Origin of the sequence: Thermovenabulum sp., assembly GCF_049701175.1 — a bacterium.
GTDB lineage: Bacteria > Bacillota > Thermosediminibacteria > Thermosediminibacterales > Thermosediminibacteraceae > Thermovenabulum.
In genome coordinates, this window is record NZ_JBNATW010000021.1 from 1 (window position 1) to 45,453 (window position 45,453).

General features: G+C 36.7%; 39 protein-coding genes and 1 pseudogene. 1 reads left to right on the forward strand and 39 read right to left on the reverse strand.

The annotated features are described in order from the left end of the window. Positions 1-114 precede the first annotated feature (114 nt). The 3 genes from ACPLVF_RS08145 to ACPLVF_RS08155 are packed head-to-tail and all read right to left on the reverse strand — an operon-like array spanning position 115 to position 3,096. Positions 115-1,182 (reverse strand): alanine/ornithine racemase family PLP-dependent enzyme, encoded by a 1,068-nt coding sequence (locus ACPLVF_RS08145; RefSeq protein ID WP_424907334.1) that lies wholly within the window; start codon positions 1,180-1,182, stop codon positions 115-117. A 21-nt stretch (positions 1,183-1,203) separates the two neighbouring features. Further along, positions 1,204-2,724, reverse strand: a complete 1,521-nt coding sequence (locus ACPLVF_RS08150; RefSeq protein WP_424907335.1) for a YifB family Mg chelatase-like AAA ATPase — start codon at positions 2,722-2,724, stop codon at positions 1,204-1,206. Positions 2,725-2,739: 15 nt separating this feature from the next. Next, positions 2,740-3,096, reverse strand: a complete 357-nt coding sequence (locus ACPLVF_RS08155) for a YraN family protein (protein WP_424907336.1) — start codon at positions 3,094-3,096, stop codon at positions 2,740-2,742. A gap of 289 nt (positions 3,097-3,385) precedes the next feature. Here ACPLVF_RS08155 and ACPLVF_RS08160 point away from each other — a divergent pair, with 289 nt between their 5' ends. Further along, on the forward strand, positions 3,386-4,432 hold the full coding sequence (locus ACPLVF_RS08160; protein ID WP_424907337.1) for a proline racemase: 1,047 nt from the start codon (positions 3,386-3,388) through the stop codon (positions 4,430-4,432). 515 nt (positions 4,433-4,947) lie between these two features. Here the strand turns inward: ACPLVF_RS08160 and hutH are convergent. The 36 genes and pseudogenes from hutH to ACPLVF_RS08340 form a co-directional block, all read right to left on the reverse strand. Further along, positions 4,948-6,480, reverse strand: a complete 1,533-nt coding sequence (gene hutH / locus ACPLVF_RS08165) for a histidine ammonia-lyase (RefSeq protein WP_424907338.1) — start codon at positions 6,478-6,480, stop codon at positions 4,948-4,950. 195 nt (positions 6,481-6,675) lie between these two features. Continuing rightward, complete coding sequence (locus tag ACPLVF_RS08170; protein ID WP_424907339.1) at positions 6,676-7,515, reverse strand: hypothetical protein; 840 nt, start codon at positions 7,513-7,515, stop codon at positions 6,676-6,678. Between the two features lie 25 nt (positions 7,516-7,540). Continuing rightward, positions 7,541-8,272, reverse strand: a complete 732-nt coding sequence (locus tag ACPLVF_RS08175) for an aspartate/glutamate racemase family protein (RefSeq protein ID WP_424907340.1) — start codon at positions 8,270-8,272, stop codon at positions 7,541-7,543. After that, a complete protein-coding gene (locus tag ACPLVF_RS08180; protein WP_424907341.1) occupies positions 8,265-9,308 on the reverse strand; it encodes an aminopeptidase in 1,044 nt (347 codons plus the stop codon). Before ACPLVF_RS08180 ends, ACPLVF_RS08175 begins: the two co-directional genes overlap by 8 nt. A 42-nt stretch (positions 9,309-9,350) precedes the next feature. Beyond that, positions 9,351-10,064: an aspartate/glutamate racemase family protein gene (locus ACPLVF_RS08185; protein ID WP_424907342.1), complete on the reverse strand. Its 714-nt coding sequence runs from the start codon at positions 10,062-10,064 to the stop codon at positions 9,351-9,353. A 25-nt stretch (positions 10,065-10,089) separates the two neighbouring features. Continuing rightward, complete coding sequence (locus tag ACPLVF_RS08190) at positions 10,090-11,196, reverse strand: DUF917 domain-containing protein (protein WP_424907343.1); 1,107 nt, start codon at positions 11,194-11,196, stop codon at positions 10,090-10,092. Positions 11,197-11,217: 21 nt separating this feature from the next. Then, positions 11,218-11,934 carry an aspartate/glutamate racemase family protein gene (locus tag ACPLVF_RS08195; protein WP_424907344.1) on the reverse strand — a complete coding sequence of 239 codons (717 nt, stop codon included), beginning with the start codon at positions 11,932-11,934 and terminating at the stop codon, positions 11,218-11,220. A 21-nt stretch (positions 11,935-11,955) separates the two neighbouring features. Next, positions 11,956-12,666, reverse strand: a complete 711-nt coding sequence (locus ACPLVF_RS08200) for an aspartate/glutamate racemase family protein (RefSeq protein WP_424907345.1) — start codon at positions 12,664-12,666, stop codon at positions 11,956-11,958. Between the two features lie 3 nt (positions 12,667-12,669). Further along, positions 12,670-13,713 (reverse strand): aminopeptidase, encoded by a 1,044-nt coding sequence (locus ACPLVF_RS08205; RefSeq protein ID WP_424907346.1) that lies wholly within the window; start codon positions 13,711-13,713, stop codon positions 12,670-12,672. Beyond that, complete coding sequence (locus tag ACPLVF_RS08210; protein WP_424907347.1) at positions 13,710-14,828, reverse strand: DUF917 domain-containing protein; 1,119 nt, start codon at positions 14,826-14,828, stop codon at positions 13,710-13,712. The genes ACPLVF_RS08205 and ACPLVF_RS08210 overlap by 4 nt, the downstream gene beginning before the upstream one ends. Positions 14,829-14,848: 20 nt before the next feature. Further along, positions 14,849-15,820: an ABC transporter ATP-binding protein gene (locus tag ACPLVF_RS08215; RefSeq protein ID WP_424907348.1), complete on the reverse strand. Its 972-nt coding sequence runs from the start codon at positions 15,818-15,820 to the stop codon at positions 14,849-14,851. A 14-nt stretch (positions 15,821-15,834) separates the two neighbouring features. Continuing rightward, complete coding sequence (locus ACPLVF_RS08220; protein WP_424907349.1) at positions 15,835-16,797, reverse strand: ABC transporter ATP-binding protein; 963 nt, start codon at positions 16,795-16,797, stop codon at positions 15,835-15,837. A gap of 12 nt (positions 16,798-16,809) precedes the next feature. Continuing rightward, positions 16,810-17,703, reverse strand: a complete 894-nt coding sequence (nikC, locus tag ACPLVF_RS08225; protein WP_424907350.1) for a nickel transporter permease — start codon at positions 17,701-17,703, stop codon at positions 16,810-16,812. A 13-nt stretch (positions 17,704-17,716) separates the two neighbouring features. Further along, entirely contained in the window at positions 17,717-18,727 is a 1,011-nt protein-coding gene (locus ACPLVF_RS08230; protein ID WP_424907351.1) for an ABC transporter permease, read from the reverse strand. Between the two features lie 83 nt (positions 18,728-18,810). Beyond that, positions 18,811-20,385 carry an ABC transporter substrate-binding protein gene (locus ACPLVF_RS08235; RefSeq protein ID WP_424907352.1) on the reverse strand — a complete coding sequence of 525 codons (1,575 nt, stop codon included), beginning with the start codon at positions 20,383-20,385 and terminating at the stop codon, positions 18,811-18,813. 381 nt (positions 20,386-20,766) lie between these two features. Beyond that, the gene (locus ACPLVF_RS08240; protein WP_424907353.1) at positions 20,767-21,930 is read right to left on the reverse strand and encodes a PucR family transcriptional regulator; all 1,164 of its coding nucleotides are present in this window, start codon (positions 21,928-21,930) and stop codon (positions 20,767-20,769) included. A 274-nt stretch (positions 21,931-22,204) separates the two neighbouring features. Next, positions 22,205-22,870, reverse strand: a complete 666-nt coding sequence (locus ACPLVF_RS08245) for an AroM family protein (protein WP_424907354.1) — start codon at positions 22,868-22,870, stop codon at positions 22,205-22,207. 17 nt (positions 22,871-22,887) lie between these two features. Beyond that, the gene (locus tag ACPLVF_RS08250; RefSeq protein ID WP_424907355.1) at positions 22,888-23,721 is read right to left on the reverse strand and encodes a hypothetical protein; all 834 of its coding nucleotides are present in this window, start codon (positions 23,719-23,721) and stop codon (positions 22,888-22,890) included. 1 nt (position 23,722) lies between these two features. Continuing rightward, positions 23,723-24,670: an aminopeptidase gene (locus tag ACPLVF_RS08255; protein ID WP_424907356.1), complete on the reverse strand. Its 948-nt coding sequence runs from the start codon at positions 24,668-24,670 to the stop codon at positions 23,723-23,725. Beyond that, positions 24,663-25,607, reverse strand: a complete 945-nt coding sequence (locus ACPLVF_RS08260) for a DUF1177 domain-containing protein (protein ID WP_424907357.1) — start codon at positions 25,605-25,607, stop codon at positions 24,663-24,665. The genes ACPLVF_RS08255 and ACPLVF_RS08260 overlap by 8 nt, the downstream gene beginning before the upstream one ends. Positions 25,608-25,634: 27 nt before the next feature. Next, positions 25,635-26,711 carry a DUF917 domain-containing protein gene (locus tag ACPLVF_RS08265; protein ID WP_424907358.1) on the reverse strand — a complete coding sequence of 359 codons (1,077 nt, stop codon included), beginning with the start codon at positions 26,709-26,711 and terminating at the stop codon, positions 25,635-25,637. A gap of 19 nt (positions 26,712-26,730) precedes the next feature. After that, complete coding sequence (locus ACPLVF_RS08270; RefSeq protein WP_424907359.1) at positions 26,731-27,378, reverse strand: aspartate/glutamate racemase family protein; 648 nt, start codon at positions 27,376-27,378, stop codon at positions 26,731-26,733. A gap of 63 nt (positions 27,379-27,441) precedes the next feature. After that, positions 27,442-29,097 carry an OPT/YSL family transporter gene (locus tag ACPLVF_RS08275; RefSeq protein WP_424907360.1) on the reverse strand — a complete coding sequence of 552 codons (1,656 nt, stop codon included), beginning with the start codon at positions 29,095-29,097 and terminating at the stop codon, positions 27,442-27,444. Between the two features lie 148 nt (positions 29,098-29,245). Beyond that, entirely contained in the window at positions 29,246-30,310 is a 1,065-nt protein-coding gene (locus ACPLVF_RS08280; RefSeq protein ID WP_424907361.1) for an aminopeptidase, read from the reverse strand. Positions 30,311-30,622: 312 nt separating this feature from the next. Next, complete coding sequence (gene pepV / locus ACPLVF_RS08285) at positions 30,623-32,020, reverse strand: dipeptidase PepV (RefSeq protein ID WP_424907362.1); 1,398 nt, start codon at positions 32,018-32,020, stop codon at positions 30,623-30,625. 52 nt (positions 32,021-32,072) lie between these two features. Continuing rightward, the gene (locus tag ACPLVF_RS08290) at positions 32,073-32,762 is read right to left on the reverse strand and encodes an aspartate/glutamate racemase family protein (protein ID WP_424907363.1); all 690 of its coding nucleotides are present in this window, start codon (positions 32,760-32,762) and stop codon (positions 32,073-32,075) included. Positions 32,763-32,927: 165 nt separating this feature from the next. Further along, positions 32,928-34,589: a PucR family transcriptional regulator gene (locus ACPLVF_RS08295; protein WP_424907364.1), complete on the reverse strand. Its 1,662-nt coding sequence runs from the start codon at positions 34,587-34,589 to the stop codon at positions 32,928-32,930. Positions 34,590-34,727: 138 nt separating this feature from the next. Then, the gene (locus ACPLVF_RS08300) at positions 34,728-35,642 is read right to left on the reverse strand and encodes an Hpt domain-containing protein (protein ID WP_424907365.1); all 915 of its coding nucleotides are present in this window, start codon (positions 35,640-35,642) and stop codon (positions 34,728-34,730) included. Beyond that, a complete protein-coding gene (locus ACPLVF_RS08305) occupies positions 35,643-38,036 on the reverse strand; it encodes a chemotaxis protein CheA (protein WP_424907366.1) in 2,394 nt (797 codons plus the stop codon). It lies immediately after the preceding gene. 2 nt (positions 38,037-38,038) lie between these two features. Continuing rightward, positions 38,039-38,410, reverse strand: a complete 372-nt coding sequence (locus tag ACPLVF_RS08310; RefSeq protein WP_424907367.1) for a response regulator — start codon at positions 38,408-38,410, stop codon at positions 38,039-38,041. A gap of 15 nt (positions 38,411-38,425) precedes the next feature. Then, positions 38,426-39,245: pseudogene (locus ACPLVF_RS08315) on the reverse strand (CheR family methyltransferase). Positions 39,246-39,254: 9 nt separating this feature from the next. After that, on the reverse strand, positions 39,255-39,839 hold the full coding sequence (locus ACPLVF_RS08320) for a HEAT repeat domain-containing protein (protein WP_424907368.1): 585 nt from the start codon (positions 39,837-39,839) through the stop codon (positions 39,255-39,257). Then, positions 39,817-40,923, reverse strand: coding sequence for a protein-glutamate methylesterase/protein-glutamine glutaminase (locus ACPLVF_RS08325; protein WP_424907369.1), 1,107 nt, complete (start codon positions 40,921-40,923; stop codon positions 39,817-39,819). Before ACPLVF_RS08325 ends, ACPLVF_RS08320 begins: the two co-directional genes overlap by 23 nt. Before the next feature lie 9 nt (positions 40,924-40,932). Continuing rightward, positions 40,933-42,459, reverse strand: a complete 1,527-nt coding sequence (locus ACPLVF_RS08330; RefSeq protein WP_424907370.1) for a chemotaxis protein CheW — start codon at positions 42,457-42,459, stop codon at positions 40,933-40,935. 17 nt (positions 42,460-42,476) lie between these two features. Then, entirely contained in the window at positions 42,477-44,435 is a 1,959-nt protein-coding gene (locus ACPLVF_RS08335) for a methyl-accepting chemotaxis protein (RefSeq protein WP_424907371.1), read from the reverse strand. Positions 44,436-44,505: 70 nt separating this feature from the next. Next, positions 44,506-45,078 carry an HD-GYP domain-containing protein gene (locus ACPLVF_RS08340; RefSeq protein ID WP_424907372.1) on the reverse strand — a complete coding sequence of 191 codons (573 nt, stop codon included), beginning with the start codon at positions 45,076-45,078 and terminating at the stop codon, positions 44,506-44,508. Between the last annotated feature and the right edge of the window lie 375 nt (positions 45,079-45,453).

Genomic DNA, 45,453 nt, shown 5'->3' on the forward strand with positions numbered 1-45,453 from the left:
TTGTTAGCATGTTTTTTAGCACCTCTTAGCTTTATGCATACTTAACAACATTCATCATTACCTGACTTAGTATTATACCGTTTTGCATTATCATCTCCAACTGTTGCTAACCTCCTATACCGTAACCTTTTCCACATAAGGCGAAGTCATCAGTCCAAGCATCGCACCGTAAGTCATTTTAAAGTCAACTACTGAGCCAACTTTTATTTCTTCCATCGAATCTGTAACATCTAAAATAAGATGATCGCTGCTTGCTCCCAATATCTTAATAGAATCATCAAGGGGTATTAGCCCTTCTATCCTGCAGTCCTGCTTACCCAAAGCAGCTATTGCCCTCTTCATTGAACCTTTATCTTCAAAGAAAGGTATATTTCCGAAAGCATCCCTTCCTATTTCTCCGATAGGTTTTGAAGGTTTTATTTTCACCTCTATTATTTGAGTTTTAAGTATAACAGTATCTTGGAAAGTCCCCGGAACTTTGCGAAAATTTGTAGAGTCAGCACCTAAAAGAATGGCTTCACCAACCCTCAGCTGATTAACACGAGTAGGTAATTCTCCATTTTCAACCAATTTTAGTGTAGCGGTGTTTCCTCCTGAAATTGTTTTTACCTCTATTCCATACCTTTTTTCAATATCCTTTGCTATTTCTACTAAAATCGAAGTATTTTCTATGGTAGGTAATACTCCCCCATAACATCCTACATTTGTCCCTATACCTTCAAACTCTATCCCAGGCATTTCAAGAATCTGACCTACAACCTTTAGTACATCTTCAGGCATTACACCTTCTCTTAAATCTCCCACATCCACCATTAGTATTACCTTATGTAACTTACCATAGGAAACTGCTCTTTTCGAAAGCAAATCTATTACTTCTATCTCAGAGTTAAAGCTACCATCCGCCCAGTTAACAACTTCATCTACTTCAGAGGGCATGGGGATTCTTATTAAGTATATTGGTAAATCAATCCCATACCCCTTCATATTTTTTATATTTTTTATTCGAGAATCTCCGAGTTTTTTTACTCCTCCTTCAATTATCGTCCTTACAACCGGCTCTATTGCACATACGCCTTTTGTAATCCCCATTACTTCAATTCCAAATCTTTCGCACAAATCCACGATGTAATTTGCATTTTCACGAATTAAAGATAAATTGATTTCCACCCTCGGATAAGTCAAAATATCACCTCCGAAATCAATTTATCCATAGTATTTTTCTAAATTCCTATACTGCAGCGCCTCAGCAATATGCCATTCTTTTATCCTTTCTTCACCTTCTAAATCAGCTATAGTGCGAGAAACTTTTAAAATCCTATTTAAAGCCCTTGCGCTTAATTTTAATTTTTCAAAAGCTTCCTTTAAGAGAAGTTTTTCAGTTCTTCCTATTTGGCAGAATTTATTTATTAGAGCTCCCCCTAATTCTGAATTGTAATATATTCCTAAATTTTTATATCTTTCTATCTGTATATTTCTTGCCCTTTCCACCCTTTTTTTAATTGTCAAAGAATTGGTTGACTTTGTATCTTCAAAATCGGAAAACTTTAACGGTGCTACTTCTATTTGTAAGTCAATTCTATCCAATAACGGCCCTTTTATTTTTCCAAGGTACTTTTGTATTTTTCCCGGATTGCATGAACATTCGTGAAAAGGGTCAAGGTAGTAACCGCAGGGACACGGATTCATAGCACCGATTAGCATAAATTTTGCAGGAAATATAATCTTTGCATTATTCCTTACTATAGAAACACTTCCATCTTCCATTGGCTGTCTTAAAAGTTCCAAAACTTCCCTTTCAAATTCCGGTATTTCATCTAAAAAAAGTACACCAAAATGTGAAAGGGTAACCTCACCCGGTTTTGGTATTCTCCCCCCACCTATCATTCCCACAGGAGTTATGCTGTGATGGGGTGCCCTAAAAGGCCTTTTTTTCATAAGAGATGAATTTTTAGGCAAGAGACCGGAAATACTATAGATTTTTGTAAGTTCCAATGATTCCTCTTGGGTGAGTTCAGGAAGTACCGTAGGGACCCTTCGAGCAATCATTGTTTTCCCCGTGCCAGGTGGCCCAATCATAATTAAGTTATGATGGCCTGCGGCCGCAATTTCTACAGCCCTTTTTACACCTTCCTGCCCTTTTACTTCAGAAAAATCCACATCGTAAATAGGCAAGTTTTCATTATTTTCTTTTATAATTTTATTTTCGATTTTTATTTCCCCATTTAAAAAATTTACCGCTTCCTTTAAGGTTATAACAGGGACTACTTCAATTCCTTCTATTACTTCTGCTTCTCTTTTATTCTCAAAAGGTAGTATAATACCCTTTAATCCTTCTTCTTTTGCTTTTATCACCATAGGTAATATTCCGTTTACCGGTCTTACAAAACCATCTAAAGAAAGTTCTCCAACCACTATGTAACCCGATAGAGCACCTTCCTTAATCTGCTTATTTGCAGAAAGGATGCCAAGTGCTATCGGAAGATCAAATTGAGGTCCTTCCTTTTTTATATCGGCAGGTGCAAGATTTACAGTAATTCTTCTTATAGGAAAATCAAAACCTTGATTTTTTACTGCCGCCCTTACTCTTTCCTTTGATTCTCTAATAGCAGTGTCAGGCAAACCCACAAGATCAAAAGCCGGAAGGCCGTTTGATAAATCCACTTCCACTTCAACTATAAAACTATCAATCCCATAAATTGTACAGCTTTTTAATTTTGATATCATAAACTCACCCGAAAATTAAAATGCGTTCTCTATGTGCAAAAGATCTAATATTCTCCCATTCCCCACTAAAAGATCTATTACATCAAATCTTATTGAATTAAAAATGGTCTTACTTTCCCCTAAAAAAACGATTGCGGTTTTTCTTATTTTTTGCTGTTTGAAAAAATCTACTGCTTCAAAACCCCTCCCAAAGCTTTCGGAAGTCCTTGCCTTGACTTCTACAAAAACAACATTGTTTTCTTCATCCTTTACAATTATATCTATCTCTCCGTACCTGCTTTTGTAATTGGTAGCTAAAATGGTATAATTCTTACTTTTTAAATATTTTTTTGCGTATTCTTCTCCTTTTTTGCCTAAAATTTTGTTATCCATTTCACCATTTCCTTTCATCGATTAGATAAAAAAATACAATTGGATAATATATTCAATAAAAAATGTGAAAATCCTTCTTGTAATAATATGAAATAGAATTTGCACTTGATCATAAATCTTTTTCTTATTTGAAAGGAAAAATTTTATTTTTGTCAAATATATAAATAATATAACAATTTTATATAATTTTTTATATTGTTTCACTTTTTAACAATTTTTTATTATCTTCATAATAATATAAAGCCTTGAAAATTTAAAAAGAAAAAATGAAAAGGAGAGGTGGCAGAAAATGAGGTTTGAAAAGATGATTTATGCTGTAGATTCTCATACGATGGGCGAGCCAACCCGAGTGGTCATTGGCGGTGTGCCAAATATTCCCGGGAAAACCATGGCTGAGAAAAAGGAGTATTTAGAAAAGAATATGGACCATATAAGAAGGGCATTAATGCACGAGCCCCGCGGCCATAGGGACATGTTCGGTTCAATTATTACAAGCCCTGTTAATCCTGAAGCAGATTTCGGAATAATTTTCATGGATGGCGGTGGCTACCTTAATATGTGTGGCCATGGTTCAATTGGTGCGGTAACTGTAGCTATCGAAACCGGCATGGTAAAACCGGTAGAGCCGGTAACTTACGTAAAACTGGATACCCCTGCAGGCCTTGTAGAAGCAAGGGCTGAAGTAGAAAACAATGTGGTAAAATCAGTAACTGTAAGGAATGTCCCTGCATTTCTTTATAAATCCGATGCTGAAATAGATGTACCGGGAATTGGTAAGATCAAGGCTGACATTTCCTTCGGCGGGAGCTTTTTTGCGATAGTAGATGCAAAACAGCTGAACATTAAAATCGTCCCTGAAAATGTTGATGAAATAATAAAAATAGGCATGGCAATAAAGAAAGCAGCTAATGAGCAAATAAAAGTCCAGCATCCGGAAAAGGAACACATAAGGAGCATTGACCTTGTAGAAATTTATGATGAAACCGATAACCCCAATGCAGATTTGAGAAATGTCGTCATTTTTGGTGATGGACAGGCAGATAGGTCACCCTGCGGAACTGGCACCAGTGCAAAGATGGCTACCCTTTTTGCAAAAGGAAAGCTTAATTTAAATCAACCCTTCTATTACGAAAGCATTATTGGGACAATTTTTAAAGGCGAGCTTGTAGCGGAGACAACTGTTGGGCCTTATAAAGCTGTTATACCTGAAATTACGGGGAACGCATTCATAACCGGTTTTAATCAGATGGTAATAGATCCTGAAGATCCCGTAAAATATGGATTTTTACTCGGCTCTTCAAACAGCGGAGAGTGCTGCAAAGCTATAAGAAGTTGAAGTTTTCAATAAGTTCGTTATCGGAGTAGTTTTTAAGGTACTTTATGTATTTGAGGGAAAGGGGTATATTAACTGGAAAGTTTGGCCTTCCGGTATCGTTGTATAACACCGAAAAGGATTTTTCATCGATGTTGCAGAACACGTATTTATAAAATATGAGTGCCCATGATTTTCAGTTGATGCTTTCAAATAAAGACTCCTGGAGGTGATCGTCGTTTTCTCTGAACAATTGTAACACTCTATTTGTTGTGATTTTTAGCTTTGCTCTTAATTTTACCATGACTCAAGAAATATTTGTACTAGCTGAAAATATTTGAGGTGTTTGTTTATTTAATTTTAAATCATATTTTAGATAAATATGGTTTGAATTTAAAAGGTAAAAAAAGGCAGCTGAAGAATTGGACATTAGTTTAAGAAGAACGTTATATTGATTAATAACATAAAAAGACGGTTCCTAAGACATTTTTTTATTTTAGGAAACCGTCTTTTTTTTTTATTTGTTCTTTTTATTGCTTTTATTCTATCCCTCCAACTGCCTCTTCAACCCGCTTTATCAATTCACCACTTTTTATAATCTCAACAAGAGTTTTTATATCATTACTCAACACCCTATCTTCTTCTATTTTAGGCACCAATTCTCTTACAAGATTATAAGCCACATTCGTGCCTTTGCCCAATCGTAAAAAAGTATTTTTTTCCCTTCTAAAATCCAAAGCCTGGACTGCACACAAAAGTTCAATAGCAAGAACATACGCTGTATTCTCTACTACTTTAAAGGCTTTTCTTGCAGCAATAGTGCCCATGCTTACGTGATCCTCTTGATTTGCCGAAGATGGTATTGAGTCAACGCTGGCAGGGAAGGAAAGAGTTTTGTTTTCCGAGACCAAAGAAGCTGCAGTATATTGGCATATCATAAGACCCGAATTTAACCCCCCATTTTTGGTCAAAAAAGCAGGCAACCCTTCATTAAGGTAAGGATTAATAAGTCTTTCTATTCGGCGTTCGGCTATATTTGCAAGTTCAGAAACTGCTATAGTAAGATAGTCCATATTTATTGCCACAGGTTCTCCATGAAAATTTCCACCTGATATCACCTTTTCTTCATCCGAAAAAATAAGGGGATTATCCGTCGCTGAATTTATTTCAATTTCTAATATATTTTTTATATGTAATATAGCATCCTTTACCGCTCCATGTACTTGAGGTATACACCTCAACACGTAAGCATCCTGAACCCTTTTTTCTCCCTGACGTGTAATTAGTTCACTTCCTTCTACTAATTTTCTCATATTCTTTGCAGTTGCTATTTGCCCCTTATAAGGCCTTACTAATTGTATTCTTTCATCAAAAGCATCAATTATACCGTTTAACGCTTCAAAGCTTAAAGCCCCGCAAATATCAGCAGCTTTAGATAACTTAATAGCTCCAGCAAGTGAAAGACATCCAACAGCCGTCATTACCTGCGTCCCGTTTATCAAAGCTAACCCTTCTTTTGCCTCCAACACTACAGGTTCAATACCTGCTTTTTTAAGAGCTTCTCTTCCAGGTAAAACCTGTCCTTTAAAGATTGCTTCTCCTTCTCCCATCATTACAAGAACCATATGAGCTAAAGGAACAAGATCACCACTTGCTCCAAGCGAACCTTGAGATGGTATAAGGGGTATTACTCCTTTATTTAACATTTCAATAATTGTATTTAATGTACTAAGTCTTATTCCCGAATATCCCTTTGCAAGAGCATTTGTTCTTAAAAGCATAATTGCTCTTACTACTTCTTCCGGAAAATATTCTCCTACTCCTGCCGAATGGCTTTTTATTAAATTTTTTTGCAACCTCTTAGTATCCTCGGATGAAATCATTACATTGCAAAATTTTCCAAAGCCGGTGGTCACACCGTATACCACATTACCTTTTTGTATTATTTTTTCTATATAATTCCTTGATTTTATTATCTTATCTATAGATTCGGGAGATAGTTCTACTTTTTCACCTTTAATTGCTACTTTTTCTACATCTTCTATTTTTAGGTTTTCTCCATTTATGTGCATACACAAATCCTCCTTTTACTTTGTCTTTTATACCCATGTTGCATATTTTATACCTTTCTTCCTTTCTTTACATTACATTTTTTGATTATTTGATTAATGCTTTAGCATTATAAAAACCCTTATAAATCCAAATAAGGGAAACCTTTTGGTTTCCCTTATTCTTAAAAAGATGTTGTAAATTTCTAAAATTTTTACTTAATCAAATAATAACAAAGAACCTTTTTTATAAATGCACGCTAAATCATCACCGCATCCTGGTCCGGATTTGATGCATTCCAACATGCTTTTTTCCGAACCGCTGTGCATAGAACCTTTTACGTTATTTATAATGTCGAATATCTTTTTTACTTCACTTTTATCGCCTTCTACTACCATAGTAGTCGCGCCTTCGGCCCCGCAAATACCACCCTTTCCTATAACCGTACACTTCACTTCTGCAAGTATCTCTATTGCAATCTGCTCAGTAATAAGCTTACCAATTATCGGTATAAGCCCAACCGCCATGCCAAAAGAAATATCGATTTTTTTACGTCCGCAAGCTTTTACTGCTGAACTGATGTCAATAGGTATCAGTTTTTCAAGCCCCGCTAAGATAAGTATTTGAACACCTTCTGCCATTAGGCCACCAAGTATTTTACCCGGATTTCCTCCAAGGGCACTTCCTGCCATTATAGCCGCATTACCATTTACATCTATCGCATTTGCACCTATAACAAAAACATCATCCCTTCCTAGTTTCAATACCTCTTCTTCTTCAAAATCATCTACATTTCTTACCTCTCCATTTTCAATTACTATGCTATGAGGAGCATCTAACTTTATATGCCTTGGGCCTTTTGTGCCGAGCGGGGAAACCCTCCCACATATTCCGAGCTCTATGCCTACAAGCTCTTCTGCAAACTTAGAAACAGTTGTGCCTCCTTTAAGAAATATCCTCCCAGATTTAAAAGCTTTTTTTACTTCCGGAAGGGATGCAGCAGCCTTAGCAATCACTGCTTTTGCCTCAGGCACTGTCAATGAAAACTGTAATATCAATCCGTTTTCCCCTCCAATATCTTCATTAGAAGTCTTCTAAATACAATGATTCAAAAGCGTACTTTTTGGAATTATACCATCCAGCACGATCCCTAATATCTACTAAAAACTCAGCATATTTTAGAGATGCTACAACAGGGTCTATTACGGGTACATTCAAGTAATCCTGTAGTTTTTCATAAAACCCATAGCTCATAGTACAACCTAAAATAATTACTTCTGCACCATCAACTTCCACAGCCTCTTTAGCTTTTTCTTTCATTTTTTCAAAAGTCAATTTTTCATCTTCATGTAAAGAATCTGGGGTAAAACCTAAGATTTTAAAGGATGCCAACTTATCCTTTAAGCCGTACTTTATAATATTTTCCATCATTTGAGGAACCCATTTTTGCCTTCCAACTAAAATAGAAAACCTATGTCCTAACGTTGCCGCAATTTGAACAGAAGATTCTGCTGGTGCTGTTACCACCATACGGTTCAAAATCTCCTTTGCCTCATACAAACCGGGATCATAAAAACAGCCTATTATTGCTGCATCATAACCATCTTTTTCTAAGGATTTTAATAAATCCAGTAATTCTGGCAAAATTATTGCACCATAATATCTATATTCCAAGTGTTTCGGCCCTTTTTTCAAACAAGTAAACTCTATCCTCGTATTTTCCCGTTTTACTTTTTCAAGATCTTTTATTAATTCAGGGCATGCTCCTTCAGGGCCTACTGGATCAATGTACATTATTTTATTCAGTTTAAACATTATTTTTCAAAATTTCCCCCTTTTCTATAACTATTTCCTCATCTAAATAAAGTGTTGGCATAGGAATTACAAAATCCTCATGCAAATCTGATTCATTATTACCCCCTATATGAGAACTATCCCCAATAGCAATATGAATTGTTCCTTTTATTTTTTCTGCTTCCAAAACGCTATCAGGTCTTTTTGCTTTAGGGTTTGTTCCTATACCAAGTTCTGCACAATTTCGCCTGTGCAAATATCTGTCGTCACCAAAACGGCAGAGGTTTCTCAATTCTTCCCCTACCTTCCCGCCACCATGGATTGAAACAACATATCCATTTTTAAAATCTAAAATCATATCCTCATTCAAATCAAAATACCATCCTGCAGGAACAACCAATCTTCCTGTAGCTGTACCTTCAACAGGTGCGATAAATGCTTCTCCCCCTGGCAAATTGCCCCATTCGCCTCTATTTGCAATTATCCCTGTATCAGCACCGCCATACCTACCTTCAATACTGAATTCTATGTCGGTACCATTATCTGTAACTACCCGAGCCCTCTTGGCTTTCGTCAAAAGATTAGCAAGCTGTTCGGTTTCCTTTTTTATAGCATAGTAATCTGCAGCTAATGCCCCATCTTCTTTTAACATTTCATACTCTAATCCTGGCATGCTTGCAATTCTTGCTCCAGCTTTACTTGCTTTCTCTCTGGCATTGGTATGTGACAGGGAATAGGTGTTTATCATTAATATAACATCATAATTTTTTAATTTCTCCGCTACTTCTTCTGGAGGTTCTACACCATTTTGCCCTAAGGAATCATAAACAATATAATCAACCCTATTTTCTATAAAATTTTCTCTAACTATATCATAAACCTTCCTTGCCATTAAGGATCTTGTAGCAAAATCGCATATTTTATTATATGGCAACTGCCATTCTTCGGGTTTAGGAATATCGCTAACTATCAATATTGATTCTTTATCTTTTAAATTCATATTTACCTTTAACATATTAATAACACTCAATTTTATATCATCCATATTAATAATCAACTCAATCATCTCCACACTAATTTTGTCTAAAACTATATATTATCAATACCCAGTTATCTTACTTTTATCAGGTTCCATGTAAAGACCGATTTTTGAGTGTTTCAGATTTAAATCCACCAACATTTCTGCTATTTTTAAAGCCGCAGCCATAGGCTCAACCACAGGAATACCAAGTTCCTTCTTTACCATCTCGGCAACAGGTGCCATTCCTGTACATCCAAGAACTATGACCTCTGCCCCTTTTGTCTCTACAAGCTCTTTTGCTGCATCTATTAAATACGAAGCCGTCTTTTTTAAATCCTTTTTTAATTCCAGCACCGGTATATCTATTCCTACAGCTGCTGCAAGTCGATCCTCTACTCCATATGTCCTTGCCTGCTGTTCTATCCACGGTCCAGAATTTCTAAAAGTAGATATGACAGCAAATTTATGGCCGAGTAATATAGCAAGAGCCATAGAAGCTTCTGCAGGCCCCACTATAGGTATTTCAGTAATTTCCCTTGCAGCATTTAAAGCAGGATCTGCAAAGCAGTTAATAACTATTGCATCGCATTTTGTCTTATACTCATCCACTATCCTCAATATATCAGGAAGAGCATAAGCCTCATCATAAAAGGTCTCAATAGATGCCGGCCCTTTCTTTATATTCACACATTCTACCTCAAAGTCAGGGCTTTTTATCCTGTCAATATATTCTTTTGCACTGCTGTTAAATTCCTCTGTTGTAATTGGGTTAATCACAAGGATCCTTTTCATAATGTTTCCCCCGTATTCAAATATTTCAAAACATAGTTTCTATTGGCCTATATTCTATATCAAATCCGAAGTATTTAGGTCCAAATACTTTTAGCCCTTCTTCTGTCCTCCATTCTTTTGGTGCAGGTAAGCCGATTACAGAAACCCTTAAGCCCGGTTCAAAATTTGGATTCGTCACCGGTTGTTTTGTATCGTCTGCTATCATACATATAAGATCGGGAACGGTCACATCAATCTTCCCGTCTCTCCACGATATTATGTTCTCGTTTTTGAACCATATCCTATAATCAGATCCATAAAATTCCCTGTCACCTTTTATGTAAGTATCCCCGATTGTAAACCCGTCTTTATCCTCCCACTTTAAATCCTTTATAATCCCTCTGAAAATTACATAGCCATTCCCAACCTTTGCGATTTCTTTTGCTAAATCTAAATTTTTCTCCTTTGCTTCTCTATAAGCCCTACCTATTTTCAAAGCATATGTAATAGCACCGGGAATAACTGCATTTCTCAATTCCTTAGCCGTAGCTAAATGGTCAGCAACCCCAACATGATTTTTACTTGCCACAGCCATCGCCCTAACCAGTGCCTCTGCTCTAAAGTCGTCCACCACATCTTTTACAATTACTGTATCTCCAAATTCATTAGCTACAGCCATCGGAGTTATTGGCAGTTTATTTATAAAAAAGGTAGAATGCTGCAGTTCTGGTACCGAACGCCCCGCCGGATCTGCATCAATTATATAAATACCCATCATTGCTGCAACATAAAAAGCTACCGCAGTGTTAGAACCACCTAATTCTGTGGATATTGCACCGTAAAACTTCTCCCCTCTATATTCCTCAAGTATCCTGAAAGCCCTTAATGCAGGCTCTTCATCAATTCTCGGCAAAGCTGCATATTTTGCCTCTTGGTCAGGTGTTATCGGCGATATTGAGCCACAATAGTAGGGGCAAGCTATTAATGCATCATCTGGTACTTCATTAAGATCAGCTAAAACGAATTCCTTTCCGGCCTCAAGCGCTCTATCAATAAGAGAAATACCCTTTTCCAGTTTTCCACCTCCCCCTGTCCCTAGTATGGTGCAACCGTAAAGTATATCATATAGATCTTGTCTTGTAAGTTTTTGCATAAAGCTCTTTCCCCCTTTTAATTAATATCCCTTAATTTTGTCAAGTAAAGGATAAGCATATAATCCTGCTCTGCTGTGAGAAAGATTTAATTCAATAACCTTTTCCAATAATTTAATAGCGGCAGCAGCAGGTTCTATAACAGGAACATTTATTTTACCCTTCACCTCCTTATATAATGATAGCATACCTGTGCATCCCAAAATCACCACTTCTGCATGTTTATCTTGTACAGCCTTTTTTGCTGCTTCAACTATCCTATTTACAGTTTTATCTTTGTCTTTTTCCAGATCGCTCACAGAAGTATCTATAAATTCTACTGATGCCAACCTCTTTGATAGCCCTAAAACCTTAACCTTCATTTCAAACATGGGAATAACATTCTTCTTAACAGAAACAATAGAAAATTTATGCCCGAGCAATGTTGCTGTCATCAATGCACTTTCGCCAGGGCCTGCTATTGGTATATCACAGATTTCCCTTGCCGCATATATCCCAGGGTCAGCGAAACAGTTAATCATTATACCATCAAATAAATCTTTTTTTTCTTTTATAATTTGAAGGATACCAGGTACTGCAAAATTTTCATCATAAAATGATTCAATAGAAGTCGGCCCTTTCTCTATGTTTACCAATTCTAATACAGTATCTTTTGAAACCACCTTTTTAAGGTAATCTTTATCTGTTTCATTCCATTCATCTGTCGCAACTGGATTTATAACTAGAACCTTCTTTGTCATTTTCAATCACCACCTGCTTTTTTAATTAGTTCGTACAATTTTTTCATCTGGGCTTGGAAATGCCTTTTTGCTTTGACAAGTTTTTATTTCTATTAAATCTTCGCATAATTTTAATGCAGCAACTCCCGGCTCTATAACAGGAATACCCAAACTCTTGGATATACTTTCACTTATACCCAACATGCTGCCACAGCCCAAGATCAAAACATCAGCATTATCGTTTTCAATAGCAATTTTAGAAACCTTTAAGGCCATCTCTTCCAATTTTCCTATATCGCTTAATTCTAGTACATCCATCTCAACAGCCCTTATTGAAGCACATTTTTCGTAAAATCCATACATCTTTAAGAGGTCTTCAGTTGTGCCAATCCCTCTTTTAGTTGTTGTTATTATCGAAAATTTTCTGCCAAGCAACATAGCAAGACTCACTGCAGCCTCCATTAGCCCTACTACTGGAATATTTAGTTTTTCTTTGGCAGCTCTTACCGCAGGGTCATTAAAACAGTAGATTATGACCCCATCGTAATTTTCTTCTTGCGCTTTTTCTGCTTCTTTAATTGTAGGCAGTTCTGACCAAATCTCATCATATTCTTGTTCTATTGCTTCTGCACCACTATCTAAATTTTTAATACCTATTATCGTATCTCTATCTTTATAGGTTTCATATACTTGGCGAATAGATTCATTCCACAAAGAAGTCGCTACCGGCACTACTACCTTTATTTTTTTCATGATCTATACACCCAGCTTTCTTACCATCTCAATTAATTCGGGATGGACGACTTTACCATTGTCTAAAATCTTCACATCATCAAGCCATACTGTAGAATTCAAACAGATTCCGTCGCAGTGGGATTTTGCCTTTATCCCTTCTGGTGGAGCGTCTATTGGACTTAAATACCCGAGACCCCATTCTGTACAACCCCATACTCTTTCGTCTTCTAAGACATTTCCGGTAAGTTTTGCACCAGGATTAAACCCGTAGCATATATGAGCTAACCTAAACATATTTGGATCATCAAAGCTTTCCAGCCATGCCTTAAACTCAATAGCCTGTTCTCCACCTTTTATATCGACCACTCGTCCTTTTTCAACCTTCAGCACAACGGGTTGTTTCAAGTGACCACATGGTGGCGAAAGAGTCCCGTCAAATACAAGGGTCCCGTTTATGGTCTCAAACCTGGGTATCCAGCATATTTGACCTGCCAGCATATGCATACCAGGTTCAGACGCGTCGCCATCATCACAAGTGAATTTATAATTAGGCTCATTATCAAATTCCAAATCTGTCCCTGCTGGTGTTTTAATTTTTACGTGCTTTGCTTTTGCCGTCAGGTCGGTAACTTTATGCAGGAATTCTGAAAGCAATAACCTATCTACTCTCCCTATAACCCTGACCATCATATCTGCATTCATGCCTACGAGGCAAAGGTACCTCAGCTTCTTGTTTTTTTCCATTGCAATTTCAAAAGGAGTTGAATAAAGCAGCCATTGATTATTAAACTCTACCCACGCATCTGCTTCACAAAGAGCTGCCGTAAGTGCTTCTACAGGCAGCATTGGGTCAGCAGCTTTACCTACACCTCTTGGGGAAGCAAGCCATATAACCATTGGTTTCGCATCCAGTGCAAAAGCTGCTGCTGCAGCTGCATTAACTACGTGCTCATCAGATTCAGTATCTGCAGTTATAACAATAGTTTCACCGGGTTTTAATTTAAACATATCTTTCATCAAAATGTTTGCAGATTTAGCAAGTTCATACTCATAAAGTTTTGTCATATTAAACCCTCCTCAAAACTTTTTTCAATTGGTACATAATCCACATCAAATCCAAAAAACCGCGGATTTAATATGGATAAACCTTTTTCTGTTCTCCATATTTCGGGAGCTTTAAATCCTAATACAGAAACATTCATATCTTTTTTACAATAAGGATTCGTTACAGGATAGCCGGTATCCGTTTCAACAACGCAAATCAAGTCCGGTGCAGTTACAAATACTTCTTCATCAAGCCAGCATATGATATTTTCATTTTTGAACCAAATTCTCATCGAATGTCCCCTATATTTCTCAACACCTTCAATTTCTATTGTCCCATATGTAAAACCGCCTTCTATTTTCCACTCCGTATCCTTTTTTACCTTGCCGTCAAACAGGTGAAAACCATCCCCCGCAGCAATAATCTCATTTATTGGATTTTTTCCCTTTTCTAATGCTGTCCTCTGAGCTTTACCCACTTCTCTTGCATAGGAAAGGGCGTTTGGTATTACAGACTTTTTTAAATCCTTTCCCTTACATGGATGGTCAGTCATTCCTATCATTCCACCACTCACGACAGCAAGAGCCCTTACAAGGTCCTCGGCTCTGAAATCATCAGCAACCTTTTCAAATACCGCAACATCGCCAATCTTATTAGCTACTGCAAGGGGATATATGGGCATTCCTGTAACATAGAAGGTTGAAAACTGCAGATCTGGTACTGCTCTACCTGCTCCATCTGCATCAACTATAAACTTTTTTAACCTTGCTCCAGTGGACATAGCTACAGCTGTATTCATACCACCATATTCAATTGATACAACCCCTGATACTTCTTTTCCCATATACCTTTCTAGAGCTTGAACAGCTAAAACTGTTTCAAGTTCCTCAATTTTTTCATATTTAGCAAAACTATCATCTTCTTTTTTTGGTCCTATAGCTCCACAGAAATAAGGACTTGTAAACACAGCGTCATCGTCAATTTCGTCTAATGAAACAAGCCTGTATTCAAGGTTGCTTTTAAAATCCTCTTCGGCAAGCTTTAACCCTTTTTGAAGGTCCCCACCTCCTCCCGTGCTCAATATTGTGCATCCGACTAAGATATCTCTAACATCTTCAAAAGTTAACTTTTCCATTTTCCTCACCTCATAATTTTTTATTTTTCTATTAAAAAGCACGAGGCTTCATGCTCGTCATCAAGCATAACCAAAGGAGGTTCTTTTTCTTTGCATATTTTTGTTGCTACCGGGCATCTTGTATGAAAACGACATCCCGATGGCGGATTAATAGCACTCGGCACATTTCCCTCTAATGTCATAATTGAGTCTATTCCTTCTCTTTCTGGGTCAGGAATAGCCATAAACAAAGCCTTAGTATAAGGATGAGCAGGATTTGAAAAAACCTTATCAGCTGGGCCGTATTCAACAATCTTCCCTAAATACATAACTGCTATTTTATCCGCCATATAATTTACTACACTCAGGTCATGAGAAATCAAAATATATGTAAGTTTCATTTTTTCCTTAAGGTCTTTTAACAGCATCAGTATCTGAGCCTGTGAAAGCACGTCTATTGCTGATGTGGGTTCATCCAAAACTACAAGCTTCGGCCTTAAAGCTAAAGCCCTTGCAATAGCTATCCTCTGCCTTTCCCCACCGCTGAATTCATGCGGATACTTATATACCCCTTCCTTTGGAAGACCTACCAGTTCTAACAGTTCTTCAACTTTTGCAACTAACTCTCCAGCACTTAATTTCATATGAACGCTCAAAGGTTCTCCTATTATATCCCTAATAAGAAGCCTGGGATTCAAAGACCAAAAAGGGTCTTGAAATACAATCTGTATGTATTTTCGTGTTTCTCTCAATTCTCTTGGCTTCATTTTATATAAATCTTTTCCATCAAATATGACCTGCCCCGATGTCGGTTCTTCTAAATTTAAAATAACGTTTACCAGCGTTGTCTTCCCACATCCAGATTCTCCAACAAGACCCAATACTTCCCCCTGCTCCAACTTTAAAGAGACCCCGTCAACGGCTTTTACCCAAGCTACAGGTTTTGAAAAAAATCCCGCTTTTACAGGAAAGTATTTCTTCAGTTTTTTCACTTCTAAAAGCGGCTCTCCCATATATTGCACTCCTTTCAATTCACCTTATAGCACGCTACACAGTGAGTTCCTTCTATGTTTTTTAAATCTGGAATGCCGTTGCAGCAGGTCTCGTCTCTTTTTAAGCATCTTTCAAAATACGGACACCCACTACTACCCTGCAATTTTTCGCTTTTAACCAAAATCCTGCTTACATCTATTTTTTCTTCTTTATTCTTAGGTATAGCTTTTAATAAGGTTAGTGTATAAGGATGTCTCGGATTTTTAATTACCTCCCTAACTGTACCCATCTCTACAATCCTGCCTCTATAAAAAATCCCTACTCTATTACATATTGCAGATACCAGCCCGAGATTGTTTGCTATAAAAAGCACAGTAACTTTCAGTTCTTTCTTCAATTCATCTATAAGTTTAAGGATGCCAGCTTGTATGGTTACATCTAAATTCCTTGTAGGTTCATCAGCTATCAAGAATTCCGCACCACATGAAAGCGCAATTGCTATAATTATTCTCTGCCTCTGCCCACCACTAAGCTCATGGGGATATTTTTTTAATATATTTTTTGCATCCGGTAATTTTACAAGTTCAATCATGTTTAGTGCCTTTTTTTCTGCTTGTTTGCGGCTAATTTTCTCGTTATTGCAGATTACCCTTATTATCTGGTCTCCTACTGTAAACACCGGGTTTAATGTCGACATAGGATCCTGAAAAATCATTGAAATCTTTTTTCCTCGTATTTTTATCATTTCTTCCTCTTTCTTTTTAAGGAGATTTTCACCTTGAAAAATTATTTCCCCTGATTCTATAACTCCGGGAGGTATAGGTAATAAACCAAGTATAGTAAGGGCAAAAACACTTTTGCCTGAACCGCTCTCTCCAACAAGCCCGAAGGTTTCTCCTTTATAAATATTAAGTGCTTCGAGGTCAAGGACTTTTTTTATTCCTTCAAAAGTTCTAAAATTCACTCTTAAATTTTTTACAGCGAAATAATTGTCCATAAAATCCACTCCTCAATACTTCCTGGTTTTAGGATCTAATACTTCTCTTAGCCCATCCCCTAATAGGTTAAATGCTAAAACCGTAATAAATATGGCAATACCAGGGAAAAAGCTATACCACCATGCATTCAAAAAATAGTTTCGACTTGTACTTACCATTAAACCCCATTCGGGAGTTGGAGGCTGAGCGCCCAATCCTAAAAAGCTCAATGAAGCCGCTGTCAATATGACTCCCCCCAGGTCCATTGAAGCCTGAACTATTACCGGTGCAATACAATTAGGTAAAATATGCTGGAATATAATCCTAAAGTGAGGTGTTCCTATAGCTTTTGCTGCCTTTACAAATTGTCGCTCTCTTATAGATACTGCCTGCCCTCTTATAAGTCTTGTATACCAAGGCCACCAAGAAATAGCTATTGCCAGCATTGCATTGTGAAGACTCGGCCCTAAAAATGCTGCTATTGCTATTGCAAGTAAAAGCGGAGGGAAACTCAAGAAAATATCGGTTATTCTCATAATAATTTCGTCCACATAGCCTCCTGTAGCTCCCGCTATAGCTCCTAACGGAATCCCTATTAAAAGAGCTAAACCAACAGCTATCAAGGCTGTCTGAAGTGAAATTCTCGTACCATATAGTACGCGACTAAAAATATCTCTACCAAGTTCATCTGTTCCAAAGAAGTATTTTGCCGAACGCGGTAAAAGTTTATCTTTCGGATTTGCCATACCGGCTACATGGGAAGGATAAGGAACTATATACGGAGCAAAAATAGCAATGACTATCAGTAATAGAATAGTAATCATGGCTAACCTTGTTAATTTATTTTTATTTAAAAGGTATAAGGATAATTTCCATTCCCTCAATCGTGGTTTTAATACTTCTGGTGCAAAAATTCCTCTTAGCATATATACCACCTTCCTATATCCGAACACGTGGATCGAGGGCTATTATAATATCGGCAATCAAGTTTAAAATAACATAGGAACAGGCAGAAAATATCGTCACTCCTATTATCGCCGGGTAGTCTAAACTTACAACGGCAGTAGCTACATAGTTTCCTATTCCAGGCCAACTAAAAATAGACTCTACCAAAAAGGTGTTTACTAAAGTATATCCTATTGAAAGGGTTACTACAGTTACCGTAGGACCTAAAGAATTTTTGAGAGCATAAGACCATAAAACCATTCGTTCCGGCAATCCATATGCCCTAGCTGCTCTTATATAATCTTCGTTCAAAATTTCCAAAAGAGCTGAACGGGTCATTCTTGCCACAAGACCTATTGGATACATTGCTATGGTTATACCAGGAAGAATAAGGTGAATTATTGCGTCCTTAAAAACCACAAAATTACCTGTAATCAAACTGTCAAAAGTTATAAAACCGGTGATCTTAGGTATATCGTACATAAGTCTTACATTCATGCTTAATTGATCTCCCATAGGAAGTATTCCTAGCCATCTATAGAAAACAAGTTGTAAAAAAATACCTACCCAGAAAGTCGGAAGAGATACAGCTCCTACAGAGAAAAACCTGCATATATGATCTATCAACTGGTCTTTTCTCTTTGCCGAAATAACCCCAAGGGGAAGGCCAATAAAAACCGCTGCTATTGTTGAAATAAGCACAAGTTCTAAAGTAGCAGGTATATATGTTTTTAATTCATTCAATACTGGTTGGTGAGTTTTCAAAGAATAACCTAAATTTCCTTTAATCAAATTCTGTAAATACCTTCCAAACTGAACATAAAGAGGTTTATCAAGTCCTAATTCTGCCCGAGCCGCTTTTATTTGTTCGGCCGTTGCTCTTTGTCCAACCCATTGGGCAGCAGGATCGGATGGTATAATTCTGGTTATAACAAAAGTAATAAGTACAACACCAAACAAAACTACAATTCCGAGTAACAATCTCCTCAGGATAAAAGCCTTCAAATACTTCATCCCCCTGAAATTTTTTTTACAAAGCAGGGACTAAAAAACCAGCCCCTGCCATTTCTATTTAAATTTAAATTAAATCAATCTTCTCTATAAATTTCATAGAAAAATATTACATTCGGATATGCAGGATTATCCTTATATCCTTTTATTGATTTATTGTAAATCCTTACATACTGTTTATCATATATAAATACTGCTGGAGCCTCTTCAATCAGTATTTCTTGTGCCTTTATAAAAGTTTCCTCTGCTTTCTTTATATCAATTCCGCTCTGCCTTGCCCCTTCATCTATTAACCTATCAAATTCTTCATTCTCCCAGTAAGCAAGGTTAAAAAGAATCTCATCCTGTTTGTGGAACATGTTGTAAAGAAATGAATATGGGCTTGCAATGTCCGGCCACCAATAAAACATGAATATATCTTGCCGTTTGTTAGGATCCTTATCTCTTGCCATTTCCCACTGAGATTCCCACGGCATTCCTCTGATTTCCAAATCAATATTAAGTTTTGAAAGTTCTGCTTTATAAAGTTCTGCAGTTTTCTTTTCCGCTTCATCCCCTGCTGTATAAGTTAAAAGCAGTTTAAATCCGCCATTTGGATAGCCTGCTTGTTTTAACAATTCCTTTGCCTTTTCAATATCGTACTTATACTGGAACAGGTTTTCCCCATGCCCCCAAAGCCCATAGGGGACAGCGCCTTTTGCCTGTCTTGCATAACCACCTGCAGCATATTTAACTACGTCCTCATAAGGGAAAGCATAGGAAAGCGCCTGTCTTACAAGTTTATTATCAAGAGGTTTTTTGTCTGTATTAAACAGCATTAATAAATTTTCAAAGGATGGGCCTGTTTCGATGACAATGTTTGGATTATTCTTCAATGCCTCCAAATCCTCATAAGGTAGATCTTTTGTAATATCAAGTTCCCCTTTTTCTAACATTTGACGGCGAGTAGCAGTTTCGGGAATTTTCTTTATGACTACTTTGTCAAAATGCTTGCCATTCCATCCTCCCCAATAATCATCAAACTTTGTTAGAACAATCTCCTGCCCCAATATAAAGCTTTCAAGTTTATAGGGACCTGTCCCAGCCTCATTGCCCTGTGTAAACCATCCTTCCGGATGCGATTTTACAGCTGTTGGCGACATTATAAATGCAGCATACGGAGATGCAACTATCAAATCAAGAGGAGCCGGATACTTTAACTTAAACTCAACAGTATAATCATCTTTTACATTTATTTCTTTAACCGGTTCCCATATATAAGAAGCACCTTTCCCCATTTTTATTGTTCTTTCAATAGAGAATTTGACAGCTTCCGCATTTAGGTCAGTACCATCATGAAATTTAACACCTTTCCTTATATGGAATACCCACGTCAACCCATCTTCGCTTTTAGTGTAATCCGTAGCAAGTACTGGTATAAATTTCCTTTCAAACGGGTCGTACCTTAGTAAAGTTTCATAAATATTGTTTAAAGGTACAATACCGTTAGAAAATTCTACACTAGGATCTAAATCTGTAAAAGGCGTGCTGGTCCATGCAAAGAAAACTATTTGTTTTGGTGCGTTTGCCCCTTTTTGATTAGAAGAATTTGCGTTTTGGCTTCCACAACTTGTGAGTATTAAAGAAACTGTTAAAAGAACAACAAGCCACAAAAATTGTTTTTTAGATATAAAAATTTTTTTCAGAACAATCCCTCCCATTAATTTTTTTAATAAATTTAATAAAAATGTAAAAAATATTTGAATATATAAACTCTTTTTCACCTCCTTATTTTTCTAACAAAGATCTTTGTATTGTATTTATCAAATAAATATTTATCAATTTTTAATTTTCCGTTAAATTTGAATATAATTAGTTTCATATTCTATATTTGATAATTTAATTCGAGTATTTTTTATTTTATCCTTTGTGAAAAACATAAAAAACATCTTAATCTTTTGTATTTTTTACAAACAAAAAATATATTTACAAATTTAGTTTATTTTTAATTAATAGATATTATTATTAATTAGCCCAATAATTCTTATAAAATTTTAGAATTCATACAGCAATTTATAAATTTTCACAGCAATAAAAATCTGATCGTAAAATCCAAAGTTGAGATGTTCCATTTTCAATATCTGTTTAATTTTATTTATCCTATACCTTATAGTATTTACATGCGTATACATATCCTCTGCTGTTTTAAAAAGGTTGCCATCATTTTCCACAAAACATATAATGGTAGGCAATAATTGCGAATTATTTTCTTGATCATAGTTAATGATCGGATTGATAATTTCATCACAAAACTTCTTGAGTTCTTCTTCGCAATTCAAATTTATATTTAACAATAATTTATATATTCCAATGTCTTTATAATAAACCATATTTTTATGTTCCATTTTATTTGCTATTTTATTTGCAATTAACGCCTCATTCACTGCTAAAGATAATTCCGAAATGTCATGAATATTACTTATACCACATTTTATTTCAACAATTTTATTTTCCAATATATCTTTAATTTTGTTTATAATATTGTTGGTAAATTTTTCTATATTTAATAAATTTACCTTCTCATTGGAAAAACTAAAAATAAACAACAATCCTTCCTTATATTTCACTAACGCCCAATTAGGTAAAACTATCAATTTTTCTTTAAAATTTTTGATATTTTCACCAATACCCTTTAAAAAATCGTTAAAATAAATTATTAATATCTTTTCTTGAAAATAAGGATTGATCTGTCTTGCTATATTTACATTTTCTTTTCTCTTCTTGTTTAATTGCAATACCGAATCAATCAACATTTCCATTAAATCCTCATCTTTGCTTTGTATAATAGCATACATAACATTTGTAATTATTTCTCCATAAGGAACATTATGGGGTAAAATCATTATAGGAAAATTGGCATCATTTGCGAACTGTTTTATTTCATCCGATAAATCTTGCAAATATAAATCGATTACACACAAGCCACTCGATTTTGCATTAACTAATGCCTTTAACATTTCCAATTGGGCCCTTTCATCATCTTTTAAAGCATAAAAAGCAGTAATAAAAAAATCTCCTTCGATAAAAAGCTCTGGAGATTCAGGGCATTCTATTACACTTACCCTTTTAATTTCTCTGCCCAATCCATTTTCTCCAGCAATTAATTTAGCTTTATCAAGCCCTTTTAGTTTTAACGCTTCTTTTACAGTTATACCCATTATTATATCACCTTATAGAAAAAATTTTTTATCTTAATATAGATGCTCAATATAGAAGCTCGTTTTTTGTATTATCTTAGAATTTTTTATTGTTAAAATTAATTTTAAATTATTTTATAACCAAAACTAATTAATGTCAATCCATTCTAACCTGCTTTTGTAGTTATCTTATGATATGGAAATTTTAAAAAAATTGAGCCATTTCCACCTTAAAATTAAAATATTAGAAATGGCTCAAGATCAATAATAAATATTAAATTACAAGGTATAGAAATTACAATAGTTCGCTTACAACTTTTGCAACAATTGAACGGGCAAGTATTACCGGTTTATCAACAATACTCATTACAATATTTTTCATAGACAATGTATAACCCATGCAATCCATTACAACAATATCCACAAAAGAAGAAGCAAGATTCCTTGCAGCATTTTCTATCTTTTCTATTTTACCGTATGGAGAACCTGATTCCACCACTACCTTTGCCGCAGCACTTGCCCAGCGTTCTTTCGCAGAATTTATTTGCCTCTCATCAGGTACAATTACACCTAAGGTCAAGTCTTTAGCAATGGAACTTACAACATGATGTAAAACTCTTTGCGGGCGTATAACAAGCGACTCTGATTCAAATTGTGGGAATTCTCCTGTACATGCAAGAAAAATTACTTTAATGCCTTCCTGTTCAAGGTTGTGGATTTGCTTTTTTAAAAGGGGGAAAACAAGTCTTTCTGCCACTTTAACTTCTGTTCCGTCAGCCATTCGGGTAACCAAAACTTCATCGTCTTTCGCAGGATAAAGGGCTTCAACTTCCTTTAATGTGAGCCCATCAAGAGCACCTTTTTCAATAATTTCAATATTTTCTCCTAATATTGTTTTAATTTCCGGTACAAGATCTGTTCGGGGAGCTTGCCCAATGGTAACAATGCCCATTTTTTTCATCTTAATTCACTCCATTATTAGATTTTTAATTTAGTTTTATGGGAATAACAGCAAGATAAATGATAAGCACACCCCGGTGAGCCAGGGTTACATTCTTTTAGACTCTCTTTATCTCCACTAATATGTTTGCTGTTTGCATCAAACACTTCTTTTATTATTGTTTTTATTGATTCCTCGTTTCCTTCTACTAATACTGTTGTTGAGCCTTCCGCACCATCTATACCTCCCCGCCCTATTACAGTTACTTCAACATCAGCAATTATCTTTAATGCTTCAACCTCGGTTATTACACGACCGTAAACGGGCATTAATCCTATTGCCATTCCCATTGCAAAATCACATGTTTTTCTTCTGGCTTTTTTTACAATGTCTGAGATTTTCCCAGGTATAAGCTTTTCTAATCCTGCAGCAATTATTACGTGAGCACCTTCTGTCGCTATTGCAGCAATAGCTTTCCCAGGATTTCCTCCTCCGGGACTTCCTGCCATTATAGCTGCATTGCCTTCTGAATCTATTGCATTAGCTCCTATTATTATTACATCTTCTGGTCCCAGTTCCAAAACCCTTTCTAAAAAACATTCATCAATGTTTTCCCATTTACCTTTTTCAATAAGCACACTATGCGGCAAATCTATGTTATTAAGACTCCCGACCGCACCCCTTTTCGTAATTCTGCCTGAAATTCTCAACTTTATCCCCAAGAGTTCTTCTGCTACACATGAAACGGTTGTGCCACCCTTTAAAATAATTTTCCCATTTTTTAAAGCTTTTTGAACTTCCGGCATTCGCTTAATAGCTTTAGCAATCAGCCATTTTGCAGAATTTACAGTAATAGTAAGTTGTGCCCTCATCTTATATTAACAACCTACCTTTATCTAAAATTATTTTTTCATCTATATAAACAGTAGGATTTAGGACAACGGCATCAAGATGCACCCCTGCATTAACCTTACCGCCAAATGTATCATTGCTTCCAAAAGCCAAGTGAATTGTACCTAATATTTTTTCATCTTCTAAGATATTTCCTGAAAGTATAGCATTTGGGTTTGTCCCTATTCCAAACTCTGCTACATTTCTTGCAGCATCCGAGTTCCCCAGTATTTTAAGCCACTCTTTTGCACCATCACCCTCTGCATCCACTAAAAGACCTTTTTCAATTCTAAGCAAAATAGGTGAATTTAATTTCCCTAAGCCTACAATACTTCCATCAACTAATATACTTCCACAAGCCGTTCCTTCAACTGGTGCAATATATGCTTCTCCTGACGGCAAGTTCCCAGATTGTCCCTTTTCAATATACCTGCCGGTACTCTCAATACCTTTCCTTCCTTCTATATTCATCTCAAGTCTATGTCCGTCTTTCTCTACTATAACTTTCCTTCCTTGGGTTAAAATTTCAGCTACTTTTTTCGTCAATTTTTCTACCTGAGTATAATCTGCAGTAATTGCCCCGTTTATAAACATCTCCTTAGTGATTCCGGGCATTGTAGCAACCCTGGCCCCTGACTCAGTAGCCTCTTTTTTAGCCCTCGTATGTGTCAATGAATGCTCAGTAACACAAATAACCACATCAGCATTTTTCATTGCCTCTGCTGCCGTTTTTGGTGGTTCTTCACCTGATTTCCTTAAAGCCGGTATTTTAAATAACATAGACGTAAGTCCAAGCTCTTTTCCAGCCTCATAAAGGTATTCTGCGAGCTCTTCCTTGACATCATCGGTTACAACAAGAAATTTCTCCACTGCTTTAACTCCCAAACAGTCGAGAAGTATCTTTTTTGATATGTTAATGAGTTCATTCATTCTTTTTCTTCCTTCCTAAGGTCTTCAAATGTTCCATTGATCCATAGAGCTCTAAAATTGTTTCCCATTCTTTTTCATCGTAAAATTTACAATTTTTCCTTCCAAAACTTTTAGCAACTTCCAGAGCAAATCTTGCAGCTAATTCAATATCTACCTCATGGGATGCTCCTGTTGCACATCCCGGTACCATTGTTTCTGCAGTTATAGCAACCCCTACAACAGGACTTGAAGTAGCGGTACAAGGCTGGACTATACTGTTAATATGATGAAGTCCATTACCATAAGGCGTAATATCCTGAGTAACTATAGGTAGTATTACGGGCGGTTTCCCAGTCACTATTTGCATTATATCAAGAAGCGAATCGCTTACCCTTAATATGTAGCCATCTTTTATAGTAGGTGTGATAGCAATACCCCTTTGGTTTACAATTCTGTTACCTTTAGTTGTATCAATTGAAAGAATGGCGTCCATCTGTGGGTCCACTTCCATTTTGTTCATTGTCTGCATATCTACCGGTGAACCCATAAATGGGACCGGGTCATGGGGCTGAGTAGGAGCGTTGGGACATATGTGAGTCGCAATTATCACATCACCGTCAAGAAAATCCCCTTTTGAATTCATATCAGCAAGTTTGAGCGCGACAGAAAGAGCAGCAACAGCACCATCCCCATCCGATACATAACCTATCATTTCCGGTCTTGCACCTATTCCTCCCAGTCTCCCAATTATACCCAGAGTAGGAGCGTCTCCTCCAGAGGCCTTTCCTTTTTTTCCTTTTACAAATATTTTAATAAAATCGGTTTTCCCCATTTCGCCTTTTACTTCTTCCACATGGATGTTTTCAAGTCCTCTCCCTGATAAAAAATCTTTTACTTTCTCTCCATTTACTCTTGCATCATCCAAAAGTTCTAATATTTCAATTACCTGTTTTAACATTTTTCTCCCCTCCAATTTCTCCTTAATTTAAAATACATAACCTATTATTTTTTTGCCTACCGCCTCTTCACATGCTTTAAAAAGGTTTGGATCACGCATACCGGCACCTAATATAAGGTTTTCTTTTTTTGTCTTGATCACGGCAATCTTTTGACCCGCTTTTATTTCAGCTGATGTCACCGGCATTCCTGTATCTGCATTTAATGTCATTATAAGGTCCGGGAAAGTTGCAAGACGCTCTCCCTTTTTTTCCAGTGTCATGTACTCATTCCAGAAGGTAATTTCATAATCTTTTTCCAAAATAACCTTCCCTACATCAAAACCGCCAATTGATTCAAGATATACATTTTCAATAGAGCCAGTGGCTATCAGTTCGCCTTTTAGGTAATCACATACTGCATCTATTACAGCTTTTGGCCCCTTTTCTTTTGCTTTTATCATTTCTTTACCTAAATTTATAGCCTGTTTTACAGCTCCTAAAGCAGCATTTTCTTTTGCATACCGACATGAGATCGGATTTCTCGCCACTGCTACAAAACCACCAGCCTGAACAGCAGCAGCCCTTATTAAAGTTGCTACTTTTTCTAAAGAACCAGTTACTACAACTTCGGTAAAAGTTAATTTTTCTTTTTTACCTCCTACAGCAGCTTGTATTGATTTATATTCTTTAATCTTGTGCAATCCCATTGCACCCATAATCCCAGTAGGATGAGCCCGTCCATTACTCGGAGCATCAACAACAGGGACTCCCATCATAGCTGCCTGCAACCAGCCGTTAACAGTAGCAAGCCCTCCCGCTTCATTTGAAATAATCCCATCAATCTTAATGCCTTCAATTTTTTGTACCAATTCTATTGCTCTAAGATAGTATATAGGCTCTGCATAAGCGTCTTTTGCTGAAGGTGCACCTACCGCAGAAACATTAATCAATAGAGCATTTTCATCTAAATCTTCAACATCTATCAATTCAGGAGAAGATAAGTTAACTGCAAGCATAGCCATTTTTCTTCCTTCTTCCATTGAACCGCCACCGCCGCCACCTAATACACAGCCGCCGAGGACTGCAGCTTCAACAAGTTCAGCAGTTAATTTTATTCTGCTCATCTTTACTACCTTCCTTTCTTTAAAAATTCAGGTATGAAATCACAAGGCCTGCCGCAAGCACAGGATCTATTACTCTAATATTAAGACTTTTTTCTATTTCTTTGTAAATACCTACTGTGGACATGCCTGTACAACCTAATGCTATAGTGTCGCATCCTTTTTCTTTTAACAATTTGGCCGCCTTCAATGCGTTCTTTCTTCCTTCCTCTTTAAATAAATCCAAAGTAGTATTAACATCCTCCGGTTTAATGCTGCAAACAAATTTTTCCTTCAAAACTTTCTTCATAATTTCTGGAGCTTCTTCAGTAATCCCCAACACTCCAATTTTGTTCCCAAGACTATATGCCAGAGCAGCACATGCAGAACCAGCTCCTATTACAGGAATGCGTAGCAGTTTACGGCATTCTTCCACACCAGGATCAGCAGCGCAGCTTATAAAAATTACATCGACACCTTTGCTTTCAAACTCTTTGGCAAGGTTAACTATTTTGGGCACTGCAATTTTTTCTGTTTCATCATCATGAATTCCCTCAGGCTGGTCAGGAATGCACTTTGTTTCGATATCCATATTTTTAAAATTGCTTAAAAGTAAATTTGCATGGGCATTTAATATATTTTCATCAGAAGTTGTGAATACTCGAATAAGACCTACCTTTATTTTATTCATTTTTAATTGCCTCCTTGTAATAATATAAGCTTCAAAGTAAATACCAGCCAAAATGGCTGGTATTTACTTCTTTTTACCAAAAACACTCAATGTGCTGGTAAAGAAACTGTATAAAGTTGAACCTGCAATGAATCCTGCTGCTGTTACATATAAAGAAGACTCTATCTTTTTACCAAAAGCTCTAAGTAAAATTATTCTTATTAAAAGAGCAATTAATACTGCGATACCCGCATTCGGATTTTTTATAAGAAGTCCTGTTGCAAATAATATCCCGATTTGTTTTTCAGCTCCTCCTAAGAACTGAATTACTCCTCCGACAACTGCCCAAAGTATCAATGTTTTAAGAAGGCCCGGCTGAGCCCCGGCTTGTATAGTTGCTGCAAAAACCCTATCAACAGGCGGAAACAAATCTTTTGTAAAATAACTACTATAACTAATCGCTACTATTACAAATGCAATAAAAGCACCGATCAACTCAGCAAAGTATTGTTGTTTTCTTCCTTCAATTTCTATTTCCCTATACTTTCCTTTACCACGTATAAGCCACCCTGTTTTTAAGTCGTAACCCATATCCGCAAACGCCGGTCCTGTACATGCTGTATATCCTACCAACAAGGCTAAAGCAAGTGGAGGAAAGCCCATTAACATTCCTATAACCAAGAATATTAAAGCTGTTGCAAAAGCCGGGAACCACCCCGCATGCATCGCTGAAATACCTACCATAAGTTCAGAAACTAAAGCTGCAATAGCCGCATAAACAACCCAAACAAGTAACATTATAAAGCTCATTTCATATGTTAATTTGCCAATTATACCCAATAATAATGCTCCCGCAACATAAAGAATAAAACCATTCCTCAATGCAAATGAAATATCTTTAGATGTTCTTGTAGTGTTGATTTCTGTTTTTTCTGAATGTTTTACTAACCTCTTTCCTTTTATAATCAAATAAATTTGAATTAAAGCAACGACACCAGCTCCTATCATTATGCCATGAGGAACATACAATTTATTTATATCTACTCCAAACAATTGTTGAGAATAACCGCGTAAAATCAATCCTACTCCAAACATTGCTAGTGCCCAAACATTACCTATCCACGCTACACCAAATACATCCATTGGAATTTTAAAAGATTGCCCTATTGCTCCTATAATAGCTCCTACTACTAAAAGTAGTGCCCTTCTTCCACCTTCAGCAGCAGCAAATAAAGTTTCTGCAGTAGCAATACCTGGTGGCCAAGTTTCCGAAGCTGGAAAAGCTGGAGTATCAAAAGCCCAATACATCATCGTTATATCTACTATCATTCCAATTAAAGCTCCTATGAACATGGGAACTATAACATCCTGTCTACCTAAAAGCCAAACTGTGCCCATTGATAGCAACAAAGCATTACCAGCACCAAAAGTTGCAGCTGATATAGAAGTTTGAATAAGGTTTTGTCTATATATATTCTTATAAGTAGAAAACAAATTAACAGGTATTGCACCTAAACCAATAGCGACCAGCGCTCCAATTATCGATGTATTAGCTGTTATACCAAGGCGGGTTATTAATTCGAGACCAATAATTGCGCCTAAAGCTCCTGTAATCAAAATCAACAATAGTGTTAAAGGTTCCGTAACCTTAGGCTGAGGAAGCTCAATATACTTTTTTATTACTGGATGCTCTTCATCAAAACTTTCCTTTTCAACCATTGCTTCTGGAATATCAGTCATTTTACCCCTCCTTCTTATTTTTTAGATTTTTTTATTTAGCCTTACCACCTCCCTAATGCAATATGGGCCCTTAATTTAGAGGAAAAATTAAGTATTTAATAATTCGCTATTTTTTCCAAAACTTCAAAACACATTGTTATTTAACTATTTAATAGCCACTAACTCCTAACTCTTTGCAGATCTTTACTAACTCTGGATGAACGTATTTCCCATTTTCCTCAATTACTACACCGTCCAAAATAATTGTTGGATTTAAAACAATACCATCAGTATGTGAAGCACTCTTCCACGTTTTTCCTCTAATTTGCGGACCTTGACTTCCTATCCCCATTTCAATACACCCAAAAACTCTTTCATCTTCTACTATCCTGCCTGTCGGCCTTGTAACCCCAGGGTTAAAACCTAAGGAATAATGTGCAAGCCAATACATCGTTGGATCATTAAAGCTTTTAAGCCATCTTTCAAAAATTTCTGCTTCTATCCCTCCTTCAATTTTCGTAACTACTCCTTTTTCTAATGTTAACTTCACTGGATTCTTTAAAAGTCCAAGCTCTGCGGGTGGCCATAATGCTCCATCAAAAACTAAAGTACCATTTATCGTCTCTTCTACAGGGCACCATGATACTTGCCCTCCTAACATGATGGGCTCTCCTTTTGTATCAGCTAACTTGCCTGACTGCCTTACTTTTCTGCCCCTATTATAGGCTATAAGATTCGTACCCGATGGACTCTTTACTATAACCTCATCTGCTTGCTCAACTAAACTCCTTAATTTTTCACCTAATTCTAACATTTTAGGATAATTAACCCTACCGATTGTATTGACCATCATTAACGTATCCATTCCCGTTAAGCATATATACCTACATCCGTTATTCAAAGCTTCTTTCCATGCTAAAGTATGTAGTATATATGCATATGAAAATTCTATCCACACATCTGCATTTTTTACTGCTCCCGCAACTGCTCTTGGAGGTTCTACTACAGCGGTAGGTCTTGTATCATACCAGACTACCGTAGGTATAGCTCCTGCCGCATACGCTGCCTTAGCCACTTCTTCTATAACTCGCCTATCTGAGGAAGTATCTCCTGTAATTACTACTTCTTCACCCTCTTTTACCAGCATTATATCTTCTACTAATTTTCTTGCACTTTTTGCAAGTTCTAAGGATAAAAATTCATCTCTCGTTTCAATCCCTATGTTTAGTTCCATAAAAATTCCCTTCCTTTCATAATAGTTTTAATATAAATATGTAATTTTAGCATTAGAATACAAAATTAAAAATTATGTTAAATTTTCTTCGATTATCTTAATACCCCGGCACATTTAACCTTTTACATATTTCTTTTACTTCTGGCAATTGGTATATACCATTTTCTTCAAATATTTTTCCGTCTAAAATTATAGTAGGTTTTAGCAAGATGCCGTCTGATCATAATCTACCCTTGTTATCGTTTCTAACAGTTCGCCAAAATATTTATTATATCTACCAATCAAATCATTTTTTTAAACCTTTGATATTAGCTATTTTATTAATTCATAAATAGCCTGAGCATAAATTTTTGCTATCTTTTTTAAATCTTCCAGAGAAATATATTCATCTTTTTGATGTGCTAGTTCTTTTTGGCCTGGAAATACAGGGCCAAAGGAAACAGTGTTTTTTACATACCTACAGTATGTACCTCCTCCTATCGAGAGTAGCTTTGGTTCATCTCCAGTCATTTCTTTATATACATATTGCAGCTTCTTTATAAAATCAGTTTCTGGTTCAACGTATAGAGGCAATTTATGCTGGTTTACTATAAATTCTGCTCCCAAATCATCGAAAGCTTTCTTAAGTTTTTCGATTATTTCATCGCCGTCTATCGTTACCGGATACCTTATGTCAAACTTAAGGCTTCCCCTCTTTTCATCAAAATCCGCTACCCCTAAATTTATAGTCAAATTTCCCGAAATCTCGTCACTGCAGGATATTCCAAGAGTTTTTCCGTCTACTTCCATATTCAATTTAGCCACTATTGAGGTTATGAATTCTTTTGCTTCACTGCCCCCCAAATCAATCCGGCTCAGGAAGTTAAAAAGTATTTGTATTGCATTTTCGCCATCCTCCGGGTAACTGGCATGTGCAGAAATTCCTTTCGCTTTTATTAGTATTCCTTCGGGAGTCTCCTCTACTTTTACCTTCTTTTCAAGTTTTTCTTCTTTAATTTTCAACGCCAGTTCTTTTAAAGTTATACCGTATATCAAAGCTTCCGCCTCATCAGGTACCACATTTACACGGGTTCCACCCTTTAATCTTTTCAAATATACCTCGGCATTTTGTATCCCATTGAAATGCTTTCTCAGTTCAAAGCGTAGAATACCTTTTTCCGCATTTATTATTGGGAATTCTGCATCAGGAGAAAAACCGCATATTGGCAGTTCTTCCTTTTCAAGATAATACTTTATGCATCTTGCGCCGGTCTCTTCATCGGTTCCTATTATAAGCCGTGCTCTTTTTGAAACTGGTAAATTAGACTCTTTAATCGCCTTTAAGGCATACAATACGGCGACAGTAGGTCCTTTATCATCGATGGAGCCCCGGCCGTAAATTTTCCCATCCTTAACCTCGCCGCCATATGGGTCCACCGACCAACCCGCCCCTGCCGGGACTACGTCTATATGGCTCAAAATTCCTACCATTTTCGGGCCGTTTCCTATCTCAACGTATCCCGCGTAGCCATCTAAGTTTTTTGTTTTAAATCCAAATTCATAACCTTTATTTAATATCCATCTAAGCGCCTCATCGATTTTGGGCCCAAAGGGAAAATTTTCATTGGCCTTTGCTTCGTCTAAAACACTTGGTATTTTTATAAATTCTTGAAGATTCTTCACCATCTCATCAAAATATTCGTCTATTTTAGTATTAAGAATATCTTCCATTATATCGCTCCTTTTTTCGAAAGTGTTTTTTATTTCGTATTACAAAATAATTCTATGATTTGATTTCTTTAACTGGTGGGAAAGGATAAGCCCGTTTGCTTTGCTTTAAATTGTTTTTCATTAAATATTCGCAAACGGCTACGGCGGCATTGAGCGGAATAACGATTGGTACACCATATTCATTTTGCATTTTATTTATGTCTATATTCAACATAGACCCGCATCCTAAAATTATTACATCACACTCGCATTTTAGTAATTCCTGAATTTTCAATTCTATTCGTTTTTCCAGTTCGGTAACATTTACAAAATTCAATACAGGCATATCTACAGCCACAATTTTATGTACCTCATGTTTTAAAGTCCTGACATGTCTCGGGACAGCACTTTTTATAGTCGAAATAATGCCAATTCTATCACCCAAAATTTTTGCCATAGAGACAGCAGCTTCTCTTATTCCTACTACCGGTACATTTAATTTTTCCTTACATGCATGTAATCCAGGTTCTCCAAAACAATATATTATTATTCCATTTGAGCCATTCATTTCTAATTCTTCCGCAAGGGAAACGACATACGGGCTTGCAAATACTTCATCATATTCTGACTCTATAGATACCGGGCCTTTTTTTAATTCGGAAACTCGTACCTGTATGTCTGAGCTTTTTATCCTTTCAGCTTCAAATTTCACTTTTTCGTTCCAAATATCTGTAGATACGGGCACGATGATGTCTAATATCATTTTAGTCCCCCTTTCTATGTTAGGTTATTATTATATTATTTTTTTAATATTGTTGCATTACTATCAATTTAAATAATAGCACAATAAAATATTTTTATTATATTGCATTAATTCCAAAAAAAATAAATCTTCATTGTGCATCATGCCCAATGAAGAAACTATAAATTAATATTTATATAATAAATTAACTATTTTCAAACCTATTTCTATTTTCAGCCTGGTAAAAGGATCATTTAAGTCACAATCGAGTATCTCCCTGATTTTGTTTAACCTATAATTTAAAGTATTTCGGTGAATAAAAAGCTTTTCCGCAGCCAGATTATGTCTGCCCATACAATCAAGAAAAACCTCTAATGTATGAAAAAGATCTTCTCCTCTATTAGTTGCATCATATTCAAGAACCCTTAGAAGTTTTTTATCACAATACTTTTTTAAATTCTCTTTATCAATATTAAGCAAAAAATCATAGATCCATATTTCTTTATAAAATACAATTTTTTCTTTCTTATTTTTTAAAACTTTCATTAATTCTAACGTTCTTTTAGCTTCTTTATATCCTTCTGAAATTTCAGTTAAATTTGCATGATAATCACTTATCCCAAATGTTATATCATTCATATTCCCTAAATTTTTAAGAAGAATTTTACACAAAGAATAAACTTTATCATCTTTTTTTTCAGTTTTCCCCTCCAAGCCAACTATTAATATTACATCCTCACTTCTTCTCAAAATTACAAAGTTACTCGGTTGGAAATAAGACATTAAAACATTCGTTATGGACCTAAAATCTTCTTTTTCTATTTTTATTGCGTTTTCATAACTCATATTAATAATAATAATTGCAATATCCCCTCGTAGGTTGATATTGTAATGTCTTAACATTTTTTTTATTTCCATTGAATCTTTAATATTTCCTAAAAGAAGGTTTTCAAAAAATTCTTTTTTTGCTTTTCCTTCTGCTTGCATAATTTCTTGTTTTTTCATAATTTCTATTGTTGCGACAGTTGTTGCTTGTTCAATAGCTATTAAATCCAATTTGTCAAAATCAATACAATTTTTAAATACATCAATATATCCACAAATTTCGTTTTTTACAAATATAGGGGCTAAAATTCTTGTATATATTCCTCTCATTTCTTTATTTACATTCAATAACACAGGTTTTTTATAAGTTTTTACTTGATTTATTATACCTTTTTTTTCCATTTCCTCAATAACTTCATTAGATAGTTTGCCTGCTTTTATTATCTCTTTAAACCAGTCTTCTATTGGAATATTATAATAATATGCCAAAATATTAAAGTTTTCATCTTCTATAAAAACAATACATTTTAACAAATAAGATAATGCTTTAGCTATTTCATCTAATCCTTCACCATTTAAAGCAATTTTCATAAATTCACTGTGTATCTCCTGAGAACGTTTAATCGTTAGTACTTCTTTATTTAATATCTCTAATAATAGTGGGTTTATCACATCATGCCAAGAAATATAAATAGGCAATTCAATTATAGGAAAATTCTTTTTATTTGCTTTTTCTATAATACTATCAGGAAGAGTATCTATAAAACGTCCAATTTTTATTGCAAGTGCTGCACAGTTTTTTTCATCTAATTCCAATATTATATTTTCAAAAATATCTGGATTATTTTTAAAAATATACCCTGAGGTCAATAATAATTCATTGCCTCTTATCCATTTTGAAGCATCTGGAACATCCATAACCAAAACAAAATTTATTATCCTATCAAGACCTTTTTCTCCTGCTATTACTTTAGCATTTTTTAATCCACCAATTTGTAGAGCCTCTCTTACAGTTATACCCATTATTCTCACCACCACTTTATGTAACCGATTTGTTAATATATCATAACACTACAATTGGTGTATATCAATTACCTGTAGATATTGATTTCCTAAAAAAAAATAAAGCCGCGAAGCATAACCGCGGCCGCAATAAACATATTAAAATACCCCCATCAATTTTAACATTTTGACGACAGGACCTCCGCCTTTTTCACAACGAATCACTTTATTTTCCTTGCGTGCAGCAAGTATAAGCTGTAATAATCCAAGATTCATAATGCACCTTTCGCCAATCTCCAGTTTTACTTCATCAGAGTGAATTAGGTCTTCTTTTATACGTTTAAGTTCCTCTAGATTATATGACTTGTTCAAATTGATTTTTATATCATTCAAGGAGGCATCATCTTTATTAAACTGTCTTATGTCAACATTTGCAACGTCCTGCAAATTTTTCAATTCCAAAACTACATTTTCAATATTTCTTTGGATTTTGATTACTGCTGATATTTCTTCGCATTCTACTTGTCCAGTTGCCAGCAAGTCAAAAGAAGGCTCGATGTTTACCACATTGCTTATCTCTTCAATATATTTTTCAATTACCATGGCGCGAGCAGTTTTCATAGGACAATCGCTGCTTATTTTTATAGATACCTTCCATAAAGCATTTTCACTCGGATTGTCAATTGTTTTACTCGAATCCCCATTTATATAGCTGTTTATAATTTCTATTAATTTTTCCGCATTGCTCTCATAGGCTTCTCCTTTAATAACTGCACTTACCATATTTTTCAGCGTATCGAGGCTTTCAAATAAAGTATCTATAAGATCACCATTTACGATTATCTTATCTTTCCGCAGGTTGTCAAAAAGGTTTTCTAAATTGTGGCAAAAATCTGCAACCTCGCCAAAGCCCATAGTGGCAGATGAACCTTTTAATGTATGCATAATCCTGAAAATTTCATTCAGGACATCTGATTGATGAGGATTTTGTTCCATTTCAAGAAACAGTTGTTCTAATCTGGAAAACTGCTCTTTTGTTTCTTCAATATAAGCATCAAGGTAATTCCAAGTCATTTAAATCCCTCCGCTAAGTTCATCAGGGTTTAAAACAAGGACAATGTTACCATCTCCCAATATGTCTGCACCTAAAAAGCATGCAGCAGATGAAAGTTCTTCCGGGAGAGGCCTTACGATAATTTCCTGCTCACCAATAAATTCATCCACCATAACCGCCATACCGCTGTTTAATACAACAAGGGGATACTCTTCAAACCCACCTTCGTTGTCTTTCCCTGTTTGAATACCTATAAGCTCCTTTAGCCTCAATAGGGGCATTATTTCTTCCCTTAAAACGACAATCTCTCTTTGTTTCATCCTCTTTATATCATGAGGCTTAATCTTTACCAGTTCGCGCACGCTCTCGAGAGGAAAAGCATAATACTGCCCTAACAGAGTAACCAGCAGTACTCTCGACGTAGCCATTGTCACTGGAAATTCCATAAACACAGAAGTTCCCATACCTACTTTGCTGACCAAACGCACATTGCCGCCCAGTTTTTTCACTGTATCTTTTATTACGTCCATCCCCACTCCTCTACCGGACAGCTCGGTTACAGCATCCGATGTGCTGAAACCAGGGATGAACAAAAGCTCTAAGGCTCTTTCAACATCCATTTTTTCTGCTTCCTCAACAGATATAAAACCTTTTTCAACAGCTTTAGCCAGAACTACATTAGGATCGATGCCGCGGCCATCGTCCTTTGCCTCAATCAAAACCTTATCTCCTATTCGCTGAGCTCTGAGAATCAGCGTTCCTTCTTCAGGTTTGCCGGCTTTCAAACGTTCTTCTGGTTCTTCAATCCCATGATCTATTGCATTCCTTATAATGTGCAGCATTGGTTCGTAAAGTGCTGTTACGATATTTTTATCTATTTGTGTCTCTTCACCTTCAGTTACGAAACGCACCTTTTTGTTCAATTTCTTGCTTATTTCTCGAACCATCCGCGGGAAGCGATCGAAGATATAGCGTATAGGAAAGAGCCTAAAGCTCATAACTATATCCTGCAAATCTTTCCCTATTCTTTTTAGAAAAACCTGTTGTTCTTTAAGCTCTCTTGTTATTTCAGATAAACCATATTTCATTTCAATTTTTCTTATCATGTAAGAAAGCCCGTTGTTTACCACAATCAGTTCCCCAATCAGATTCATAAGCTCGTCTACCTTGGCCTGCTCTACCTTCAAGGTTTTTGTAATTTCAATTTCCGAAAGGCCATTTTTATCTTCTTCTGTTCTTATAGAAATTTTTTCCTCTCTGTTTTCTATTTTCTTTTCTATGTTATTTTCTATAACCGGTAGTTTTTTGACATTTGAATCATCTTTCTCGAAGCTTTTTTCTTCATCCTTGTTCACCAAGTTAATAAGCATTGAAAATTTCTCGTGCCATATACTCTTACTTTTCTTAAATGCTTCAATTAAATTTTGTCCTTTTGTGATCCACCCCATGTATTCGGCAACCTTCTGTAGCACGTTCATAACCATATCTCCCCTCCGGCGCCGTTCTTCTGGTGTATCGGCAACTTGATAAAATAATTCCTGCTGGGAAAGGACCAAATCTAATACTTCATTAACTTTATCTTCTCCAGTAGAATTGGCTATAGAACTATTTTCTGGTTCTGGAATATCCATAACTGCATCTGGAAATACGGGAGATACAAGCAATCTTATATTACTTTCAGTTCCTGCTATTTCCCAAATCGCTTCTTCTATTTCCTTAGCACTTTTATCGGTCACAACTACAAAATTCAGCGATACATATGGGACAGAGGGATCAAAATCCTTAAGAGAAGGCAAGTTTCGGTTGTCAGCAGCAATATGGGCAACCTCTCCTATTTCTCTCAACCTGCAAAAGATTCCAACTATGTCAACTTCCATTGCGCCGGAGCCCACTGCCTGTATGGATACTTCATATATATCCCCGCCCTTATGCAACAATTCCCTTAAAAACTTTTTATTATCTGGCGGGATTGTATACAGCGTATCATCAGTATGAGCCACAGGTATATAAAGTATTTTTTCCATATCATTTAAATAATCAGATATCTTATTCTCAAGTTCTTTTAGCTCTGGCTTTTTCAAAATGTCAAACCCTTCTTTTTCAGCACTTTCTACTAAACTCATTATCCTCTCAAAAACATCCAACATGAAATCAGTAAGTTCGGCATCAATAAGCTTATCCTTTAAAGCTATTTCCTTTATTAATTTTTTTAAATTCTCGACAAAAGAACACAGTTCTTCTAAATCGTATGCCCTATATAACTCCATTAGGCTCTCCAATCTGCTTAAAATATGCTTTGCTGCCTTATCTTTTTCATCAGCATTTTCCATTGCAAGTACAAAAAAACCTATATTGTCAAGAAGTTCCTTTGCAGTTTTTATCAAATCTTTTTCCCCACTAATCATTTTTCTCATCCCTACCTCATCCCTGTCAGCATCTTTGCGGAAAGCTGTAGATAAATCGGATCAACAGGCTTTTCTAAATAAAGATTTGCTTCAACTCGGAACGCCTCCAAATAATCATTCTTCCCTGACTCAGTAGATATAACAATCACAGGAACAAAACCGTAAAGATTCTCTTTTCTTATCTGTCTTATAAGCTCGTACCCGTGCATCTTAGGCATATTCACATCAACCAGTAAAAGATCAAATTTCTTCATATAATATTTTTCCAGAGCTTCATAGCCGTTGGCGGCTTCTTCAACCTCAAACCCAGCATTCCGAAGTATCGCACCATGAAAGCCTCGGACAGAAGCTGAATCATCCACAATCAATACCCAAGGTTTCATAAACCTTTTTTCACCTCATTTCTGGTATACAAATGCATTTTTAAAGCGGCGCAGCTTAAATATAGGAGTTATACGGCTCATAGACTCTGAATGGCCCAGAAATATATAGCCACCTTCTGCCAAGGCTTCATAAAAGTAAAGGGCCACCTGCCTCCGCGATGCGTCATCAAAATAAATTAAAACATTTCGGCAAAAAATCACATCAAAACCCACCATTTTCCGCATTGCCACCGCATCCATTAAATTAAGCTGGTAGAATTTAACCTTATTTCGAAGCTCCGGGATTACTTCATATAATTCACCGTGTTGTATAAAATACCGCTTTTTGTACTCTTCGGGCACCAGTCTGACGGATCTTGAGGAATAAATACCCATTTCAGCTTTTTCCAGTACCTCTGTGTTGATATCTGTTGCATGCACTTCCCACATTACTCTTTCTATACCTTCCAACATTTCTTCCATAATTATGGCAAGCGTATACGGTTCTTCGCCCGTAGAACACCCGGCAGACCATACCCGAATCATCCGCACCTTTTCCTCGCACTTTCTGTCAATAATCTCAGGTAAAACTTCTTCGGCAAAACACTTCAATTGATAATATTCTCTGAAGAAATAAGTCTCATTTACTGTCAAAAGGTTCACCAATTCTTGAAGTTCTCGCCCCGTTACATCAAACCTCATCCACGTAAAATAACTTCTAAAATTTTCATGTCCTGTTGCTTTAATACGGCTCTCTACCCTGTTCCTAACGTAATACATTTTATGCTCTTCAAAATAAATCCCGGTCTTCCTGTAAATAAAGTTCTCTCAACTTGATAAATTCTTCCGCAGTCACTTCTGCACCTCATTTCGATTCTGCCAGTTTTTTCAGTGCAATTTTCACAGTATAATCAAAAAATGGACTGGAAAAGCGACTGGCAGCTTGCATTATTACTTTTCTATCTTCTTCACTGCTGCCAATTTCGCCCAAATATTCAATTGCCGCTGCCACCACGTTCTCTTCTTCATCTTCCTCTATCACTTTTCTTAAAAGCATCGGCGATTTTTTAAGATTACTTTCTCCCACAGCATTAACCGCTAACTGACGTACATCTTTGTCAGGGTATTTAATCATTTTTTCGAGGACTTCAAGGGCTGAATCACCTATAACTGATAGTATTTCAACTCCTGCGTTTCTAATATATGCATCATCACTTTTTAAAAACTCAGCTGCGGATTCTGCCACATATTTATCTCCTATTTTAATAAGGGAACTAACTATTGCCTCTTGGACTACCCTGCTCGTTTCCACCTCAAGCTGTTTTGCAAGAGCTTTTACAACTCTTTCGCCTGTGGCTTCTCCAAGATCAAGCACCGCCATTATGCGTTCGTTTTCACTTCTGCCTTTTTTCATTAAATTTAATAGTTCATTTATGTGTGACTCTTGCATATTCTCTCACCTTCTTTATTAAAATATCGCTGATTTTATATGCAGGCGCAATTATTTCTGCTCCGCCACGTTCTATTGCTGCCTTAGGCATACCATAAACTACGGCCGTTTCCTCCGATTCAGCTATAGTCAAACCGCCCCTTTTCCTTATCTCTACCATCATATCGGCCCCATCATCACCCATACCGGTCAGCAGAACGCCTACAATATTCCGGCCATTTACATTTTCTATCACCGATTTCATGGTTACATTAACAGAGGGCTTGTATAGCGCCTCTTCAGGCTGGTTGGTTAATCTCATCCTAAGTCCCGAATTTGCTGAATCCCGTTCTACTGCAAGATGCCATCCGCCTTTTGCTATGGTAATAGTCCCGGGCTTTACAGGTGCTCCATCACTTGCCTCCTTGACAGGCAAATTGCAGTAGTGGTCAAGGCGCTTTGCAAAAGATTCTGTGAATGTCGGGGGCATATGCTGAACAACCAGCACTGCCCCCGGAAAGTCGGAAGGAAGATACGGCAATATCTCCATCAGGGTTTTCGGCCCTCCGGTTGAAACTCCAATTACCACAACAACTTCATCTTTAAAATTTTTGACCTCATTTATCCTCTCATGCTCATTGTGTCTTTTTATTTCACCGGCAGGTTTTCTTGAAAAGCCGGCACGACCTATCAGTTTCTTCTTTGAATATGCAGCCCCTCTCACCTTTGTCACAATTTCAGTCGCCAGCTGTTTTATTCCCAGCGAAACCGTACCCCCGGGCTTTGCTACAAAATCAAAAGCACCAAGCTCAAGAGCCTCAAAAGTGGTTAAGGCTCCTTCCGTAGTGAGGGACGAAACAATCACAACAGGACAAGGCGCAATAGACATAATATGCTGCAGGGCCGTAAGACCATCCATATTTGGCATATTTATGTCAAGAGTAACAACATCAGGGTAAAGTTTAATTGTCTTTTCCACTGCCTCACGACCATCTCGGGCCGTATCAATAACCTCTATATCTTCTTCACTCTCAAGTATATCTTTCAAGCATCTGCGCATGAAAGCGGAGTCATCCGCTACAAGCACGCGAATTTTTTTCTCCATATTTAATAATTACTCTCCTTTTGCTTCGTTAATTTCCATAAGTTCTTTTTTTTCTTTCCCCGATAAGACTTCTTCCGCGGAGAGTAAAATTATCATCCTGTTTGATCTATCAAATTTTACAATCCCTCTGATAAACCTCTGTTCTATCTCATGCATTAGAATTTCGGGCGTGATTTCTATCTGAGATCGTTTCACCTTTAGAACTTCTTTGACCGAATCTACAATGAGTCCGGTGCGCTTGCCTGAAATCTCGACGATCACTATTCTGTTATGTTCACCCCTTCTACTTCCCTCTAATCCAAACTTCTTCCGCAGATCAATCACGGGAACAATTACACCCCTCAGATTAATAACACCTTCCACAAAATCCGGTGCCTTTGGAACTGCCACTATATCAGTTAGCCTTATTATCTCCCTCACGTCTTCTATGGGGAACGCACATTCTATACCTGCCACCATAAAACTTACGAGCTGTTCCTCTTTATCACTCTCATTAACAACTTCCATTCTATCATCATCCTCGCAAGACCGTAATATATCAGCGCTTTCTTTCAGCCTGTGGGAAAGTACCTTTTTAGGATCAAGTAAATAAATCAGGCGACTACCCCCGTTAAGTTTGCATATTCCGCTTATCTCCTCACTGTCTTTGTCTTTTAAAAGCGGCGGTACCGGTTCAATTGAACCCTTTGGAATGCGTAACACCTCTGAAACTATATCAACTCTAAATCCAACTTTATACGAGTAGTCTCCTTCGTCTATATTAACCACTATTATCCTTGACCTCTCATCAAAAGCACATTCCTCCATATTAAACAGCCGCCTAAGGCTCACAATAGGCAATACCCTATTGCGCAAGGAAATAATTCCAAGAATATAATCAGGTGAATTGGGTACTTCGCTGATTTCGTCAGAAAAGCGGACTATTTCTTGGACATTCGTCACTTCAATTCCATATTCTTCATCGCCTATCTTAAAGCTGATCATCTGTAGCTGCTCTTCATTGAGAGATTCATTACCTTTTTCATATTTTTCGGAAACAACAGCTTTGTTAAATAAATTTTTTTTAGTAATTTCTCCATCCTTTGAGTTAAGGAACTGCTTAGCATCCAGCAACATAATCAGCTTCTTGCCGCCTTCAATCCTTGCGATACCTTCAAGAAAATTCTTATTTACTTCTTCTCCTGATATTTCTTCTACTTCATCTCTTCGAATAGATATTACTCCTACCACCCGGTCCACTACGCACCCGATTTTTTTACCCTCTGCAGTTAGGACAATTACCCTTGTCGCTTCAGTATCTTCCTCTTTCGCAAGTCCCAAGCGCTGCCGAGAATCCAATATTGTCAGAATAGTCCCCCGGAGGTTAGCAAGCCCCCTAATATACAATGGAACACGTGGGACCTTCACCACCTCCGGGACCCTTATTATCTCCTGCAGATACTGTATGGCAACCCCGTACATCTCATTGCCCAAATAGAAGGTAATGTACTGGCTGCTGTTGTCAATCGACCTTTCGTTTGTGATTATTGATTCCATAAAACATCACCCTATCCTCAAAACTGCTGCAGTTCATCCGCCAATGCTGCTATCTCTTCTATGGCTCTTGCGAGCTCTCTTATACCTTCCGCCTGCTGTTTTCCTGCTGTAGCTGCTTCCTGTGCTGCCCTTGACGCTTCTTCCGCAGCAGCCGCAATCTGATCAGTGCCCTTTCTTACTTCCTCAATGGCCAATACACTCTGTTTGGCTTCTTCCGCAATCTCCTCCGTTCCCTTTGCTATAACTTTCATTTCTCTATCTATTTCTTCTAAGTCCTTTAACGTCTTTTTCGCTTTTTCTACCTCCTGAACTGTAAACTCACCTATTTCTTCCGTATCCATCAATACAATCTTTATCTGTTCCTGTATAGACCTAACAAGCTCTTTTATCTGCTCTGCATTGTTTGCACTGTCCTGAGCTAAATTTCTGATATCTGAAGCGACAACTGCAAAACCTTTGCCATATTCTCCTGCCCTTGCCGCCTCTATTGCTCCGCTGACAGCAAGCATATTTGTTTGAATACCAACGGTAACAATGGTATCTACGATTTTATCGATTTTCTTGGCGCTTAATTCCAATGCCTTTATTTTTTCGATATTAACCTTATTTTCATTTGCTGCTTCTAAAATACCAGAAATCAGTTCATTAACTTTTGCTTTATTGCTTGCTAGTAATTCTGAGAGTTCTTTAATTTTATTAAGAGAAACTTCAGCCTGTTCACTGATTGTCTTCATTCCTTTCTCTATCTGCATAGCAGCTCCAGCAGATTCTTCAGCCGCTGCCGCCTGCTGTTCACTACCCTTAGATATTTGCGAAAGCGCTACCATGATCTGGTCTGCCGATTTGCTTGATTCTTCAATGGCAGCAGAAAGTTCCTCAGCGGCAGCTGCAAGGCTTTCAGCCGATTTTTGAGTATCAGTAGAAGTTTTCAATTCTTCCGCCATCTCAGCAAGATCCGATGCCGCCTGGCTTATGTCAGAAAGGGCCCTTGTTTGCTGTTCTATTGCCTGCAAGGACTCCTGTGTCGCTTTTGCCTGCTCCTCAGCACCGCTCGCAATTATTTCAGCCCCTTTTTGGAATTCCTGCACAGCCTGCAAAGATTCTCTGCTAAGATCATTCACTTTGGCTGCTGCTTTTATGACTTCTTCTAAAACTTTGATAACATTAATCAGCTCTTCACTTATTACTTTTCCTTTCTCCACCTGTGAGCGCGCTTTGGCCGCTGATTCATTAATGGCATCTACAACAACCTTTACCTCTTGCTGAATGTTATTTACAACCTCTCTTATATCATTAGCAGCCTTTTCTGAAGTCTCTGCTAATATCCTTACTTCATCAGCAACCACGGCAAATCCCTTGCCGTGTTCTCCAGCCCGCGCTGCTTCTATCGCTGCATTCAACGCCAGCAAATTAGTCTGATCAGCTATCCTGACGACAGTTTTAATTATATTTCCTATGTTTTCTGCCTGTTTTTCCAGCTGAGCTATAAGCCTTGCTGACTCCTCGTTTTTAGATGATGCCTTGTTGACTCCTTCTATCAGTTTATTTATATCCTCAGCCGTTTTCTCAATCAGAACTTGAATAGCTTTTCCCTGTTCTAATGCACGTTGTGCATTTTCTGATGCCTTTTCTGCTCCTTTAGTTATTTGCTCAATTGCTGCCAGCGACTCCTGGGTAGTTTTGCTTGCTTCCTCTGCTCCACTGGCAATCTGTTCCATTGAAGACCTCAGTTCTTCAACTGCGCCTGAAGCCTCTTCCACCCCTGATGACAACTCTTCAGTAGCAGCCGCAATTCTCTCCGCTGCCTGCTGCCTTTTTGCAAAGGTTCGAGCCTTTTTCCTCTGCATTTCAAGCTGTTTTTTATCAACATTATACTTCGGTATTTCTGTATCAAAACTTCCGGTTTTATTATTCTTTATAGCATCTGTTGGCTCGCCACCTAATGGTGCAAGGGTCTTAAAACTTTTTTCTGTCATATCTGAACAACCTCCGTATTTTCGTAATATTTTTAGTTTTCTGATATTTTGTCACGCCCATTTACTTAGATTAACTACATTGCTGTTTCATATATTTTTCCACAACATCGTGAAAGAAAATTTTCAACAACTCAAGATCAAATTGCCCTTTCGAATTATTTAATATCTGGATAGCCTCAATAACGGGCATCGGCTCCCTATAGGGCCGTTTACTAGTAAGAGCATCAAAAGCATCCGCAATCGCTATAATCCTCCCATAAAGGGGTATATTATTCCCTTGTAAACCCATCTTATAACCCAATCCGTCATACCTTTCATGATGATAATAAACCCCGTCAATTACGTCTTTAGAAAAACCAAGGCTTGATAGCAAATTTCTGCCAATCACCACATGCTGTTGCACTATCTGTTTTTCCCAACGGGTGTATTTCCTTGTTGTTTTTAAAAGCCTATCTGGTAGTCCTATTTTTCCGCAATCATGAAGCAAAGCTGCAACATATAGTTCCTTCATCTCTTTACTGCTTAACCCCAACGAACACCCTAAATTATAAGAATATTTTGCAACATTTCTGCAGTGAATTGCCGATGCTCTATCCCTAGCAAGAAGTACGTAGTATAAAGAAAGAACAACACTCCATGCCAATCTTTAGACTTTCCCCCTCTATTTTTTCTCTTTAATATTAAATAAATATTAAACTTCATATATTTCTTATTGCATTTTTCTGTATAAATACCATTTTCTAAGCCCCTTTCCCTAATTAGTAAATAGGAACAAATGATAATAAAAAATTTTTTTGAAATTTCTATACCCCTGCTAAATACCTCACCCCTTAAACCTAAGCTTTTACTTTTATGAAAATAAAAACTTTTTCTATTTCTTTTAGTTAAATAAATCTTTCCTTATTTTTTTCAGTTAAATATAATACGACGTTTTTTTACAAAATCCTTCTTTACAGTATAAATTTTTTTTTTTTTTTTTTTTTTTTTTTTTTTTTTTTTTTTTTTTTTTTTTTTTTTT

What these genes read in the sequence shown, in the direction of transcription:
- ACPLVF_RS08335 (WP_424907371.1), bottom strand. Translation starts at nt 44,435, where the DNA reads ATGACAGAAAAAAGTTTTAAGACCCTTGCACCATTAGGTGGCGAGCCA.
- ACPLVF_RS08265 (WP_424907358.1), bottom strand. Translation starts at nt 26,711, where the DNA reads ATGAGCAGAATAAAATTAACTGCTGAACTTGTTGAAGCTGCAGTCCTC.
- ACPLVF_RS08215 (WP_424907348.1), bottom strand. Translation starts at nt 15,820, where the DNA reads ATGGGAGAGCCGCTTTTAGAAGTGAAAAAACTGAAGAAATACTTTCCT.
- ACPLVF_RS08300 (WP_424907365.1), bottom strand. Translation starts at nt 35,642, where the DNA reads ATGACTTGGAATTACCTTGATGCTTATATTGAAGAAACAAAAGAGCAG.
- ACPLVF_RS08245 (WP_424907354.1), bottom strand. Translation starts at nt 22,870, where the DNA reads ATGAAAAAAATGGGCATTGTTACCATTGGGCAAGCTCCCCGAACAGAT.
- ACPLVF_RS08175 (WP_424907340.1), bottom strand. Translation starts at nt 8,272, where the DNA reads ATGTTTAAACTGAATAAAATAATGTACATTGATCCAGTAGGCCCTGAA.
- nikC (WP_424907350.1), bottom strand. Translation starts at nt 17,703, where the DNA reads ATGCTAAGAGGAATTTTTGCACCAGAAGTATTAAAACCACGATTGAGG.
- pepV (WP_424907362.1), bottom strand. Translation starts at nt 32,020, where the DNA reads ATGGAAGATATTCTTAATACTAAAATAGACGAATATTTTGATGAGATG.
- ACPLVF_RS08160 (WP_424907337.1), top strand. Translation starts at nt 3,386, where the DNA reads ATGAGGTTTGAAAAGATGATTTATGCTGTAGATTCTCATACGATGGGC.
- ACPLVF_RS08295 (WP_424907364.1), bottom strand. Translation starts at nt 34,589, where the DNA reads ATGGGTATAACTGTAAGAGAGGCTCTACAAATTGGTGGATTAAAAAAT.
- ACPLVF_RS08190 (WP_424907343.1), bottom strand. Translation starts at nt 11,196, where the DNA reads ATGCAAAAACTTACAAGACAAGATCTATATGATATACTTTACGGTTGC.
- ACPLVF_RS08275 (WP_424907360.1), bottom strand. Translation starts at nt 29,097, where the DNA reads ATGACTGATATTCCAGAAGCAATGGTTGAAAAGGAAAGTTTTGATGAA.
- ACPLVF_RS08260 (WP_424907357.1), bottom strand. Translation starts at nt 25,607, where the DNA reads ATGTTAAAACAGGTAATTGAAATATTAGAACTTTTGGATGATGCAAGA.
- ACPLVF_RS08280 (WP_424907361.1), bottom strand. Translation starts at nt 30,310, where the DNA reads ATGGAACTAAACATAGGGATTGAAACGAGAGATGAATTTTTATCCTTA.
- ACPLVF_RS08310 (WP_424907367.1), bottom strand. Translation starts at nt 38,410, where the DNA reads ATGAAACCTTGGGTATTGATTGTGGATGATTCAGCTTCTGTCCGAGGC.
- ACPLVF_RS08220 (WP_424907349.1), bottom strand. Translation starts at nt 16,797, where the DNA reads ATGGACAATTATTTCGCTGTAAAAAATTTAAGAGTGAATTTTAGAACT.
- ACPLVF_RS08325 (WP_424907369.1), bottom strand. Translation starts at nt 40,923, where the DNA reads ATGGAGAAAAAAATTCGCGTGCTTGTAGCGGATGACTCCGCTTTCATG.
- ACPLVF_RS08270 (WP_424907359.1), bottom strand. Translation starts at nt 27,378, where the DNA reads ATGAATAAAATAAAGGTAGGTCTTATTCGAGTATTCACAACTTCTGAT.
- ACPLVF_RS08155 (WP_424907336.1), bottom strand. Translation starts at nt 3,096, where the DNA reads ATGGATAACAAAATTTTAGGCAAAAAAGGAGAAGAATACGCAAAAAAA.
- ACPLVF_RS08210 (WP_424907347.1), bottom strand. Translation starts at nt 14,828, where the DNA reads ATGGAAAAGTTAACTTTTGAAGATGTTAGAGATATCTTAGTCGGATGC.
- ACPLVF_RS08185 (WP_424907342.1), bottom strand. Translation starts at nt 10,064, where the DNA reads ATGAAAAGGATCCTTGTGATTAACCCAATTACAACAGAGGAATTTAAC.
- ACPLVF_RS08305 (WP_424907366.1), bottom strand. Translation starts at nt 38,036, where the DNA reads ATGAGAAAAATGATTAGTGGGGAAAAAGATTTGATAAAAACTGCAAAG.
- hutH (WP_424907338.1), bottom strand. Translation starts at nt 6,480, where the DNA reads ATGCACATAAATGGAGAAAACCTAAAAATAGAAGATGTAGAAAAAGTA.
- ACPLVF_RS08195 (WP_424907344.1), bottom strand. Translation starts at nt 11,934, where the DNA reads ATGACAAAGAAGGTTCTAGTTATAAATCCAGTTGCGACAGATGAATGG.
- ACPLVF_RS08205 (WP_424907346.1), bottom strand. Translation starts at nt 13,713, where the DNA reads ATGACAAAACTTTATGAGTATGAACTTGCTAAATCTGCAAACATTTTG.
- ACPLVF_RS08290 (WP_424907363.1), bottom strand. Translation starts at nt 32,762, where the DNA reads ATGATATTAGACATCATCGTGCCCGTATCTACAGATATTTGGAACGAA.
- ACPLVF_RS08150 (WP_424907335.1), bottom strand. Translation starts at nt 2,724, where the DNA reads ATGATATCAAAATTAAAAAGCTGTACAATTTATGGGATTGATAGTTTT.
- ACPLVF_RS08200 (WP_424907345.1), bottom strand. Translation starts at nt 12,666, where the DNA reads ATGAAAAAAATAAAGGTAGTAGTGCCGGTAGCGACTTCTTTGTGGAAT.
- ACPLVF_RS08250 (WP_424907355.1), bottom strand. Translation starts at nt 23,721, where the DNA reads ATGAGGGCACAACTTACTATTACTGTAAATTCTGCAAAATGGCTGATT.
- ACPLVF_RS08240 (WP_424907353.1), bottom strand. Translation starts at nt 21,930, where the DNA reads ATGGGTATAACTGTAAAAGAAGCGTTAAAACTAAAAGGGCTTGATAAA.
- ACPLVF_RS08255 (WP_424907356.1), bottom strand. Translation starts at nt 24,670, where the DNA reads ATGAATGAACTCATTAACATATCAAAAAAGATACTTCTCGACTGTTTG.
- ACPLVF_RS08330 (WP_424907370.1), bottom strand. Translation starts at nt 42,459, where the DNA reads ATGGAATCAATAATCACAAACGAAAGGTCGATTGACAACAGCAGCCAG.
- ACPLVF_RS08320 (WP_424907368.1), bottom strand. Translation starts at nt 39,839, where the DNA reads ATGCAAGAGTCACACATAAATGAACTATTAAATTTAATGAAAAAAGGC.